The 56742-nt window shown below is 58.7% G+C and carries 51 protein-coding genes, 3 tRNA genes and 1 pseudogene (1 of these 55 only partly in view); 29 read left to right on the top strand and 26 right to left on the bottom strand.

Features of this window, described 5'->3' with window-relative positions; all coding sequences use genetic code 11:
• The first annotated feature begins 255 nt into the window (after positions 1–255).
• Positions 256–358 (top strand): annotated as a pseudogene (locus OKC31_RS15925).
• Between the two features lie 292 nt (positions 359–650).
• Here the strand turns inward: OKC31_RS15925 and OKC31_RS15930 are convergent.
• The 8 genes from OKC31_RS15930 to OKC31_RS15965 form a co-directional block, all read right to left on the bottom strand.
• The gene (locus OKC31_RS15930) at positions 651–1373 is read right to left on the bottom strand and encodes an AcvB/VirJ family lysyl-phosphatidylglycerol hydrolase (protein ID WP_270657161.1); all 723 of its coding nucleotides are present in this window, start codon (positions 1371–1373) and stop codon (positions 651–653) included.
• A gap of 11 nt (positions 1374–1384) precedes the next feature.
• The gene (gene mprF / locus OKC31_RS15935) at positions 1385–3934 is read right to left on the bottom strand and encodes a bifunctional lysylphosphatidylglycerol flippase/synthetase MprF (RefSeq protein WP_270657162.1); all 2550 of its coding nucleotides are present in this window, start codon (positions 3932–3934) and stop codon (positions 1385–1387) included.
• A gap of 153 nt (positions 3935–4087) precedes the next feature.
• The gene (locus OKC31_RS15940) at positions 4088–4270 is read right to left on the bottom strand and encodes a hypothetical protein (RefSeq protein ID WP_076494658.1); all 183 of its coding nucleotides are present in this window, start codon (positions 4268–4270) and stop codon (positions 4088–4090) included.
• A gap of 66 nt (positions 4271–4336) precedes the next feature.
• Positions 4337–5650 carry a two-component system sensor histidine kinase RstB gene (gene rstB / locus OKC31_RS15945; protein ID WP_247822646.1) on the bottom strand — a complete coding sequence of 438 codons (1314 nt, stop codon included), beginning with the start codon at positions 5648–5650 and terminating at the stop codon, positions 4337–4339.
• Between the two features lie 21 nt (positions 5651–5671).
• Positions 5672–6382, bottom strand: coding sequence for a two-component system response regulator RstA (gene rstA, locus OKC31_RS15950; RefSeq protein ID WP_247822647.1), 711 nt, complete (start codon positions 6380–6382; stop codon positions 5672–5674).
• A gap of 312 nt (positions 6383–6694) precedes the next feature.
• A tRNA-His gene (locus tag OKC31_RS15955) sits at positions 6695–6770 on the bottom strand.
• 53 nt (positions 6771–6823) lie between these two features.
• Positions 6824–6900 (bottom strand) — tRNA-Arg (locus tag OKC31_RS15960).
• A gap of 37 nt (positions 6901–6937) precedes the next feature.
• Positions 6938–7014: transfer RNA gene (locus OKC31_RS15965), tRNA-Pro, on the bottom strand.
• Positions 7015–7227: 213 nt separating this feature from the next.
• Here OKC31_RS15965 and folD point away from each other — a divergent pair.
• Positions 7228–8082 carry a bifunctional methylenetetrahydrofolate dehydrogenase/methenyltetrahydrofolate cyclohydrolase FolD gene (gene folD, locus OKC31_RS15970; RefSeq protein WP_064338144.1) on the top strand — a complete coding sequence of 285 codons (855 nt, stop codon included), beginning with the start codon at positions 7228–7230 and terminating at the stop codon, positions 8080–8082.
• Positions 8083–8199: 117 nt separating this feature from the next.
• Here the strand turns inward: folD and cspD are convergent, their stop codons facing one another.
• Positions 8200–8418: a cold shock-like protein CspD gene (cspD, locus tag OKC31_RS15975; protein ID WP_005300025.1), complete on the bottom strand. Its 219-nt coding sequence runs from the start codon at positions 8416–8418 to the stop codon at positions 8200–8202.
• A gap of 229 nt (positions 8419–8647) precedes the next feature.
• On the opposite strand from cspD, the gene clpS reads away from it, so the two are divergent.
• Together clpS and clpA are read left to right on the top strand one after the other, a co-directional pair.
• A complete protein-coding gene (gene clpS, locus OKC31_RS15980) occupies positions 8648–8965 on the top strand; it encodes an ATP-dependent Clp protease adapter ClpS (protein ID WP_005337111.1) in 318 nt (105 codons plus the stop codon).
• A gap of 59 nt (positions 8966–9024) precedes the next feature.
• The gene (clpA, locus tag OKC31_RS15985) at positions 9025–11280 is read left to right on the top strand and encodes an ATP-dependent Clp protease ATP-binding subunit ClpA (RefSeq protein WP_005337110.1); all 2256 of its coding nucleotides are present in this window, start codon (positions 9025–9027) and stop codon (positions 11278–11280) included.
• A 68-nt stretch (positions 11281–11348) separates the two neighbouring features.
• Here the strand turns inward: clpA and infA are convergent, their stop codons facing one another.
• The 3 genes from infA to aat form a co-directional block, all read right to left on the bottom strand.
• Positions 11349–11567: a translation initiation factor IF-1 gene (infA, locus tag OKC31_RS15990; RefSeq protein WP_005300033.1), complete on the bottom strand. Its 219-nt coding sequence runs from the start codon at positions 11565–11567 to the stop codon at positions 11349–11351.
• A 68-nt stretch (positions 11568–11635) separates the two neighbouring features.
• Positions 11636–12352 (bottom strand): arginyltransferase, encoded by a 717-nt coding sequence (locus OKC31_RS15995; RefSeq protein WP_005351203.1) that lies wholly within the window; start codon positions 12350–12352, stop codon positions 11636–11638.
• Positions 12349–13056, bottom strand: a complete 708-nt coding sequence (aat, locus tag OKC31_RS16000; protein WP_247822648.1) for a leucyl/phenylalanyl-tRNA--protein transferase — start codon at positions 13054–13056, stop codon at positions 12349–12351. The genes OKC31_RS15995 and aat overlap by 4 nt, the downstream gene beginning before the upstream one ends.
• A gap of 19 nt (positions 13057–13075) precedes the next feature.
• Here aat and OKC31_RS16005 point away from each other — a divergent pair, with 19 nt between their 5' ends.
• Entirely contained in the window at positions 13076–13546 is a 471-nt protein-coding gene (locus tag OKC31_RS16005) for a glycine zipper 2TM domain-containing protein (RefSeq protein ID WP_247822649.1), read from the top strand.
• A gap of 108 nt (positions 13547–13654) precedes the next feature.
• On the opposite strand, the gene OKC31_RS16010 is transcribed toward OKC31_RS16005, so the two are convergent.
• From OKC31_RS16010 to ald, 3 genes are all read right to left on the bottom strand, one after another.
• Entirely contained in the window at positions 13655–14902 is a 1248-nt protein-coding gene (locus OKC31_RS16010; RefSeq protein WP_247822650.1) for a diguanylate cyclase, read from the bottom strand.
• 62 nt (positions 14903–14964) lie between these two features.
• Positions 14965–15915 carry a thioredoxin-disulfide reductase gene (gene trxB, locus OKC31_RS16015; protein ID WP_270657164.1) on the bottom strand — a complete coding sequence of 317 codons (951 nt, stop codon included), beginning with the start codon at positions 15913–15915 and terminating at the stop codon, positions 14965–14967.
• Between the two features lie 185 nt (positions 15916–16100).
• Positions 16101–17216, bottom strand: coding sequence for an alanine dehydrogenase (ald, locus tag OKC31_RS16020; RefSeq protein WP_005337098.1), 1116 nt, complete (start codon positions 17214–17216; stop codon positions 16101–16103).
• A gap of 150 nt (positions 17217–17366) precedes the next feature.
• On the opposite strand from ald, the gene lrp reads away from it, so the two are divergent.
• The 5 genes from lrp (at position 17367) to serS (ending at position 24282) form a co-directional block, all read left to right on the top strand.
• The gene (gene lrp, locus OKC31_RS16025) at positions 17367–17858 is read left to right on the top strand and encodes a leucine-responsive transcriptional regulator Lrp (protein ID WP_005300047.1); all 492 of its coding nucleotides are present in this window, start codon (positions 17367–17369) and stop codon (positions 17856–17858) included.
• Between the two features lie 202 nt (positions 17859–18060).
• Positions 18061–20577, top strand: coding sequence for a DNA translocase FtsK (locus OKC31_RS16030; RefSeq protein ID WP_270657166.1), 2517 nt, complete (start codon positions 18061–18063; stop codon positions 20575–20577).
• An 80-nt stretch (positions 20578–20657) separates the two neighbouring features.
• The gene (lolA, locus tag OKC31_RS16035; protein ID WP_041202312.1) at positions 20658–21266 is read left to right on the top strand and encodes an outer membrane lipoprotein chaperone LolA; all 609 of its coding nucleotides are present in this window, start codon (positions 20658–20660) and stop codon (positions 21264–21266) included.
• 76 nt (positions 21267–21342) lie between these two features.
• Entirely contained in the window at positions 21343–22680 is a 1338-nt protein-coding gene (locus OKC31_RS16040) for a replication-associated recombination protein A (RefSeq protein WP_100646088.1), read from the top strand.
• A 306-nt stretch (positions 22681–22986) separates the two neighbouring features.
• Positions 22987–24282 carry a serine--tRNA ligase gene (gene serS, locus OKC31_RS16045; RefSeq protein ID WP_005337087.1) on the top strand — a complete coding sequence of 432 codons (1296 nt, stop codon included), beginning with the start codon at positions 22987–22989 and terminating at the stop codon, positions 24280–24282.
• A 2-nt stretch (positions 24283–24284) separates the two neighbouring features.
• Here serS and OKC31_RS16050 read toward each other — a convergent pair whose 3' ends face one another.
• Complete coding sequence (locus tag OKC31_RS16050; RefSeq protein WP_159158775.1) at positions 24285–24461, bottom strand: hypothetical protein; 177 nt, start codon at positions 24459–24461, stop codon at positions 24285–24287.
• A gap of 8 nt (positions 24462–24469) precedes the next feature.
• On the opposite strand from OKC31_RS16050, the gene OKC31_RS16055 reads away from it, so the two are divergent.
• The 9 genes from OKC31_RS16055 to OKC31_RS16095 all read left to right on the top strand — a co-directional run bounded on the left by OKC31_RS16055 (position 24470) and on the right by OKC31_RS16095 (position 32613).
• Positions 24470–24958 carry a CvpA family protein gene (locus OKC31_RS16055; RefSeq protein WP_128815423.1) on the top strand — a complete coding sequence of 163 codons (489 nt, stop codon included), beginning with the start codon at positions 24470–24472 and terminating at the stop codon, positions 24956–24958.
• Positions 24959–24979: 21 nt separating this feature from the next.
• Positions 24980–26500 carry an amidophosphoribosyltransferase gene (gene purF, locus OKC31_RS16060; RefSeq protein WP_042063846.1) on the top strand — a complete coding sequence of 507 codons (1521 nt, stop codon included), beginning with the start codon at positions 24980–24982 and terminating at the stop codon, positions 26498–26500.
• Positions 26501–26704: 204 nt separating this feature from the next.
• The gene (miaE, locus tag OKC31_RS16065) at positions 26705–27463 is read left to right on the top strand and encodes a tRNA isopentenyl-2-thiomethyl-A-37 hydroxylase MiaE (RefSeq protein WP_270657168.1); all 759 of its coding nucleotides are present in this window, start codon (positions 26705–26707) and stop codon (positions 27461–27463) included.
• A 301-nt stretch (positions 27464–27764) separates the two neighbouring features.
• Complete coding sequence (adk, locus tag OKC31_RS16070) at positions 27765–28409, top strand: adenylate kinase (protein WP_005337083.1); 645 nt, start codon at positions 27765–27767, stop codon at positions 28407–28409.
• 98 nt (positions 28410–28507) lie between these two features.
• Positions 28508–29482: a ferrochelatase gene (gene hemH / locus OKC31_RS16075; RefSeq protein WP_247822655.1), complete on the top strand. Its 975-nt coding sequence runs from the start codon at positions 28508–28510 to the stop codon at positions 29480–29482.
• Between the two features lie 34 nt (positions 29483–29516).
• The gene (locus OKC31_RS16080) at positions 29517–29909 is read left to right on the top strand and encodes an MAPEG family protein (protein WP_270657170.1); all 393 of its coding nucleotides are present in this window, start codon (positions 29517–29519) and stop codon (positions 29907–29909) included.
• 186 nt (positions 29910–30095) lie between these two features.
• Positions 30096–31400, top strand: a complete 1305-nt coding sequence (locus OKC31_RS16085) for an inosine/guanosine kinase (protein ID WP_270657172.1) — start codon at positions 30096–30098, stop codon at positions 31398–31400.
• Between the two features lie 180 nt (positions 31401–31580).
• Positions 31581–31943: a DUF2750 domain-containing protein gene (locus OKC31_RS16090; RefSeq protein WP_005337077.1), complete on the top strand. Its 363-nt coding sequence runs from the start codon at positions 31581–31583 to the stop codon at positions 31941–31943.
• Between the two features lie 175 nt (positions 31944–32118).
• Entirely contained in the window at positions 32119–32613 is a 495-nt protein-coding gene (locus tag OKC31_RS16095; protein WP_042055706.1) for a hypothetical protein, read from the top strand.
• On the opposite strand, the gene OKC31_RS16100 is transcribed toward OKC31_RS16095, so the two are convergent.
• Positions 32576–34216: an EAL domain-containing protein gene (locus OKC31_RS16100; RefSeq protein ID WP_270657174.1), complete on the bottom strand. Its 1641-nt coding sequence runs from the start codon at positions 34214–34216 to the stop codon at positions 32576–32578. The genes OKC31_RS16095 and OKC31_RS16100 overlap by 38 nt on opposite strands.
• 189 nt (positions 34217–34405) lie before the next feature.
• On the opposite strand from OKC31_RS16100, the gene glgC reads away from it, so the two are divergent.
• The gene (gene glgC, locus OKC31_RS16105) at positions 34406–35680 is read left to right on the top strand and encodes a glucose-1-phosphate adenylyltransferase (RefSeq protein ID WP_005337070.1); all 1275 of its coding nucleotides are present in this window, start codon (positions 34406–34408) and stop codon (positions 35678–35680) included.
• Between the two features lie 84 nt (positions 35681–35764).
• Here the strand turns inward: glgC and OKC31_RS16110 are convergent, their stop codons facing one another.
• Both OKC31_RS16110 and OKC31_RS16115 read right to left on the bottom strand, forming a co-directional pair.
• Complete coding sequence (locus OKC31_RS16110) at positions 35765–37762, bottom strand: hypothetical protein (protein ID WP_270657175.1); 1998 nt, start codon at positions 37760–37762, stop codon at positions 35765–35767.
• Between the two features lie 195 nt (positions 37763–37957).
• Positions 37958–38509 carry a lipoprotein gene (locus tag OKC31_RS16115; protein WP_136501231.1) on the bottom strand — a complete coding sequence of 184 codons (552 nt, stop codon included), beginning with the start codon at positions 38507–38509 and terminating at the stop codon, positions 37958–37960.
• A gap of 278 nt (positions 38510–38787) precedes the next feature.
• Between OKC31_RS16115 and OKC31_RS16120 the strand changes: the two genes are divergently transcribed.
• Positions 38788–39507 carry a hypothetical protein gene (locus OKC31_RS16120; RefSeq protein ID WP_425600910.1) on the top strand — a complete coding sequence of 240 codons (720 nt, stop codon included), beginning with the start codon at positions 38788–38790 and terminating at the stop codon, positions 39505–39507.
• 35 nt (positions 39508–39542) lie between these two features.
• Here the strand turns inward: OKC31_RS16120 and OKC31_RS16125 are convergent, their stop codons facing one another.
• The 4 genes from OKC31_RS16125 to OKC31_RS16135 all read right to left on the bottom strand — a co-directional run bounded on the left by OKC31_RS16125 (position 39543) and on the right by OKC31_RS16135 (position 43252).
• Positions 39543–40004 carry a DUF2919 domain-containing protein gene (locus OKC31_RS16125; RefSeq protein WP_247822659.1) on the bottom strand — a complete coding sequence of 154 codons (462 nt, stop codon included), beginning with the start codon at positions 40002–40004 and terminating at the stop codon, positions 39543–39545.
• Between the two features lie 149 nt (positions 40005–40153).
• Positions 40154–41101, bottom strand: coding sequence for a magnesium/cobalt transporter CorA (corA, locus tag OKC31_RS16130; protein ID WP_026456618.1), 948 nt, complete (start codon positions 41099–41101; stop codon positions 40154–40156).
• Between the two features lie 399 nt (positions 41102–41500).
• Positions 41501–41596, bottom strand: coding sequence for a 4Fe-4S dicluster domain-containing protein (locus OKC31_RS21715; RefSeq protein WP_082034880.1), 96 nt, complete (start codon positions 41594–41596; stop codon positions 41501–41503).
• A gap of 12 nt (positions 41597–41608) precedes the next feature.
• Positions 41609–43252 (bottom strand): electron transfer flavoprotein-ubiquinone oxidoreductase, encoded by a 1644-nt coding sequence (locus OKC31_RS16135; RefSeq protein WP_270657177.1) that lies wholly within the window; start codon positions 43250–43252, stop codon positions 41609–41611.
• Between the two features lie 169 nt (positions 43253–43421).
• Here OKC31_RS16135 and OKC31_RS16140 point away from each other — a divergent pair, with 169 nt between their 5' ends.
• The 5 genes from OKC31_RS16140 to aroG all read left to right on the top strand — a co-directional run bounded on the left by OKC31_RS16140 (position 43422) and on the right by aroG (position 49198).
• Positions 43422–44174 carry an electron transfer flavoprotein subunit beta/FixA family protein gene (locus OKC31_RS16140; protein ID WP_216950952.1) on the top strand — a complete coding sequence of 251 codons (753 nt, stop codon included), beginning with the start codon at positions 43422–43424 and terminating at the stop codon, positions 44172–44174.
• Positions 44171–45097: an electron transfer flavoprotein subunit alpha/FixB family protein gene (locus OKC31_RS16145; protein ID WP_270657179.1), complete on the top strand. Its 927-nt coding sequence runs from the start codon at positions 44171–44173 to the stop codon at positions 45095–45097. Before OKC31_RS16140 ends, OKC31_RS16145 begins: the two co-directional genes overlap by 4 nt.
• A gap of 225 nt (positions 45098–45322) precedes the next feature.
• Positions 45323–46411 (top strand): 3-phosphoserine/phosphohydroxythreonine transaminase, encoded by a 1089-nt coding sequence (gene serC / locus OKC31_RS16150; RefSeq protein ID WP_270657181.1) that lies wholly within the window; start codon positions 45323–45325, stop codon positions 46409–46411.
• A 227-nt stretch (positions 46412–46638) separates the two neighbouring features.
• Complete coding sequence (aroA, locus tag OKC31_RS16155) at positions 46639–47922, top strand: 3-phosphoshikimate 1-carboxyvinyltransferase (RefSeq protein WP_270657182.1); 1284 nt, start codon at positions 46639–46641, stop codon at positions 47920–47922.
• A 220-nt stretch (positions 47923–48142) separates the two neighbouring features.
• Positions 48143–49198, top strand: coding sequence for a 3-deoxy-7-phosphoheptulonate synthase AroG (aroG, locus tag OKC31_RS16160; protein ID WP_270657184.1), 1056 nt, complete (start codon positions 48143–48145; stop codon positions 49196–49198).
• A gap of 126 nt (positions 49199–49324) precedes the next feature.
• On the opposite strand, the gene OKC31_RS16165 is transcribed toward aroG, so the two are convergent.
• On the bottom strand, positions 49325–50920 hold the full coding sequence (locus OKC31_RS16165; RefSeq protein WP_005360022.1) for a methyl-accepting chemotaxis protein: 1596 nt from the start codon (positions 50918–50920) through the stop codon (positions 49325–49327).
• Between the two features lie 256 nt (positions 50921–51176).
• On the opposite strand from OKC31_RS16165, the gene hutW reads away from it, so the two are divergent.
• A complete protein-coding gene (hutW, locus tag OKC31_RS16170; protein ID WP_270657186.1) occupies positions 51177–52538 on the top strand; it encodes a heme anaerobic degradation radical SAM methyltransferase ChuW/HutW in 1362 nt (453 codons plus the stop codon).
• Positions 52539–52636: 98 nt separating this feature from the next.
• Here the strand turns inward: hutW and OKC31_RS16175 are convergent, their stop codons facing one another.
• Both OKC31_RS16175 and OKC31_RS16180 read right to left on the bottom strand, forming a co-directional pair.
• Positions 52637–54040, bottom strand: a complete 1404-nt coding sequence (locus OKC31_RS16175) for a DEAD/DEAH box helicase (protein WP_270657188.1) — start codon at positions 54038–54040, stop codon at positions 52637–52639.
• Between the two features lie 182 nt (positions 54041–54222).
• A complete protein-coding gene (locus tag OKC31_RS16180) occupies positions 54223–54699 on the bottom strand; it encodes a glutathione peroxidase (RefSeq protein WP_270657190.1) in 477 nt (158 codons plus the stop codon).
• A gap of 350 nt (positions 54700–55049) precedes the next feature.
• Between OKC31_RS16180 and OKC31_RS16185 the strand changes: the two genes are divergently transcribed.
• The gene (locus OKC31_RS16185) at positions 55050–55658 is read left to right on the top strand and encodes a 2OG-Fe(II) oxygenase (protein WP_270657192.1); all 609 of its coding nucleotides are present in this window, start codon (positions 55050–55052) and stop codon (positions 55656–55658) included.
• Between the two features lie 203 nt (positions 55659–55861).
• Positions 55862–56742, top strand: partial view of a D-alanine--D-alanine ligase gene (locus tag OKC31_RS16190; RefSeq protein ID WP_270657193.1) — the 5' portion only. It continues 109 nt past the right edge of the window; 881 of the gene's 990 nt are visible here — the first part of the coding sequence; it begins with the start codon at positions 55862–55864; its stop codon lies off the right edge, out of view.

A 56742-nucleotide genomic window follows, 5' to 3' on the forward strand; every position in this document is an offset into this window, starting at 1 on the left:
TTAGCGACTAATCAGATCGCACAAACTGGACTGAGTTCCCTTCCTCCGGTGATCTACTATTCGGAACAGCTATTTAGAGCTTATCTGACCCCATACAAGACAGATTTTTGTGTTAAGCAGTTTCTCCAAGTGCCTTTGCATCGGTCAGATAGGAGCTACAACGCAGTCAATTGCCACAACCTATGTGGTTGACATTTAATTAATTTCCTATATAAAAGTACGATAAGTCTCATAGCAATTACCTGAGACAATTATGTAGCTTTTATTTCGGTAAAAAATGCGTAAGCTATTGAAATTGAAGGTTATATTTGTGCTGTGATGTACGAGAATGAGGGTTCGAATCCCTCCCTCACCGCCACATTGCAAAGCCCTGATGGAAGCATCAGGGCTTTTGTTTTATGGCGCAATCCCGAGCGGTTGTCAGCATAGGACTGCAAATCCTCATTGTTGATAGCCCAGCATCTGGCTGAACCGCTTGGGCAATCGCAGTGAAATGCCTCGGTGACCTTGACGCCACGGCCAACCCATTGGTCGATCCTTTTAAAGTTTCCGCCCAATTCAGTAAAAGGGCCTCTCGAAAGAGAGGCCCTTTTCATTGCTCGCTGATTTGCCCTGCTCGGTACTTAAAAGGCATTCCGTAGTGATACGGATTAATGCTCCACAGTCAGCGGATCCGAGGGCAGGTTCAGATGCTTGGTGATGGCCTGATAGAGCTGGGGGTAGTTATCGTCAAAATGGTGTCCTCCCGGCAGGGTGACGCTGGTGACGTTGGGCTGGTTGAGACGGGGGCAGAGGCGGTCGCCGTCATCGTCATCGGCTCCTTGCAGGCAGAGCATCGGCAGGTCGCGGATGGTCTTCACCTGCGGTTCGGTCGGGTAGCTGCGGGTCTTGTGGGTCAGCATGTCGCTGACGTGGATCTCGAAGTCCGAGCTGGTGGAGGGGGAGAGCATCACGGCCCCGACCAGCCCTTGACGATAGTGCTCCGGCAACCGGTTGATGACGAAGGGGGCAATCTCGGCACCAAACGAGAAGCCGACCAGCAGCCAGCGGGGGCGCTGCCAGCGGGCTTGATAATCGTCGAGGATCCGCTCCAGATCGGCGGTCACCTGCTCCGGGGTTTTCTTCTTCCAGTAGTAGGTGAGGGAGCTCCAGCCCACGACCGGCATGCCGTGCAGCTGAAACTGGGCGCTCAACCCCTTGTCGAGGGCCGCCCAGCCGCCATCGCCGCTGAGAAACACCACCATGGGGGCGTCGGATGGCTGCTTGACCGGCAGCTCAATCAGGCTCAGGTCATCCTTGACCGGGGCGGCATGCGCCGCAAAAGATGAAACGGGCAGTACGAGACTGAGTAACAGCAAAATCAGGGCTCTCATTGGCCATGCTCCTATTTCTTGATCAGCCCCAACGGGCCGCGGCTAATCAGGGTGATCAGGTGAGTCAGGGTTCTGGGCAGTACCAGCTTGCTGCTGCAGAGCAGGTAGCGGGGTTCCCAGCGGGGCGAAAATTTCTCCTTGTAGCGTCTGAGCCCCTGAAAGTTGTAAAAACGGCTGCCACGGATGAACAGGGTATTGCCAAGGCGGGCCCAGTAGCTGTTGAGCGGGTGATCGTTGAAGCCGGACATGGGGGCCATCCCCAGATTGAAGCTGGCGTACCCTTGCGCCTTGCCCCACAGCAGCAGTTCGACAAAGAGAAAATCCATGATGGGGGCAGTGCCGGTATCCAGGCTGTAGCGCATCAGATCGATGGAGAGCATCTCCTTGCTATCGCTCACCCAGAGGTTGGCAAAGCCGACGATCTGCCCCTCGTGCCATACCAGCGCAGCCGGGCTCAAAGTCAGGTAGTCAGGCTCGAAACGGCCGACCGAGAAGCCCTTCTCCTTGCCCATCTTGCTCTGCAGCCAGGTATCGGAGACGGTCTGCAATCTGGGCAGCAGGGGGGCCACGGCACTTGCCTCGACCACCTCGAAGGTCAACCCTTCCCGCTTGCCCTTGGCGTGGCTCTGGCGCAGGTTGCGCAGCCGGCTGCCTGCCAGATCGAAGGTGGCCAGATCGACCATCGCCTCTTCACCAAGCTTGAAGGGGATCAGCCCCAGCTCCAGATAGAGCGGAAGATAGCGGGCCGAGACCTGATAAAAGACCGGGTTGGCGTCGTGCTCGTCGCAGCGCTCGCGAAATTGCCAGAGCAGTTCTTCGATCTGCTCGGGGCGACCGACGGGATCCCCCATCACAATCCAGCTGTTGCCCTCGATGCCATACATCAGGAAGGCGTCACCGGCGGGGTGGAACAGCAGGGACTTGTCCTGCAACTGGGCCAGATAGCCGTGGATCCCCCCTTCACGCACCACCAGTTCGTGGGCGCGCGCCAGCGTCTCCTTGTCCGGCTTTTCACCGACCATGCGCAGCGGTGCAAGCAATTGGGCAACTCCGGCCACGGCCAGCACGGCCACCACGCTCCCCATGGCGCGCAGGCCGCGGGCAGCCCCGCCGTGGGGCGAGAAGTGGAACCAGAGGGCGTGGTCATACTCCACCTGACGATAGGAGAAGAGCAGCAGCCACAGCGCCCCCAGCAGCACGGCGCCGACTGAAATGAGCCAGCCCGGGGTGTACTGGGGATAGAGCAGTGACCCCTTGCGATAGAAGAGGGAACGGCAAGGGGTCATGATGAGCAGGAAGCTGCCAAGCAGCAGGGCTGACTCCCAGTCTCCCCCCTTGAGCAGGGAGAAGGCGATACCCAGAGCCAGCAGCAGCTGGGTGATGCGAAACGCGGCGTCGTGACGGCGATAGAGGCTGCGAGCCAGCAGGATCAGGAGGATACCGCTCACGCTGCCGAGCACGTGGGAGAGCTCGAGCAGATGGAGCGGCAACACCTGCAGCCACACTTCGATGTGGCTGCGCATGGTCGGGATCATCCCCGAGCAGAGCAGTAGGCTGCCAGCGGCGAAGGTGCCCATGCTGATAAGGGCGGGCAGAAATTCGCGTACTGCGCTCATCAGCCCTTGTAGCCGCTGCCAGCGCGCTTTTTGTTGCAGCATCTCCTGACTGGTAAAGAGCAGCAGGGCACAGAGAAAGGGAAGCAGATAATAGATGCAGCGATAGAGCAGCAGCGAGGCGAGCAGATTGTCGGTTGGCAGGTAGTGGGCCAGCAGCAGGCTCATGCTCGCTTCGAACACGCCGATCCCACCCGGCACGTGGGCCAGTACCCCGAGGAAGCTGGCCAGCACGAAGGCACTGAGCAGCACGGGGTAGGGGACGCTATCGGCGGGTAACAGCACAAACAGCACGGCGGCGGCGGCCATCCAGTCCGCCAGCGCGACCAGCAGCTGCAGCAGGCGTACCTTTATCCCGGGCAGGATCAGGCTGTGTTCGCGCCAGGAGAGACGTGGGGCGGGCCAGCAGAGGTAGCTGGCCACCAACAGCAGAGCCATGACGCCCGCCAGCCTGAGTAGAGTATCTGCCCATTGCGGCCAGTCAGGCAGCAGCTGTGATACATCGCAGGTCAGTAGGGCACCACCTCCCCACGCCAACAGGCCGAGGAAGAAGGTGATGGAGCAGAACAGCACCACGCGGGCCACTTCCCCGGTGGCGAGCCCCAGTGCAGAGTAGAGGCGATAGCGTACCGAGGTGCCGGTCAGCAGGGCAAATCCCAGGGTGTTGGAGAAGGTGTAGGCGATAAAGGAGGTGATGCTGACCTGTTGCCAGGGAAGGCGCTTGCCCAGCGCATGGAGCGCCAGCATGTCATAGCTGCAGAGGCAACCATAACTGAGCAGGGTAAGCAACAGGGCGCCCGCCAGTCGCGGCAGGGGTTGGGACCAGATGGCCACACGAATATCGTGCCAGTGCCATGTCTGGGTCAGGTGATACAGCACGGTCAGTGCTGTGCCGAGCAGCAGCAAGCTGCACACGGGGCCGAGCCATTTAAGCAGATGACGCCACATGCCATGTTCCTGTGGTCATTGACCGTGTCCCGCAAAGGGGGAGCCGGGTCGTGGATCCGGTTTGGACGAGGGAGGCGCTCGCCAGGAAAATTTCGGGAAGAGATGGAAAGGGAGGCGTCAGCCTCCCTCTATGTTATCCAGTGACCGGTTGGATCACTTGGTTTTCGGCGCGACTTTGACGGCTGGGGTCTTGGCGTGGGTGGTTTTATGGTGTTTTTTCACCACCTTGGTCTGGGTCGCCTGCGGTGTGGCTGTCTTGGTCGGAGTGGCCGCCATGGTGAAACCGGAAGTGAGGGCGAAGACGGCTGCCAGGGTCAGGGGAATGATCTTTTTCATGTTCAATTTCCTTATTCGGGTTGATGTTATGGAGCGTTCTCCATGACAGTCATCCTATGACGGTTGTTACGGCCCTTCAGTGAGCGGTTGGTGACGGTTTGTATCCAAATGTACAGGCAGGGTGAGGCAGAAGCGGGCGCCGTGGTCACTGGCCAGCAGCGCCACATCCCCCCCGTGATGACGGGCAATGCTGCGCACGATGGCCAGCCCCAGTCCGGTGCCGCCGGTGCGACGATCCCGGCTCTGATCAAGGCGCACGAATGGTTCGAAGATCTGGGGCGCCAGCGCGGGCTCGATCCCCGGTCCATCGTCGTTCACCTCAAGCAGATAGTTCTCCTGCAGCCGCGAGATGGAGAGGGTAACCTCGCTCTCGGCGTAGCGCAGAGCATTGCCGATGAGGTTCTCCACTGCGCGCGTCAGCAGACGCTGATCGCCGCACCAGGGCATGTGGCGTGGCGGCAGATCGAGGGTGAGCCTCTTCTCGGGTGACAGCGCCTGCCAGTCACCAAGATGCGCTTGTGCCCAGTTGCTGAGCTCCAGCTCGTCCCGCTGCAACGGCAGCTCCGGCCTGTCCAGCTTGGCGTAGGTGAGCATCTCTTCGATCAGAGCGTCCAGCGCTCCCAGATCTCGCTCCAGCGCCTGCTGCTCCTGCTCGGCAGGGGCAGGATCGAGCATGGCAAGCCGATAGCGCAACCGGACCAGCGGGGTGCGCAACTCGTGGGCGATGGCATCGGTCAGTTGCTTGCGGCTGGCAATCATGGCCTGCAATTGGGTCGCCATTTGATCGAAGGTGCGTCCCACCCGGGCCAGACTGCTGCCCGGTGGCAGATTGGTTCGGCAGGAGAGATCCCCATCACCTACGCGACGTGCGGTTTGCTCCAACTGTTGCAAGCCGCGCCAGTGGGGACGCAGCCACAGAAGGATGGGTAGGCCGAGAGAGAGGCCGATCACCAGCAGCAGTCCCACATCGACCCAGTGCAGCTCGTGCAGGTAGGAGAGGTAGGGTACAGGGCCGACAATCAGCACCCGGTCGGTATCGGGGATGCGCTGCAGGAAGGTGTCATCCTCCTCGACGATGACAATGTTGCCAGCAGCCAGAAAGGCCTGATCCTCGCTGGCCAGGGGCTGGCGCACCAGCTCGCCGATCTTGAGGGGGAGGGTAAACTGACTGCTTTGCTCGGCCAGCCGATCGGGCCAGCGCTCTGGCGGGGTTCTTGCCAACTCGCCGGTCAACAGGCCAAGAGAGCCCTGCATCATGCGTTCGAGATAGCGATCACCCGCCCGTTCGGCGGTCACCTGATAGACCATACCCACCAGCAGGATGGCGAGGGTGAAGCAGCCGATCAGCAACAGATAGAACTGGATAAAGAGACGGCGCATGGCGGTGCTCCCGAAAGAGGGTTATTCCCAGGCGTGGGGGACGAAGAGGTAGCCTTTCTGGCGCACCGTCTTGATCCGGGTCGGGTGGTCGGGGTTATCACCCAGTTTGCGGCGCAGGCGGGAGATGGCCACATCCATGCTGCGATCCTGACCGTCGTACTCCCGGCCGCGCAAGCTGCGAAAGAGGGCTTCCCGACTCAAGATTTGGCCCGCGTGGCAGGCGAGCTCCCACAGCAGATCAAAGTCGGCGGTCGATAGGGCAACGCTCTTGCCATTGAGCCGCACATCTCGCCCCGGGCCATCCACCCGCAGCCGACCAAATTGCAGTTGCTGGGGAACGCTGCTGGTGGCGGCCGGTTGGGTTGATGCTTGCTGGTGCTGGCGAAATTGCACCCGAAGTCGGGCCAGCAGCACCGGTGGTGGTGTCGTTTTGAGGATGTAGTCGTTGGCGCCCAGCTCCAGACTCAGGATCTGGTTCATGTCGCTATCAAGCGAGGTGAGCATTACGATGGGGCCGTCGAAGCGTGGCCGAAGATCCCGACAGAGGGACATGCCATCTTGCCCCGGCAACATGATATCGAGCAGCACCAGATCGGGCTGTTCGGCCTCTACCCGGGCCAGTGCCATATCTCCTCTGGGCTCGAGGATCACGTCCATATCGTGGCGACCGAGCCAACTGCTGATGAGCTGGCCAATCTCGGGATCATCTTCGACAAAAAGAATGCGTTGCATAGAAAAGCTCCAACGGAAAGCAGGAGAAAAGAAGAGCGATCAGCATATCAATGGCGCTTGGGAAATACAGAAAAAGAACCGGGCAGGCTGATGTGCGGGGGAGTGTGGCTGTGTATCGACGGGGAGCGCGAAGCGTGACAAATGGGCGGAGCCGCGTTTATCGATCAGGAGGATGATTGCCTTGCAGACAAGGCAAGGCGCTGCCTGGCACAAAACAAAAAACCGGCCAAGGCCGGTTTTTCGCGGAGCAGACCAGAAGGTCACTGCACCAAGTCGATGGACACCACCTTGCGGCGATTATCGACAGAATAATGGGGTGGCTGATGGGGCTCGAACCCACGACAACCGGAATCACAATCCGGGACTCTACCAACTGAGCTACAGCCACCACTGAAATTTTTCATCAACGCTCGCCAATCCAAAAGGAAAGGGGAACATCAATGGCGCGCCCTGCAGGATTCGAACCTGCGACCCACGGCTTAGAAGGCCGTTGCTCTATCCAACTGAGCTAAGGGCGCTTTGTATCAACACGTCTTGACGACGAGTCGATGAACATGGTCGGTGATAAAGGATTCGAACCTTTGACCCTCTGGTCCCAAACCAGATGCGCTACCGGACTGCGCTAATCACCGAAAGTCCCTAACCAGCATATCGACAAGAGTCGTACTGGGCAACGGGCGGGCATCATAGCCAAGCGTAAGGGCCGGCGTCAACGACTTTTTCCCCCAGTAAATTCAAGTGCCTACTTATTGCCCGCTACAGGTCTGGCGTGCGTCTGCCGCTAACATCCCGGCTAAAAAAATGCGACAATGCGCGGCAGTTGAACACATGGTGAGTGGAGAACGATGTCTGCCAAAATCATAGATGGAAAACAGGTTGCGCAAACGATTCGCAGCCAGGTCGCGGCGCAAGTCCAACAGCGGTTGGCGGCAGGGAAACGGGCTCCAGGGCTGGCAGTTATTCTGGTGGGGGCGGATCCCGCCTCTCAGGTCTATGTCGGCAGCAAACGTCGGGCGTGCGAGGAGGTGGGTTTTCTCTCCCGCTCCTATGATCTGAGTGCAACCGCCAGTCAGGAAGAGCTGCTAGCGCTGATTGATCAGCTGAATGCGGATAGCCACGTAGATGGCATTCTGGTTCAGCTGCCGTTGCCGGATCACTTTGATACCACTCAGGTGCTGGAGCGGATCCAGCCTGACAAGGATGTAGATGGATTCCACCCGTATAACGTCGGCCGTCTGGCCCAACGTATTCCGGCGCTGCGCCCCTGCACTCCGAAAGGGATCATGACGCTGATCGAGACCACCGGCGTGAAGACGCACGGTCTGCATGCTGTCGTGGTGGGAGCGTCCAACATAGTGGGGCGTCCTATGACCCTCGAATTGTTGCTGGCGGGCTGCACAACCACGACCTGCCATCGTTTTACGCGGGATCTGGAAGAGCAGGTACGCCGTGCCGATCTGTTGGTTGTTGCGGTTGGCAAGCCCAACTTCATTCCTGGGGAGTGGATCAAACCGGGGGCACTGGTGATCGATGTGGGCATCAACCGTCTGGCTGATGGCTCGCTGGTCGGGGATGTAGAGTTTGAGACGGCGCGCAGCCATGCCGCCTTCATTACCCCGGTACCCGGTGGCGTGGGCCCGATGACGGTCGCCAGCCTGATGGAAAATACCCTGATCGCCTGTAGTGAATATCACGACTGATCATGGCTGGTGATAACCCTGTGATCCCGTGAGGAGGCAGGATTCGCCAGAAATCTGACAATAAAAAACCGGTTGCTCAGAGAGGAACCGGTTTTTTATTTATCCAACGGGCGTTATTTACATATTTTGTGCTTCGTTTGGCACAATCACAGAGGCGTGATTTCCTTTCGGCCCCTGTTGCAGTTCAAAATTGACAGCCTGACCCGCTTTCAGGGTCTTGTAGCCCTCCATTTGAATCGTGGAGTAGTGAGCGAAGATATCCTCACCGCCCCCTTCCGGACAGATAAACCCAAATCCTTTTGCGTTGTTAAACCACTTAACTGTGCCGGTTGCCATACTTCTACATCCTTTTATTGATTACCCAGAAGTCGTTGAGTAACCTGCGCCAGCCCTTTATAACTAGGGACATGAGCCCATAGCAGACGGGCACAGATTAGCAAGTAACCAATCTAGTCTAACTTTTGAGCGAGTCAAGGAGTTGTTAACAACTGATGTGATCTGGTTAACAAGTCTATTGACAACCTTGTGTTAGACGGTAGTAATCTAGAGGTACCAAAGCGCGATTATGAGCAAGCAGAAAGAACTCTTTGCTAATGAAGAGATTGCAGAAGCAGAGAAAACAAAGCTGCAGCCGCCACCCATGTATAAGGTTGTGTTGAACAACGATGACTACACGCCCATGGAGTTTGTGGTGGAGGTGCTGCAAAAGTTCTTTGGTATGGATTTGGACAAGGCGACTCAGGTCATGCTGAGTGTGCATTATAGTGGTAAGGGTGTCTGCGGCATGTTTACCGCAGAGATCGCCGAAACCAAGGTTGTCCAGGTCAACACCTATGCACGTAACAACGAACATCCACTGCTCTGTACTATGGAAAAGGCTTGAATCTGATGACTTGATGGCGAGTGTGACACCACATTGTAGCTGTACTAGGGGAGGTGCCTATGTTGAATAAAGATCTAGAAAAGACGCTGAACGAGGCTTTCAAACTGGCCCGTGACGAGCGCCACGAATTCATGACCGTCGAGCACCTGTTGTTAGCCCTTCTGGATAACAGTTCAGCCCATGAGGCGCTGAGCTCCTGTGGTGCCGATGTTGAGCAGATGCGCAAGGAGATCCGCGCATTCATCACCCAAACTACTCCGCTCATACCGCGCGATGATGAAGATCGTGAAACCCAGCCGACACTGGGCTTCCAGCGCGTGTTGCAGCGTGCCGTCTTCCATGTGCAATCCTCCGGCAATACCGAAGTCAGCGGCGCCAACGTGCTAGTCGCTATCTTCAGTGAGCAGGAGTCACAAGCTGCCTATTTCCTGAAAAAAGCCGAGATCAGCCGTCTCGACGTCGTCAATTTCCTCTCCCACGGGGTGCGCAAGGACAGCAAGCCTGATCTCGGCAGTAATAACAATCCCGAGTCTGATGATGATGTCTCGGCCGCACAGATCGAGAGCTTTGCCACCAACCTGAACCAGCTGGTGCTGGAAGGGCGCATCGATCCGCTGATTGGCCGTGATCAGGAGCTCAATCGTACCATTCAGGTGCTCTGCCGTCGTCGCAAGAACAACCCGCTGCTGGTGGGTGAAGCGGGTGTGGGCAAAACCGCTATTGCCGAAGGTTTGGCCTATCGCATCGTCAAGGGGGATGTCCCCGAGGTGATTGCGGGCAGTACCATCTATTCGCTGGATATGGGTTCTCTGCTGGCGGGCACCAAGTACCGTGGTGATTTCGAGAAGCGCCTCAAGGTACTGCTCAAGCAGATTGAGCGTCAGGAAGGGGCCATCCTCTTTATCGACGAGATCCATACCATCATCGGTGCCGGTGCGGCATCCGGTGGTCAGCTGGATGCAGCCAACCTGATCAAGCCGCTGCTCTCCAATGGTTTGCTCCGCTGTGTGGGATCCACCACTTATCAGGAGTACGCCCAGATCTTCGAGAAAGACCGTGCGCTGGCCCGTCGCTTCCAGAAGATCGATATTGTCGAGCCGACTATCGATGACACCACTCGCATCCTGATGGGCCTCAAGAGTCGCTATGAAGCTCACCACGGCGTGCGCTATACCGCCAAGGCGATCCGGGCAGCTGCCGAGCTCTCTGCCAAGTACATCAATGATCGTCACTTGCCCGACAAGGCGATCGACGTGATCGACGAAGCGGGTGCCGGTCAGCGGTTGCTGCCGGCGAGCAAGCGCAAGAAAGTGATCAATGTGCAGGAAATTGAGTCCATCGTAGCCAAGATCGCCCGCATTCCGGAGAAATCAGTTTCTTCCTCGGATAAAGAGGTGCTGAAGAACCTGGAGCGCAATCTGAAGATGGTGGTCTTTGGTCAGGATAAAGCCATCGAGGTGCTGACCGATGCGATTCGCCTCTCTCGTTCAGGACTTGGCAACGAGCGTCGCCCGGTTGGTTGCTTCCTGTTTGCCGGTCCTACCGGTGTTGGCAAAACAGAGGTGACCCAGCAGTTGGGCAAGGCATTGGGTGTCGAGATGCTGCGTTTTGATATGTCCGAGTACATGGAACGTCACACCGTCTCACGTCTGATTGGTGCGCCTCCTGGCTACGTTGGTTTTGAGCAGGGTGGTCTGCTGACCGATGCGGTGATCAAGCATCCTCACTCGGTAGTGTTGCTCGACGAGATTGAGAAGGCTCACCCGGATGTGTTCAACCTGTTGTTGCAGGTGATGGACAACGGAACCCTGACCGATAACAACGGGCGCAAGGCAGATTTCCGTAATGTGATCCTGGTAATGACCACCAACGCCGGTGTGCAGGAGACCCAGCGCAAATCGATTGGCTTCCAGCAACAGGATTTGAGCCACGATGCCATGGCGGTGATCAACAAGACCTTCAGTCCGGAGTTTCGTAACCGGCTTGATCACACCATCTGGTTCAACCATCTGGATATGACGGTGATCCATCAGGTGGTCGACAAGTTCATTGTCGAATTACAGGTTCAACTGGATGCGAAGGGTGTTTCTCTCGAGGTGTCCGAGCGTGCCCGCCACTGGTTGGCGGAGAAGGGGTATGACAGAGCCATGGGCGCCAGACCGATGGGTCGGGTAATCCAGGAGCACCTCAAGAAACCCCTGGCCAACGAGATCCTGTTCGGCTCACTGGTTGACGGGGGAATTGTGAAGGTTGAGTTGGTAAATGACAGCCTCAGCTTTGATTTTCAGGTCAATGTTGAAGCTGTTTCCCACTAAGCGTCAGTGATCAGAAAACGACAAAAAACCCCAACCGAAAGGTTGGGGTTTTTTGCTGAATTCCTGGCTTAGCGAGAGCGGAAAACAATACGTCCCTTGGAGAGATCGTAGGGAGTCAGTGCTACCGTTACTTTGTCTCCAGTCAGGATACGAATGTAGTTTTTGCGCATCTTGCCTGAAATATGAGCGATAACCACGTGACCATTCTCCAGTTCCACACGGAACATGGTATTGGGCAGGGTCTCGAGAATAGTGCCCTGCATCTCAATACTGTCTTCTTTAGCCATTGAATCCTCTTGATAAGCCACAACAAAAAACCGCTGGATCATGCCGGATTTAAGGCTATGTGTAAAGTTTACTCGGGCTTGGTGTCGATATTTTTCCATTCCCCCTGAATTAACAGCTCATGAGGGAGGTAATTGCGTTTGTAATTCATCTTGCGACACGCCTCTACCAGATAGCCAAGATAGAGCCAGCTTCGCCCGGTTCGCCTGGCCAGATCGAGCTGGCAGAGGATGGCAAAGGTGCCCAGGGAGCGATCGGCATAATCGGGGTCGAAGAAGGTGTACATGGCGCTCAAGGAGTGGGGTAGCAGGTCTGTGGTGGCCACGCCGATAAGACGGCCCTCCTTGCGCATTTCCAGATAGAGTGGCGGCATCCAGTCACAATGGAGAAACCCGCGATACTGGCTGCGGTTGGGGGGATACATGCTGCCATCGTGATGGCGTTCGCGGATATAGCGTTCGTAGAGCAGGTAATACTCGGGTTTGTCATCGTAGCTCAGGACGATCTCGATATCCCTGTTGAGCTGACGGATCCGCTTCTGGCCGCGGCTGGGACGAAAGTGTTCACTGTGAATACGAAGGGACTGGCAGGCATGGCACGCCGGGCAGTGGGGGCGATAGATGTCGTTGCCACTGCGGCGAAAACCGGCAGTCAACAATCGCTCGTAACCGTTGGCGTTGAGCAGATTGTGATCCATCAGCACCAGCAACTGCTCCTGTTCATGGTCCAGATAACTGCAGGGATGCTTGGGAGTCAGCCCTACTTTGAGGATCACTTCTTCAGTCATAAGCTGATCTCCCCCTCTTGCCAGCAGGAAGCCAATAGTGGTTGATGGCCAAGGCGCGCCAGCTCAGCCAGAAAACGGGCCCGTGGCCACTCCTCGATACCCAGGGTCGCCAGAAACGGGTTCTGCATCTGGCAATCGATGAGGGCGCCGTGATGGCGGGCGAAGTGGCGACAGAGTGCCACCATGGCAAGTTTGGCGCCGTTATCAATCCGGCTGAACATGGATTCACCGCAAAACAGTCGGCCGATAGATAGGCCATACAGTCCCGCTTGCAGCTCTCCCTCCTGCCAGATCTCGATAGAGTGTGCATGACCCAGCCGATGCAACTGCTGGTAGGCTTCGATCATGGGCTGGCTGATCCAGGTGCCATCGGCAGTGCGACGAGGGGCGGCACAGGCAGTAATTACTTCATTAAAGGCGCGATTGACAGAAATATCGAATGGGGTACGGCGGATAATCTTCTGCAGTGTCCGCCCCACATGGAGTTGGTCGGGACGGATCACCCCGCGGGGATCCGGTGACCACCACAGGGTCGGCTGGTGGGGTTCATTCCACGGGAAGATCCCCTTGTGATAAGCTGCCAGCAATCTGGCAGGGGAGAGATCCCCGCCGATCGCCAGCAAGCCGTTGGGCTCTTCCAGCGCATGGCCGGGGTCGGGAAACCAGCAAAGCTCATCATCCAGTTGGGTAAGATAGCGAGACATAAGGCAACGAGGTTCATAGATGAAGGCCATTATCCTGATAGTATCCAGCTTGCTCTGCTTTGTCACGGCGCCCGCCGGGGCGGAGGTCTACCAGCGCAATACCGCGCGGCCGGTCAATCAGGTGGTGTTTGGTCAGGTCGAAACGGTGCGCAATATTACCCAGCGCCAGATCCTGGAGTCCGAGCACTCTGGCTGGAAGACGCTGGGTGGTGCCGTGTTGGGCGGTCTGCTGGGCAACCAGTTTGGTGGCGGTCATGGTCGTGAAATCGCCACCGTCGTCGGGGCGCTGGCGGGAGCTGCGGCTGCGCAGCAATACCAGTCCGGGGGAACCGTGGTGGAAAACAAGCTGGTGGAGCTGCTGATCCGCAACGAGCAAAATGCCCTTATCAACGTGATCCAGGATTATGATCCCACCATGGTCTTTGCCAATGGAGACAAGGTGCGCATTCTCTACTTCGATGATGGGGTGCGGGTCGACAAGACTTACTGACTTTCGATAGTCTCGGTGATGGGGAGACTGTGGCAGGAAAGGAACCCGCAGACTCTCCTGTTGGAAAGTCTGTCGGGCGGTAATACACGGGACTGATGCCCTGAGGATTCAGATAGTTGTCTCTTGAGAGACTATCTTGTCGCGACCGGTGTTCTTTGCCTGATAGAGCAGCCGATCCGCTACGCTCAGCGCCTCGTCCATGGATATCCGCCCGACGCTGATCACGCCGTAACTGGCGCGAACAAAGAGCGGGGTTTCCGGTGACAAGGGTTGCTGGCGCAGCTGCTGACGCAGCCCTTCAAGACGCTTGATCAACACAGGGACGGTACAGTGAGGCACCATCATGGCAAACTCCTCTCCGCCAAAGCGGGCGATCATGGCATCGGGGAAGAACTGGGTCAGTAGCCGGGTCAGATGGCAGAGCAGTTGATCGCCGATGGCATGGCCCCAGTGATCGTTGACCTGCTTGAAGTGATCCACATCGAGCACACAGAGTGCAAGAGGCGTCTGCTGGCGCTGATGTTCTTCAAACCATTTTTGCCCTTCGTTGAACCAGTAGCGCCGATTGTAGAGACCGGTCAGGTAGTCGCGATTGGCTGACTCCTGAATGCTGTTGAACTGCTCGAGCGCTTCCAGATTGTGGCTGACCCGACACTGCAGCTCTTCCGGCTCGAACGGCTGGTTGAGAAAGTCGTTGGCGCCTTGCTTGAGGTAGCGAGCAGAGAGACCGCGCTTGTCCGAGACCGAGATCCCGATAATCGCGAGCTGCTGCTTGCTGTATCGCTCTCTCAGCATCCGCACCAGACTGATGCCATCGATATCCGGCATATAGTAGTCGACCAGTGCCAGCCGGATGTCCGGGTGTTGCTCCAGCATCGCCATCGCTTCACGGGCATGACTGGCCTCATGCACCTGCAACAACTGCTTGCGCAACTGGGCCATGGTGCGGTGACGGGAGGTGCGTGAGTCATCGACCACCAGCACTTCGATGGACTGGTTGAGATAGAGGCGGTGCACCAGACTGACGGCATATTGCAGCGAGTGGCGCGAATCCTTCATCACATAGTCCAGCACGCCGGTTTCCAGCCAGGCGGCACGTTTATCCTCGCTGATGTCGGCAGTGAGGATAACCACCGGCAAACCTCGAGTCAGCAGCTCGTTGACCGCTTCGCCACGGGGCGCATCCGGCAAGGTCAGGTCCACCAGCGCGACCACATACTCCTCTCCCCGACAGTGACGGGCGCCTTCGAGGGTATCGAAGGCGTCAATCTCGAGGCCAGTTTGCTGGGCAATGGCCTGAGTCAGCATACGGCGGATGGTCAGGCTATCTTCGACAATCAATATCTTCTGTTTCATTAGACTCCTTCAAATAAAAAAGGCATACCGACTGGTATGCCTTATATCACAACTGCGCTTATTTATTGCGCGTCGAGGTAGCGTTCGGCATCGAGGGCTGCCATGCAGCCGGTACCGGCAGAGGTGATCGCCTGACGGTAGTTGTGGTCGGCCACATCGCCGACAGCGAAGACACCTTCAATGCTGGTCTGGGTGGCAAAACCGTCGAGGCCGCCACGTACCTTCAGATAGCCGTTTTGCATCTCCAGCTGGCCATCGAAGATCTGGGTATTGGGTTGGTGGCCGATGGCGATGAAGACGCCCATCAGCGGCAGCTCGCTGGTGCTGTTGTCCTGAGTGTTGCGCAGGCGCACACCGGTGACCCCCATCTGATCGCCCAGCACTTCGTCCAGGGTCTGGTGGGTGTGCAGCACGATGTTACCGCTCGCGACCTTGTCGTGCAGACGCTTGATCAGGATCTTCTCGGCACGGAATTCGTCGCGGCGGTGGATCAGGTGCACTTTCTTGGCGATGTTGGCCAGATACAAGGCTTCTTCAACTGCGGTGTTGCCGCCGCCGATCACCGCCACTTCCTGATTGCGGTAGAAGAAACCGTCACAGGTGGCACAGGCGGAGACGCCGCGACCCTTGAAGGCCTCTTCGGAGGGCAGACCCAGATACTTGGCGGAAGCGCCGGTCGCGATGATCAGGGCATCGCAGGTGTATTCGCCGTTGTCGCCCTTGAGACGGAACGGGCGCAGAGTCAGTTCGACACTGTTGATGTGATCAAACAGGATGCGGGTATCGAACTTCTCTGCATGCTCTTTCATGCGCTCCATCAGTGCAGGGCCGGTCAGGCCTTCCGGATCACCTGGCCAGTTTTCTACTTCGGTGGTGGTGGTCAGCTGACCCCCTTGCTGCATGCCGGTGATGAGCAGGGGATTGAGGTTGGCGCGGGCGGCGTAGACGGCCGCGGTGTAACCGGCCGGGCCTGACCCTAAGATCAGCAATTTGCTGTGAGTGACTTGGCTCATGATGTCATTTCCGGGATGTGATGAGTTTGCGCGATTGTAGGTAATTCGTGATCCGGGGTCAAAGGCTGGTGAGTCGATTGCACTAATCGTGTTCACAAGGGGTGACATGCAAAATAAAGGAATAAAAAAACCGCCCATCGCGGGCGGATTTTCACTCATCTCCAACTGGCGCAGGCCAGAGCAGATCAGTTCAGCAGGGTCAGGGGATCCGTGTAGGCAAGGCCATGTGCCACGGCCACTTCCTTGCAGGTGAGCTTGCCCTCCATCACGTTGAGCCCGTGCAGCAGGTTGGGATCGCTCAGCAGTGCCTGACGATACCCTTGCTGGGCCAGCTTGATGATAAAGGGGAGGGTGGCATTGTTGAGCGCCACGGTCGAGGTGCGGGCCACTGCCCCAGGCATGTTGGCGACACAGTAGTGCACCACCTCATCGACAATATAGGTCGGATCCTGGTGGGTGGTGGCGTGGGAGGTTTCCACACAGCCGCCCTGATCGATGGCCACATCGACGATGGCAGAACCCGGCTTCATGCGCGCAATGTGGTCACGGCGGACAAGTTTTGGCGCAGTGGCACCCGGCACCAGCACGCCGCCGATGACCAGATCGGCCGCCAGCAGATGGCGTTCCAGGGTCTCGCTGTTGGAGTAAACCACCTTGGCTGCTCCCTGGAACTCGTTATCGAGACGACGCAGGGTATCGACGTTGTTGTCGAGGATGGTCACATCCGCGCGCAGGCCAATGGCCATGCGGGCTGCATTGGAGCCGACCACGCCGCCGCCGATGATCACCACCTTGGCCGGTTCGACACCAGGTACGCCGCCCAGCAGCACACCGCTACCGCCGCGGGATTTCTCCAGCGCCTGGGCACCTGCCTGAATAGACATGCGTCCGGCCACTTCCGACATGGGGGCCAGCAGGGGCAGGCCGCCACGGCCGTCGGTGACGGTTTCATAGGCGATACAGATGGCACCGCTTTTCAGCAGGGCTTCGGTCTGGGGCAAGTCTGGCGCCAGATGCAGATAGGTGAACAGGGTCTGACCCGGACGCAGCATGGCACATTCGACAGGCTGAGGTTCCTTGACCTTGACGATCATCTCGGCTTTGGCGAAAACCTCTGCAGCAGAGGCCAAAATTTCGGCTCCAACAGCGATATAATCTGCATCGCTGAAGCCAATGCCGTTTCCGGCACCGCTTTGGACGAAAACAGTATGGTTTCGTGCTGTCAGTTCACGTACACTGGCCGGAACCATGCCTACGCGGTATTCATGGTTTTTTATCTCTTTAGGTACACCGATAATCATGCTATCCCTCGTCTATAGATTGGTGTTTCATGTTGCCAAAATGTTAACCAACATTTGCGCCTAGTATATTCAGGTATTGACAGGATTTGTGACCATAATTATAAAATGACTGGTGATTCTTACCAAAAAATAGCCAAAGGATGGAATAAAATGATGGAAGCTAAGAGTCGGCTAAAGGATTTGGACAGGATTGACCGCAACATTCTTAATGAACTGCAAAAGGATGGCAGGATTTCGAATGTGGAGTTGTCCAAGCGAGTTGGCCTGAGTCCTACACCGTGTCTGGAACGGGTTCGTCGCCTCGAGCGACAAGGTTATATCGAAGGATATGCCGCTATTCTGAACCCTCATTATCTGGACGCATCTCTGCTGGTGTTTGTAGAGATAACCCTCAATCGCGGGGCGCCTGATGTGTTTGAACAGTTCAACAAGGCTGTTCAGGTGCTCGAAGAGATCCAGGAGTGTCATCTGGTTTCCGGTGACTTCGACTATCTGCTCAAGACCCGAGTCAGCGACATGTCGGCTTACCGCCGTCTGTTGGGGGAAACCCTGCTGCGTCTGCCCGGTGTCAATGACACCCGCACCTACGTGGTGATGGAAGAGGTCAAGCAGAGCAGTCGTCTGGTGATCAGCACCCGATAAAGCAGGTTATGCCGTGGTATCTTTCCCATATGAGACACCATGACAGTCAGAAACGAGCGGCCGGTCCGCTCGTTTCTTCTTGTAAAGATAATTGCAAATATGGCCCCGTCCCATCAGGCTCTGGCTGACAATTGATGGGCTTTTCGGGGATACTAGGCCCCCTTATTTCCTGCATTACATGTTTTCAGAAAGGAGCCGGAGTTTGGCCGATAAAAAGCTGTTTACTCCTTTATCAGGTACACAACGGATCTTCGAAGCCGTCTTGATCGCCATCACCCTGATGGCTGCTTATCTTCTGCTTGCCCTGTTGTCCTATCATCCCGCTGATCCCGGCTGGTCCCAGACCTCCTGGCAAGGGGAGGTGAAGAACCTCGCCGGTAGTGCCGGTGCTTGGCTCGCCGACATCACCATGTTTACCTTTGGTGCTTTCTCCTATCTGGTGCCGCCGCTGGTGGTACTGCTGGGCTGGAGTCTGTTCTGGCGCCCGAGCCGTCTGCTCGATGTGGATTACCTCACCCTGGGGGTGCGGATCATCGGCTTTATCCTGACTGTGCTCGGCATGTCGGCCATTGCCAGCATGAACTTCAACGATATGCAGAACTTCTCCGCCGGTGGTCTGGTGGGGGATGTGATCGCTTCTGCAGTAGTGCCGCTGTTTGGCGGCGTCGGGGCCAACCTGATGCTGCTCTGCTTCGTGGCAACCGGCATCACCCTGTTTACCGGCTGGTCCTGGCTCACTATTGTCGAGCAGATCGGTGCGGCCTGTACCGGTTCGGTCAGCGCTGTTTACCACTTCCCGACCACCCTCGGCCGCTGGCTGACTGGTGGCTGGCGTCAACCCCGCAACGAGGGGCCGGATCCCTTGCTGGAAGGCGGGGTCGGGGCCATCGCGTTTGATGATGAGGAAGATGAGCCGCACACCAGCTGGACTCGCAAGCCCAAGGCTAAGAATCAGAAGGCTGCCGCCGAAGAGTGGCTGCCGGAACTCGACGACGATACCTTCGAGTTCGACCCACAGTTTGATGATGAAGAGGACGAGCCGACTCCGGCTGCCAAACCGAAACGTGCGGTGGCGGCTGCCAATGGGCGCCGTCAGCCGGTACTGGCTGTGGCCGATGACGATGATGAGGACGATCTGGATCTGCCGTGGGCCGAAGGGGACGACGAGGTCGCCGCGCCGGTAGCCGTCGCACCAACCAAGCCCAAGCGTCGTCTGCAGTCAACAATGCCGCCGTTGCCGAGTATCGAACTGCTGGACAGACCGCCAGCCAAGACCCAGATGATGAGCAAGGATGAGCTGGATCGCATGGGCCGTCTGGTGGAGGCCAAGCTTGCCGACTACAACGTGCAGGCCAAGGTGGTTGGCGTCTATCCGGGCCCGGTTATCACCCGTTTTGAACTGGATCTGGCGCCTGGCATGAAGGCGAGCAAGATCACCAACCTCTCGCGCGATCTGGCCCGCTCCTTGTCTGCCAGCAGCGTGCGAGTGGTCGAGGTGATCCCGGGCAAAACCTATGTCGGTATCGAGCTGCCCAACCGGGTGCGTCAGACCGTTTACCTGCGCGAAACCCTCGACTGCGATGCTTTCCGCGATAGCCGCAACCCGCTCACTATGGGCCTGGGTCAGGACATCGCAGGGGAGCCGGTGGTGGTGAACCTGGCCAAGATGCCGCACCTGCTGGTGGCCGGTACCACAGGTTCCGGTAAGTCGGTGGGGGTGAACACCATGATCATCTCGATGCTCTACAAGTCATCCCCCGATGATCTGCGTTTCATCATGATCGACCCCAAGATGCTGGAACTCTCGGTCTACGAAGGGATCCCGCATCTGCTGACCGAGGTGGTGACCGACATGAAGGATGCCGCCAACGCCCTGCGCTGGTGTGTGGGCGAGATGGAACGCCGTTACAAGCTGATGTCGGCGGTCGGGGTGCGTAACCTCAAGGGCTACAACGACAAGGTGCTGGCCGCCATCGAGGAGGGGGAACCCCTGCTGGATCCGTTGTGGCGCCCGGGTGACTCCATGGATCAGATGCCGCCGGAGCTGGAGAAACTGCCCCACATCGTGGTGGTGGTGGACGAGTTTGCCGACATGATGATGATCGTCGGCAAGAAGGTGGAAGAGCTGATCGCCCGTATCGCCCAGAAGGCGCGGGCCGCCGGTATTCACCTCATTCTGGCGACCCAGCGTCCGTCGGTGGATGTCATTACCGGTCTTATCAAGGCCAACATCCCGACCCGGATCTCATTCCAGGTGTCGAGCAAGATCGACTCGCGCACCATCATTGATCAGGGCGGCGCCGAATCTCTGCTCGGTATGGGCGACATGCTCTACATGCCGGCCGGGACCTCCAACCCGACCCGGGTACACGGTGCGTTCGTCGATGACCACGAAGTGCACAAGGTGGTGGCGGACTGGAAACTGCGCGGCGAGCCGAACTACATCGAGGAGATCCTCTCCGGTGAGTCGGGTGGAGAAGGTGGCAGCGGCGAATATGGCGGTGGTGGCGACGAAGAGCTGGACCCCCTGTTCGACGAAGCGGTTGCTTTTGTGGTGGAGTCCCGCCGTGGCTCGACCTCCAGCGTCCAGCGCAAGTTCAAGATTGGTTACAACCGGGCAGCCCGTCTCATCGAGCAGATGGAGAATCAGGGCATCGTCAGCTCACCGGGTGGCAATGGTCAGCGCGACGTGTTGGCACCGCCGCCGGTGCGGGACTAAGCCTCACCGTTTCATACTATCCCTGGCCATGCCCTCCGCGGGCGTGGCCTTTTATCGAGAGCGTCTTTATGAAGAGCGTGATGAAAAAACAACTGTTGATGGGTACCGTGCTGCTGATGGCCAGCAGCCAGGTGTGGGCCGATGCGGCCAGCGATCTCAAACAGAAGCTGGCGGGTGTCAGCCTCTTCTCCGCCAAATTTGCCCAGACCGTCTATGACAGCAAGGGCAAGGAGCTGCAAAAGGCCAGCGGCGATCTGCTGGTGCAGCGGCCAAACCGTTTCAACTGGCACACCACCTCGCCGGACGAGAGCCTGATCGTTGCCGATGGTCAGGATGTCTGGGTCTATGATCCCTTCGTCGAGCAGGTGACCGCTCTCAAGCTGAAAGATGCGGTGCTCAACACCCCCTTTATTCTGATCGCCGGCAATGACGACAAGTTCTGGAAGAACTATGACGTGACCCAGCAGGGGGATGTCTACACCGTCACCAGCCGCAACAAGGATGAGCTGATCGCCTCCTTCCGTGTCACCTTCGACAGACAAGACAACATCAGTCGTTTCGATGTGAAAGAGGCGCAAGGGCAGTGGAGTGAATTCACCCTGAGCAGCTTCAACCGCAAGCCGGTGCTCAAGGGCAACGAATTTGTTTTCAAGATCCCGAAGGGGGTCGAGTTGGACGACCAGCGCTAATGAGCAAGCGGTCGTTGGATTGCTCGCCACAGCTCCAGTCAAAGGCGAGTGGCGTGACGCTGGGTGGCCAATACAGATGAGCAACTTGTCGCTGGATTTCTCATCGGACTTTCGTCCGCTGGCGGCCCGGATGCGGCCGCAAAACCTCGACCAGTATATCGGTCAGCAACATATCCTGGGGGCTGACAAGCCCCTGCGCAAAGCGATCCTGGCGGGTCACTGCCACTCGATGATCCTGTGGGGGCCGCCCGGTACCGGCAAGACCACGCTGGCGGAGTTGATGGCTCACTACTGTCAGGCGGAAGTGGAGCGACTCTCTGCGGTCACCTCCGGCATCAAGGAGATCCGCGCCGCCATCGACAAGGCGAAGGAGAATAGCTGGCGCGGGGTTCGCACCATTCTGTTTGTGGATGAGGTGCACCGCTTCAACAAGAGCCAGCAGGATGTGTTCCTGCCTCACATCGAAGATGGCACCATCACCTTTATCGGTGCCACTACCGAAAACCCCTCGTTCGAACTCAACAACGCACTGCTCTCACGAGCCCGGGTCTATCTGCTCAAGCGACTGGAGGAGAGCGATATTCTCGCCATGCTCGATCAGGCGATGACCGATCCCCGTGGTCTTAATGATCCGGCACTCACCTTTGCCCCCGGCGTCAAAGAGGCGTTGGCTAAGGCAGTTGATGGGGACGGGCGAAAATCCCTCAACTATCTGGAGCTGTTGGCCGACATGGCCGAAACCGACAGCACTGGGGGGCGGGTGATCGACAGTGCCCTGCTCGCCGCCGTGGTGGGGGAGCACGTGGCCCGCTTCGACAAGGGGGGCGATCACTTCTACGACCTCATCTCGGCGGTGCACAAATCCATTCGCGGCTCGGCGCCGGATGCGGCGCTCTACTGGTATGCCCGTATGGTGAGCGCCGGTTGCGATCCCCTCTATATTGCCCGCCGCTTGCTGGCGATTGCCTCGGAAGATGTGGGCAATGCCGATCCGCGCGCCATGCAGGTCGCCCTGTCGGCCTGGGATTGTTTCCATCGGATCGGGCCGGCGGAAGGGGAGCGGGCCATCGCCCAGGCGATCGTCTATCTCGCCTGTGCCCCGAAAAGCAATGCGGTCTATACCGCCTGGAAGGCGGCGCTTCATGATGCCAAAAACCTCCCTGACTTCGAGGTGCCGGTGCACCTGCGCAATGCGCCGACCAAACTGATGAGCGATCTGGGCTATGGCGCCGAGTATCGCTACGCCCATGACGAGCCGGGCGCCTATGCCGCAGGCGAGCAGTATTTCCCGCCCGAGCTTGCAGGCAAGCAGTACTACCAGCCCACCGATCGCGGCCTTGAAAAGCAGATTGGCCAGAAGCTCGATTACCTCCATGAACTGGACAGGCAAAGTCCGCAGCAACGGGGCAAATAGCCCCTTTGTTACCTCGCATGGCTGAAAATTGGTCAGGCGTTTGAATATGCAGGACGGTTTGCGTGCCAAAGTCGGTAAAAACGACACAAATAGTCCCTGTTCGGGCGGGGGGGCGGTCTGCTACACTGCCCGTCTGACCCCGCTTGTCTTGGCCTTGCGCCATCTTCTTGATCTCGAAGGCCTGATTGTTGAGGCCCGATTCTGAAGACGATTGGGGTGCGCCAACCGATGTTAACTTCCGGATCTGTTTCCCAGCCCGTCATGACGACTCAGGCCCAGATCCCATTTTAAAAAAGTAGGTAAACCATGCTGGATCCCAAATATCTGCGCAGCGATATCGAAGAGGCTGCCGCTCGTCTGGCGACACGTGGCTACGTTCTGGACGTAGCGGCTGTCAACGCTCTGGAAGAGAAACGCAAGGATCTGCAGTCCCGTACCCAGGAGCTGCAGGCCGAGCGCAACGCCCGCTCCAAATCCATCGGTGAAGCTGCCCGTCGTGGTGAAGATGTTGCCCCGCTCAAGGCCGAAGTGACCAAAATCAACGACGAGCTGGAAACCAGCAAGGTCGAGCTGGATGCCCTGCTGGCCCAGCTGAAAGCCATTGCCGACGCCATCCCCAACCTGCCGAGCGAGACCACTCCGGTGGGCCGTGACGAGAACGACAACGTGGAAGTGCGCCGTTGGGGTACCCCGCGTGAGTTCAGCTTCCCGGTACGCGATCACATCGATCTGGGCGAAGCGGCCAAGGGCGTTGACTTCAAGAATGGCGTCAAACTCTCCGGTACCCGTTTCGTGGTGATGAAGGGTCAGATTGCCCGTCTGCACCGTGCCCTGGCTCAGTTCATGCTGGATCTGCACACCCAGCAACACGGTTACACCGAGTGCTACGTGCCCTATCTGGTGAACCCGGACAGCCTCTATGGCACCGGTCAGTTGCCGAAATTTGCCCAGGACCTGTTCAATACCGGTATCGAAGGTGAAGGGGAAGAAGAGGGCAAGGTACGCAAGTTCTCCCTGATCCCGACCTCCGAGGTGCCGCTCACCAACATGGCCCGTGACGAGATCTTTGACGCGCAAGAACTGCCGATCAAGATGACCGCCCACAGCCCCTGCTTCCGCTCTGAAGCGGGTTCCTACGGTCGTGATACCCGTGGCCTCATCCGTATGCACCAGTTCGACAAGGTTGAAATGGTTCAGCTGGTTCACCCGGAGAAATCCTGGGATGCACTGGAAGAGATGGTGGGTCACGCCGAGAAGGTGCTGCAACTGCTGGAGCTGCCGTATCGCGTGATGGCGCTCTCTACCGGTGACATGGGCTTCTGCGCTTCCAAGACCTACGATCTGGAAGTGTGGCTGCCGGCCCAGAACACCTATCGCGAGATCTCCTCTGTCTCCAATTGTACCGACTTCCAGGCGCGCCGCATGCAGGCTCGCGTGCGCATCGACGGCAAGCCGCAGCTGCTGCACACCCTGAACGGTTCCGGTCTGGCGGTGGGTCGTACCCTGGTTGCCGTGATGGAGAACTACCAGCAGGAAGATGGCCGCATCGCCATCCCGGCTGCGCTGCAATCCTACATGGGTGGCCTGACCCACATCGGGTAAGCTCACACCGCAGACCACAACGCCATGGCATTGCCATGGCGTTGTGCATTCTGGCGCCGATCAACCGTTTTAGTGCTGAAAAAATACGGTTTTTCGGCGTCGCTTTGAACAGTTAACACATTTTTATCAAGCAATGCGCAATCGTTTTTGTTAGACTGCGCCGCAATTTCGCAGGACATCTTTTTCTATGGTCTGGATTGATTACGCCATCATCGGCATCGTCGGTTTCTCTGCTCTCATCAGCCTGGTGCGCGGCTTCGTCAAGGAGGCCATGTCTCTTGTCACCTGGTTCGTCGCCTTCTTTATTGCCAGCCATTTCTATCCCGATCTCGCCGTCTATTTCACCTCCTTCTCCGACGCGCTGGTTCGCAACGGTCTGGCCATCGCGGCGCTGTTTGTGGCAACCCTGATCCTCGGCAGCGTGGTCAACTATGTGGTGGGCCTGTTGGTGGACAAGACGGGTCTCTCCGGTACCGATCGGGTGCTGGGGGTCTGCTTCGGTGCAATTCGCGGGGTGCTGATCGTCAGTGCCCTGCTTTTTTTCATGGATACCTTCACCAACCTCTCCCAGAGCGACTGGTGGGTGGCGTCCAAGCTGGTGCCGGAGTTCAAGCCGGTGATCCAGTGGTTTTTCGGGTTCATGTTGAACTCATCCAGTTTTCTTAAACAGGTATAGTGACTTCGAGGTAGCAAAGACATGTGTGGTATTGTCGGTATAGTTGGCACCACCCCCGTCAATCAGGCCCTCTACGACGCCTTGACGGTGTTGCAGCACAGGGGACAGGATGCCGCCGGGATCGTGACCATTGATAGTGGAAACTTCCGGCAACGCAAGGCCAATGGCCTGGTGAAGGACGTGTTTGAAGTGCGCCACATGCAGCGTTTGCAAGGGAACATCGGCATAGGTCATGTCAGATATCCCACCGCAGGTAGCTCAAGTGCCGCTGAAGCCCAACCTTTTTATGTGAACTCGCCCTACGGCATGGTGCTGGCCCATAACGGCAACCTCACCAACGCCAAGGAGCTCAAGGAGCAGCAGTTCAAGGTCGCCCGTCGCCACATCAACACCACCTCCGACTCGGAAGTGCTGCTGAACGTGCTGGCCCACGAGCTGGATCGCTGTGACAAGATGGCCCTGCGTCCCGAAGATATCTTCGCCGCGGTGCGCAGAACCCATCAGCAGATCCGCGGCGCTTATGCGGTGGTCTCGCTGGTGATTGGCCATGGTCTCATCGGTTTTCGCGATCCCAACGGCATTCGCCCGCTGATCCTCGGTCGTCGTCAGGACGAGCTTGGCCAGGTGGAGTACATGCTCGCCTCCGAGAGCGTGGCGCTCGACGCCATCGGTTTCGAGACGGTACGGGATATTGCGCCGGGTGAAGCCATCTACATCACCGAGCAGGGCCAGCTCTTCTCCGAGCAGTGTGCGGAGAACCCGCAGATGAGCTCCTGCATCTTCGAATACGTCTACTTCGCTCGTCCCGATTCGTGCATCGACAAGGTCTCGGTCTACGCCGCTCGCCTCAACATGGGTCGCAAGCTGGGTCAGAAGATTGCCCGCGAGTGGGAAGATCTCGATGTCGATGTGGTTATCCCTATCCCCGAGACCTCCTGTGACGTGGCGCTGGAGATCGCTCATACCCTGGATCTGCCGTACCGTCAGGGCTTCGTGAAGAACCGCTACATCGGCCGTACCTTCATCATGCCGGGCCAGACCCAGCGCAAGAAGTCAGTGCGTCGCAAGCTCAACGCCATCAGCTCCGAATTCAAGGGCAAGAAGGTGTTGCTGGTGGATGATTCCATCGTGCGTGGTACCACGTCCGAGCAGATCATCCAGATGGCCCGTGAAGCGGGGGCAGCCAAGGTCTACTTCGCCTCGGCGGCGCCGGAAATTCGCTTCCCCAACGTCTATGGCATCGATATGCCCACCGCCAACGAGCTGATCGCCCACGGCCGTGAAGTGGAAGAGGTGTGCAAGCTGATTGGCGCTGACGGTCTGATTTTCCAGGATCTGGAAGATCTGGAAGCCGCCGTGCGGGAGATCAACCCGGATCTGCGTCACTTCGAGACCTCGGTGTTCAATGGCCACTACGTCACCTCCGACGTGGACCAGTCCTATCTGGATCACCTCAATGCCCTGCGCAACGATGACACCAAAGCGGTGCGTGAGTGGCAGGAAGGCACCAGCAATCTGGAAATTTTTAACGAAGGAAGTTAAACGTTTGCGGTTTTGCCGGATGGGATAGCGAGATGGGGGCCTGTGGCCCCCATTGTCGTTTCTACCTAACACGGCAGAAGGGGGAGGAGATATCTGTTTGAAAAATATCCGCTTATCTTGCCGGATATGGGCATGGCCAGCGGGATCCGCTAGCATAGGCGGCAACATATATGACCGTTACGCTTTTAAGAGACGAGAGTTCAGATGGATGATCTGCTAGCCCCAGTGAGCCAGTTTTTGCAGTGCGAGACCCCGGATGAGTGGGTAGAGATGGCGCGGGATCCGGCCCGTTTACCGACCCTGCTCATCGATAACGCCAACTGCGAGACCAAGGCCGCACTCACTGCCCACAGTCTGGTGCGCCGCTACTGCCTGCCCAAGGGCAAGCGCCATCTGCTGCCCAAGCTGGAGTTCTATCGCGAGCTGGATGCCATCCCGGAGAAGGCCGAGATCCTGGGCAAACGCAGCATGGGGGAGTCTGATCGCACCGTCTTTGCCGAGCTGGAACGCAATCCGCTGCTGTTTCCCATGGTGCGGCTCATTCAGGAGGAGCTGCATCACTTCGAGCAGGTGCTGGAGATCATGCAGGCCCGCGGCATCGAATACGGGCCGGTGACGGCCTCTCGCTATGCCCGCCAGTTGATGCAGCATGTGCGCACCCATGAACCGGCCACCATAGTCGACAAGATGATCATCGGCGCCTATATCGAGGCCCGCTCCTGCGAGCGGTTTGCCAAGCTGGCGCCCCATCTGGACGAAGAGCTGAGCCGCTTCTACGTCTCTTTGCTACGCTCCGAAGCACGTCACTATCAGGATTACCTGAGCCTGGCCGAACAGTACGCAGGGGAGGATATCGGCGAGCGGGTGGCCTTCTTTGGCAAGCTGGAAGCCGAGCTTATCTGCTCGCCGGATCCGCAGTTCAGGTTTCATAGCGGCCTGCCTGTCACATCTGACAGTTGTTGACGCACAGGGGGCAAACTACTATTGCCCTGTTCCTACTACGAGCGACAAGTAGTTACTTTTGAGCGCAATTCCCGGCCCTGAGCCGGGATCTTTTTTTGTCGTACGTCCTTCCTGCTTTTGGCGCTCTATGCTGAATCCCTGGCTATTTTTGCGTCTTCCCCTTGCGATGAAATCCTGTTCGATCAGCCGGTTATTGTGGTGATAAAGTGCTCATTCAAGTGGCTCACCCTTGTAGAAACGGGCGAAACCGTGTACTTTTTTGCCTTCGCAAGATTTGAATAACCAATCAATAGGAGCGTGTATGCGCATTGTTCTGTTGGGGGCTCCGGGTGCCGGCAAAGGTACTCAGGCTCAGTTCATCATGGAAAAACACGGTATTCCCCAGATCTCCACCGGCGACATGCTGCGTGCGGCGATCAAAGCGGGCACCGAGCTCGGTCTGAAAGCCAAAGCTGTGATGGACGCAGGTCAGCTGGTCTCTGACGACATCATCATCGGTCTGGTCAAAGAGCGCATCGCTCAGCCGGACTGCGCCAAAGGCTTCCTGTTGGACGGTTTCCCGCGCACCATTCCCCAGGCGCAAGCCATGAAGGACGCCGGTGTCGTGGTTGATTTCGTGCTGGAGTTCGATGTGCCGGACGAAGAGATCGTCAAGCGCATGAGCGGCCGTCGCGTTCACTCCGGCTCCGGCCGTACCTACCACGTGGTGTTCAACCCGCCGAAAGTGGAAGGCAAGGATGACGTGACCGGTGAAGATCTGGTGATCCGCGCCGACGACGAAGAGACCACAGTACGCAAGCGTCTGGATGTATATCATCAGCAGACCGCGCCGCTTATCGGTTTCTACGGCAAAGAGGCGGAAGCGGGCCACACCCGTTACGTCAAGATCGACGGCACCCAGCCGGTTGATCTGGTCAGCAAGCAGCTTGCCACCATTCTGGGCTGATCTTTGCTGCCGGCACTGTTTCCCGTGCCATCAGATAAATAAAGAGAAGGGCCCTGTCGGGCCCTTTTTGCATAATGACAGATAGACAGGAAGCCAACGTGACCACGAAAACCGGAATATTGCTGGTCAATCTGGGTACCCCAGCCGCACCGACCACCGCTGCCGTCAAAGCGTTCCTCAGCCAGTTCCTGCACGATCCCCGTGTGGTGGACCTGCCCCGTTACCTCTGGTGTCCGCTGCTCCACTTCATCATCTTGCCGACGCGCTCGCCCAAAGTGGCCAAGCTCTATCAGCAGGTCTGGACCGAGCAGGGCTCGCCGCTGATGGTGATAAGCAAGCAGCAGCGCGCTGCGCTGGAGCAGGAGCTCAAGCGGGAGGGGGTCGATGTGCCGGTGGAGCTGGCGATGACCTATGGTTCCCCGTCAGTGAATGATGGCTGGCAGGCGCTCAAGGCCAAAGGGGTCAACCGGGTGATCCTGTTGCCGCTCTATCCGCAATATTCGGTCAGTACCACCGCCTCGGTCTTCGATGCCTGGAGCAAGGCGATGAAGAGAGAACGCAATCTGCCGGTGGTACGGCTCATTCGTGATTATCACGCCCACCCCGAATACATTCAGGCGCTGGCCATGAGCGTGCGCCGTCACTGGGAGCTGCACGGTCAGGGTGATCACCTGCTGATGTCGTTCCACGGTATTCCCGAGCGCTACGAGAACGAAGGGGACCCCTATGGTCACCAGTGTCGCCACACCGCCACTCTGCTGGCCGAGGCGCTCGGGCTGGATGCCGGGCAGTGGACGGCAAGCTTCCAGTCCCGCTTTGGCAAGGAGGAGTGGCTCAAGCCCTACACCGACGTGACCATCGCCGGTATGCCTGCAGCTGGCATCAAGCGGCTTGATGTAATTTGTCCAGCCTTTGCCGCCGACTGCCTCGAAACCCTCGAGGAAATTCAGGTACAGAATCGGGAGGTCTTCATGGAGGCCGGTGGCGAGCGGTTTGAATATATTCCGGCCCTCAACAGTGATCAGGCCCACATCAGGATGATGGTCTCGCTCATTTGCCGCGAATTGGCATGAGTGACCGGCAGTCAGTCAAACAAGGAGTCGAGTCATGATACATATCACGCTGATCTACGCAGGCCTGCTGGGGCTGCTGTTTCTGGGGCTCTCCTTCTGGGTGGTCAAACGCCGCGCCCAGTTCGGGGTGATGATAGGGCAGGGGGAGGCCCCCGAGCTGCTGGCGGCGATCCGGGCCCACGGCAATTTTGCCGAGTATGTGCCGCTGACCCTGCTGCTGATGGCGCTGTGCGAGCTCTCCGGTGCCGGTGCGCTCTGGCTGCATGCCGGTGGCGCCATGCTGCTGGTCGGCCGCATCCTGCATGCCATCGGCATCCAGATCCCCAAAGCCCCCAATGTGCCCCGTTTTCTGGGTACCTTGCTGTTCTGGCTCGCCCTCGGCCTCTTCACTGTGCTGGCTCTGTTGCAGGGCATGGCGGCCGCCTGAAAACCGACGCTTTTTTATGCTATGGAACCACCCCGGACGGGGTGGTTTTTTTATGGTGAAAAGGCAAACGTTTTTCCTTGCAAGCCTTGTCTATACTGACTCCATTATTTAAACAGGGCGACTTTTCGGGGCGGCGGATTGTGTTAAAATCCCGCCCCTCTTTCCCCCAGAGCACAGAACATTGCCATGAAATTTCCCGGTCAGCGCAAGTCCAAACACTACTTCCCTGTCGACAGACGCGATCCCCTGGTTCCGCAAAATCCCCTGTTAACCGAGCTGGGCAAAGCCTACGTCGTCGGGATTGATCAGACCCTGGTTGATATCGAAGCCCATGTGGATGAAGACTTTCTGACCCGTTATGGTCTGAGCAAGGGGCACTCCGTCGTTATCAATGACGATGTAGCAGAACGGATTTATGACGAGCTCAAGGCCAACAACATGGTAGTGAGCGAGTTTGCCGGTGGCACTATCGGCAACACGGTACACAACTACTCGGTGCTGGCCGACTCCCACTCCATCCTGCTGGGTGTGATGAGTCAGGACATTCGCATCGGCTGCTACGCCTACCGTTATCTGTGCAACACCTCTTCCCGTGTCAATCTGGACTATCTGCAGCCGGTTGATGGCCCCATCGGCCGTTGCTTCACCTTCATTACCGAGTGCGGCGAACGCAGCTTCGGCATCAACGCCGGCAAGATGAACCAGCTGGATGTGCAGCGCATTCCGGAGGATGTGATCAAAGGGGCGTCTGCCCTGGTGATCACCGCCTATCTGGTGCGTGGTGACGATGGTGATCCGATGAAAGAGGCGGCCATGACAGCTGTGCGTTATGCCCGCGAGGCCGGTATTCCCGTGGTGCTGACCCTGGGCACCCGTTTCGTCATCGACGAAAACCCCCAGTGGTGGCGCGACTTCATTGCCGAGAACGTGACTGTGCTGGCGATGAACGAAGACGAAGGTGAAGCCCTGACCGGTATCGCTGATCCGCTAGGTGCGGCCGACAAGGCGCTCGACTGGGCCGACATGGTGCTCTGTACTGCTGGCCCCATCGGTCTTTACATGGCGAGCTACACCGACGAGGACTACAAGCGCGAGACCACTCATACCCTGTTGCCGGGCGTTATCCCCGAGTTCAACATGTATGAGTTCAGCCGCCCGATGGCCCGCGCCAAGTGCCGCAAACCTGCCCGCATCTACTCCCACATCTCCCCGTATATGGGTGGCCCGGAGAAGATCAAGAACACCAACGGGGCAGGGGATGGCGCCCTTTCCGCCGTGCTGCACGACATGGTGGCCAACTCCTATCACCGGATGAATGTGCCCAACTCCGCCAAGCACATCTCCGAGTTCCTGACCTACTCCTCACTGGCCCAGGTGTGCAAATACGCCAACCGTGTCAGCTACGAGGTGTTGGCCCAGAGCAGCCCCCGTCTCTCCCGCGGTTTACCGGAGAAAGAGGACAGCCTGGAAGAGGTTTACTGGGAGCGTTGATCTCCTGAGTCTGCAAGACGCCTCCATCGGGAGGCGTTTTTGCAGGCAAATGGGAGTTATCCCGGCTTTTTTCCCGGAATAACCCCAATATGCTTGAGTCCATGTCACTTTTACGACACCATTTGGCCATCGTATTGTCGCCCGACAATGCCGCAGCACCCGAAAGAAAGAGAGAATCCCATGAGCATGCTTAACGACAACCTTGACGCCAATTTCCAACTGTTTATCGAACAAGTCCGCGAGTCGGGTCAGGTGTGGGGTCTGCGCTATGGGGAAGACTGGGTCGTCTGCCGCTCCGCCGAATTTGAAGATGCCGACGTGATGCCGCTCTGGTCTGCCGAAGAGGACGCCCGTCTGCACTGCGTCGACGAGTGGGCCGATTACGAGCCGGAAGTGATCGATCTGGAAGAGTTTCTCGATATCTGGATCAACGATCTGGATGAAGACGATGTACTGGTCGGCCCGAACTGGAACGCCGATCTGGAAGGCCAGGAGCTCGAACCCATCGAGCTGGCCAAGGCACTGGTTGAACTGGACGCCTGAAAGCGCCTCCATTGATGGCCTGAACGCACAGGCCATCGGGACAAAGACCGGCACCCGTGAGGGTGCCGGTCTTTTTTATGGTCGAATGGCCCGATTGATGAGTTAAAAGCCGATTTGCCTTTGCACCTGTCAGGGGGATGGTCCATCATCAACCTTTTGCCAAGGGAGGAGCGCCATGTTTGTATTCGACGTAACGGGAGCTGCGGGTGAGAAGGCCAGCATTCGGGTGCAGGCGCTCGATTGGGCGCAAGCCGGGCCAGTGACCTTCCAGTGCGATGATGATCAGCTGGCGGTCGTGCTTCTGAGCGGTTGTCGTTGCGACGCGGTGGGCTTTTTCAACCTGTTGGCGGGGTGCAAACCCCTCTATATCGAACAGTGGCTCAGCTATCTGCAGGAGAGTGGTCGCATTGGCAAGTGGAGCCACCAGACCGAGAGTCCCGCCGATGGGGACTATCTGGCCAGAGCCGGTCTGGAGCACGATGAACTCAATACCCTGCTTGGCCAGGTCTATCAGGTGGCGGGGTTCAATCGCCTGCAAATCAACCGTTACCTCAAGAACCGCCACAACCCCACCACGCTGGCGACCCGTTACGATCAGAAAGAGCTGGAGCGCTATCGCCAGCTCAATGACATCATTCTGACCCTGTTGAAGCTGAAGCATCCTCAGTAAAGAGCCCCAGCTGGCTGATATCCGGTCGCAGTGGTTGCGGCCGGGCGATCAGATAACCCTGCAAACCATCCACGTACATCCCTTGCAGCAGTTGTTTCTGGCCAAGCTGTTCAACCCCCTCTGCAATGACCTGACACCCCATCCGATGTGATACATCGACGATCATCCGCACGAACTGCTGGTTGGTCTGATCCTGCTCCAATCCGGTGATAAGGGCAGGATCCAGCTTGATGTAGTCGGGCTTGAGCTCGCGAAACAGGGTAAAGGAACCGATCCCCTTGCCGAAATTGGCGATCGCCGAGCGGCTGCCGTTGCGGCGCAGCAGTTCAAACACCCGCTTGGCGCCTGTCAGGTTGCGCTCCAGATGCTCTTCATCCAGTTCGAACACCAGATTGGCACTGGTATTGGGATCTTTGAGCAGCTGGCGGTCAAGCCAGATCAGGAAGGCGCTGTTTTGCAGCAGGTTGGGGGAGAGGTTGATCCCCCAGCGACTCTGGTTGGCACCAAAGGCCCGGTACTGACGCATGATGTGGGTAATGACCAACTGCTCCAGCCGCATCACCATATCCAGCCGCTGTGCCATGGCAAACAGGGTGTCGGTGGGCAGGGCGGTGCCGTCATTGCCGCTGAAGCGGGTGTAGATCTCGTTGTAAGCCAGCATGCTGCGGTGCAGGGGCTGGATCGGCTGATAGGTAAAGCTGAGGCGCTCCTGCGCCAGCACGTCGGTCAGCACGTCGCGCCAGTGGTGTTGCCCCTGCAGATCGGAGGCGCTGTCATCCTGCTGGATGGCCCAGCCGTTGATGGTTTCGGTCTGGGCGCGAGCCAGCGCCAGATCCGCTCTGGCCAGCACGGCTTCAATTTTCTGGCCGCTGCTGAGCTTGGTCAGCCCTGAGTAACCGGTGCTCTCCAGTTCGTGCTGATCCTGATAGTGATCGAAGGCCACCTTCAAATCCTGCCCCAGCAGATGGGGAGGAATATTGGCCACCGGTTGCACCAGCACGGCGAAATCAGCCCCCGAAATGCGGTAGACCTGATTGCCCGGGAAGCGGCTTACCACCCGCTTGATGAGAGCGGCCATGTCCTTGATGTAGGCATCACCAGACTGGAAGCCGCGCTGGGCGTTGATCTTGCCAAGCTCGGTGGCACGGATCAGTACCAGGGTCGCGGTCTGGGTGTCCTGATCCCGCTGCAGCAACTCGGTCATGTCGCGGCGAAACGCGTGGCGGTTGAGTAGCTGAGTCAGCTCGTCTGTGGTGGCCAGGTTGCTGAGCTCGGTCAGCTGGCGATGAGCGCTCTGCTCGGCACTTTCGAACTGCTCCAGCAGCTGTTGCAGTACCTCCTGGGAGGCGGGCTCATCGAGTTGTGAGGGATCCCGTCCCCTGATCGCCTTGATCCAGGTGAGCTCCTGATGCTGGAGCATGCCATCCATGGTGCGGATGGCCAGCATCAACAGCAGGATCATGCCAAGCAGTGTGGTGGCCAGAATAATGGCCAAAGTGAGCGGTGTGCTCTGAAGGGCCAACCAAACTGCTTGCAGGAGCAGCAGGGGTATGGTCACTATGGTGGCGATCAGAAAGAGGGTACGTCCGAGCTTGTGAACCATCTTGTCATCCTTGAAGTGGCTGCTTTGTGGGGGAATTTTAACCAAGCTGGCGGAGCAAAGCATGCTATTCCTCGCAACTCGGTGAAAAGGGTCAATTGAGATCGGTTAAATGTGAGTGAAACCACTTTCACAGGTGCCGAAACAGGCGAAGATGAGTTGAAAATAGATCAAACAAGGCAGAGGTAAATCATGTTGTTAGAGCCCGAAAATAGTGCCAAAGCACGACAATTATTGAACCAGAGTATGGCACTGGTGCTGGCGGGTGGACGTGGTAGTCGCCTGAAGCAGTTGACTGACAACCGCGCCAAGCCTGCCGTCCATTTCGGTGGCAAATTCCGGATCATTGATTTTGTGCTCTCCAACTGTATCAACTCGGGGATCCGCCGCGTTGGTGTAGTCACCCAATACAAATCTCACAGCCTGCTGCGTCACCTGCAATCGGGCTGGTCCTTCCTGCGTTACCAGATGAACGAATTCATCGACCTGCTCCCTGCCCAGCAACGGGTGGACGAGGTGCACTGGTATCGCGGCACCGCCGATGCCATCTATCAGAACGTCGATATCATCCGCGACTACGGCCCCAAATACCTGGTGGTGCTGGCGGGGGATCACATCTACAAGATGGATTACGCTGCCATGCTGCTCGACCATGTGCGCCTTGGCGCCAAGGTGACTGTGGCTTGTATCGAGGTGCCGCGGGCCGAGGCATCCGCCTTCGGGATCATGGATATCGACGAGCAGCGCAAGATCCGCGCCTTCGTCGAAAAACCGGCCAATCCGCCCGCCATGCCGGGTTGCGAAGATCGCTCGCTGGCCTCCATGGGGATCTATATCTTCGAGGCGGAGTACCTCTACCAACTGCTGGAGGAGGACATTCACAATCAGGACTCCAAACACGACTTCGGGATGGACGTGATCCCCCGCATCGTGGAGGAGGGGATGGCATTTGCTCACCCCTTCAACATGTCCTGTGTCGGGGCGCGCGAGGGGCAAAAGCCCTATTGGCGTGACGTGGGTACGCTGGACTCCTTCTGGGAAGCGAACATGGATCTCGCCTCCGTGCTGCCCGAGCTCGACATCTACGATCAGAACTGGCCCATCTGGACCAGCCAGACCCTGACGCCACCGGCCAAGTTCGTGCAGGATCGCAATGGTCAGCATGGCATGACCATCAACTCCATGTTCTCGGGCGGTACCATCGTCAGCGGGTCGTTTGTGCTCAACTCGGTGCTCTTTACCAATGTGCGGGTGCACTCCTTCTGCACCCTGGATCAGGCCATTATTTTCCCCGGGGTAGAGATCGGCGCCGGTTGCCGTCTGCGCCGGGTGGTGGTGGACAAGGGATGTGTGCTGCCCGATGGGCTGGTGGTGGGCGAGAATGCCGATGAGGATAGCCGCCGCTTCTACCGCTCCGAGCAGGGGATTGTGCTGGTGACCAAGGAGATGCTGGACAAGCTGGTTTGAGGAAAGCCCTTGAAACTGTGTCAGACGCTGTAATGCAAAGGGAGCCAATTTGGCTCCCTTTTTCATGCTGGTGAATGACGAAGATTATTCGCTAACCACCGCTTTGGCGGCCATCACCATGGCGGTGCCGTGCTTGCCTCCGGCGGCGGTCACTTGCGGTACGCCATCTTCGTCGGTGTCGCTGCCGGCACCTTCGATGATGTTCTCGCCGGAGTCACCGATCCACTCGGCCATCTGCATGCCACCGTTGACGGTGCCACGGAACCAGCTGACGTACTGACCGGTCAGCTTGGCCAGCTCCAGCTCGGGCGTCTTCTCGGCCCCTTCGTTGCGCAGGTTCAGCATGGCAGAGCGCAGGGCGCCGGAGATGGCAGCTTGGGTCCAGGGGGTGTATTCACCCTGTTTACCCGCCAGCCAGGTGCCCGCCTTGGCATTGAAGTAGGCCTTGTCGGTGACGATGAACAGCTCGCGGGCGGCAGTGCGGTACTTGGCATCGGAGGTAGCGAGGAAGGCGGCAGTCAGACCACGGATGGCGGCGAACTGCGCATCGATGGAGTGGCTGGCATCGAGTTTGCCACCCAGGGTGATGCCATCATGCACCAGACCATTTTTGCCCTTGAGGTTGGCAAGGATGAAATCGGCCTGTTTGCGGATCAAGTCGAGCGCCTCTTGACCCTGCTTGGTCTTGAGGTTCAGCTCGCCATTGTCACCGGCGGCGTAACCGACCGGCAGCGCGTCCTGAGCGCGCTGGAAGATCTGCAGGGCGACCAGTGCGTAAGCAGCGTCAAAGGTGGTGACGTGCTTGCCCTGTTTGCCTGCCTGCCAGCTGTCGACCAGGGTGCCAGCCTTGGTATCAAAGTGCAGGGTTACCAGGTTCTTGAAGGTGAGGTTTGAGAGATTGATCGCCAGCGAGAAGGCATCGCTGCCCGCGACCGCTTTGCCCAGGTCATTGGTCTTGTTGGCAGCCGGTGCGGCGGCAAATGGCGCACCGTCAAACACGGCGTGGAAGGCCGGGTTCGGGTTGGTGTTGGCGCTGCGCTGATCGCTGAAGGCATAGAACTCGGAGAGCGGCCACAGCATCATCCAGGCATCGCGCAGCTGGGCGGAGCCATCCACCACCTCCAGCTTGCCGATGGCACCGGCATCGTTGTTGCTGGTTTCGGTCACTTTCACCTGATGGGGGAAGTAAATCACGCCCTTGGCCGGATCGTACTGCGGGGTGATCTTGGCGCCCAGTTGCTTGCCATCGAAGCCAAGCTGGTTCTGCATGATGGCCAGCTTGTCGATGGATTGTTCGGTCAGCATCATGCCGTTGAAGCCATCGGCGGCAGAGACGCCCAGCTTGTGCTTGCCATCCTGATCCATGGTGGCGGAGGCGGCTTCTACCTCTTCATCGGTCTCGGCCACGTGCATGCCGCCGAGGAAGTCCTGGGACCACATCACCTCTTTGAGCAGGATGCCGCCCACCGCTGCGGGCACCAGCAGGTTGTCGCTGCCGCTCCAGCGCAGGGTGCTGTAGTCGCGGAAGTAGGCGGGCACCTGGGTCTTGACGGTTTTCTCGGTCCCTTTGGCGGTCTTGATGGTGATCTGGTCGCCATTGACCGGGGTGGCGTTGACGGCCTGGGCAAACTCCGGATTGGCGGAGGCGTAGGGCAGGGAGAGGGGATACATGCCCTGCGGCACTTCATCCGCCGGGAAGCCAACGGCGTCGGCCATGGCCAGCACCCGTTGCCCCAGAGAGGCCATGGTGCCGCCACGGGCCAGGTTTTGCGGCCCGTTCACCAGATGCGGGCCCATGCCGGATTGGTAGTTGAGGGCGTACATCGCCTCTTCGGAGTATTCGTAGGATTCGATGCCGGCAGCGAAGTCGAACGGGGTCGGCTCATCGGCACGGTTGGCATCCAGCACGTCCAGATCCAGCCCCAGCGCTTCGGCCAGCGGCTCACCGGAGAGCTCGAATTCGGTATAGGCCAGCATGTTGGCGGCGGTATTGAATGTCTTGTCTTCGACTTTGACGGCAGCCTGTGCGGCGCTGCTGAGGAGTGCGCAGGCGATTGCCTGAACCAGTACGGTTTTTCTCATGTCCCTTCTCACCATTGGTTTTATTATTGACGCTTCTCATGACGAATCTAAATGAGAATGGTCTGCATTATGCTGTGTTGAGGGGAACTTGAGAAGTAAAAAACCGCCCCATTCGGCTGCACGTTAAACCGGATGTGCGCTGTCGAAGAGGACGGTTATCTGCTTACTGCGCTGAAAGTGCCGGTGCGGCGGCGATCAGAGCAGTTTGAACGGGATGACCAGACGGCCAGGCTCCACCTTGAGGGCTTCGACCTTCTCCTTGATCCTGGCTTCGTTCTTGCGGCTGCTGTCGAGGCGATAGACCGGGGTCTGCGACAGGAACAGGGAGAGCGACTGATTGAAGGTGGGCAGCAGTGGGGTGAGGGCAGCCCCGATATCGGCCGGCTCGGTCTTGACCGAGATCAGCTCAAGGTCGCGCAGATAGATGGCGCCTTGATCGGCCACATAGTCCGGGCGTGCGCTCAGGGCAAAGCGGATCTTCATCTGCTGGCTGCCAAGGGGGCTGCTCACCTGCAGGTCGCCAGCGGCGTCCAGCTCGATGCGATCTGCTTGTTTGCGGCCGATACGGCTCTGCATCTCATCCAGACGGATCTTGCTCGACATGATGCCGGGGATCCCCAGCTGTTTTTCAAAAGAGACCTGATCTTTGAGGTACTGGTTGATTTCGGCCTCGCTGACATTGTACTGGGTCAGGGAGCAGGCCCCCAGCAGCAGGGCGAGGGGGAGTAACAACAGCTGTTTCAACATGATGGATTCCGCTTGGGCAACTATGATGGCGCTATCTTACGCGATAACGGGCGTGGAATGAGAGCCTCATACCGTGGGAAATCACGGAGTTGCTGCATTCCCGATTGTTTATTGGCAACCGCCGGGTTCATCATCGACGAGTGAGCGGAATAGGGCTGGGCTGTTTGCTGTGGGCATGGGTCTACGCCTTAAGCAGAGAGAAGAGCACAGAGAACGAGGAGAACGTAATGGTTCGGATGGGCAAGGTTGGCCGAAGGGCGCTGCTGTGGCTTGGCTGCATGATGGGACTCTGGAGCCCGTCGTTGTGGGCCGAGGTGAAGGTGATCCCGGTCTTCGAGGCGCAGGCGGCGGTGCAGGCCCTCAAGGAGATCTATCCCCAGCTTGGGGTGAGTGCCATGGGTAACCAGCTGGTGCTGAGCGGGACGCCAGCCCAGCTGCAGGAGGCCGAAGCCACGCTGGCGCAGATCAACCAGCCACCGCAAAACCTGCTTATCGAGTGGCGGGTCGATGGTGCCGCCAGCGGTCAGCAACTGGGGGGCTCAATCAGTCGCGACGAGGCCAAGCGGCAGTGGCTGGTCGATGGCAATGCCCGGCAGTACCAGCGCAGCCAGAACGACAGTTGGCAGGTGCGCGGGCTGTCGGGCCGTTCCGTGCTGCTGCAGATGGGCTCCTATCAGCCGGTGACCTTCTATCAGTGGAACGGGGGCGCCGTGGTGGGGATGATGCCGCTGGTCAACGGCCTCTATGCCACGGCCACCTTGATTAGCGATCGGGTGCAGATTGCGCTGAGCAGCGAACAGGCGAGGCTGGATCAGGGCACCATCAATCGTGGGCAGAGTGCCACCGAGGTAAGCGGGGCCCCGGGCCAGTGGCTGACGGTGGGAGAGCTTTCGACCAGCTCAGCGGATCAGGGGAGTAGCCTCGGCACCCAGCTACAGGGCGGGCGTGGCAGCCAGAGCGATCGCCAGACCCTGCAGATCCGGGTTACTCCTCAATAGGACTGAATACCGCGCAATCCGTGCCCGGAGCCCCGTTAGTGGGGCTCGTCGGCTGCATATTCGCGCAACTGGCGACTGCGCAACAGATACCAGAGCGCCCAGAGGCTGGCGACCAGCACCAGCGCGGTGGGCCAGCTGAACGACCACTTCTGCAAGTTGAGGCTGTGCAGCTGCATCAGCAGGCCGCTGGTGGCAGAGCAGAGCAGCAGCAAGGGGCTATGGCGCCTGAGTCTGGCGCGAATGCTTTGGGTCTGCTGATAGGTACCGCCACAGGCGAGCAGTGCCAGCATGGCGGGCACATCGGTCAGCAGGCTGATATAGAGAGTGAGCTTGTCGGGGTAGAAGAGCTCAAGGATCTCGCTGCCGCTTTGGCGGGTGACGCCAGCCATCAGAAAGAGCCAGACCGAGCGGGTCAATAGCAGGGCGATGGGCCAGAACCAGAGAGGAGGGCGAAGCTGGCCGTGATCGTCATAGCGGTGTTCGGGGTAGAGGGTCATGGTTACCCGATATCCATTCATAGAGTGCAAGTGATGCAGAGGATATGGGGCGAAGGCGAGCCCTTTGCAAGGCGCGGGAGGGTGCGGGAATTAATCGGGGGGACATGCCCCCCAATGCGCGAGAATCTTTTTGTGCCGGGCAGCCGGCGTTACAGCCAGCCTTTGCGCTTGAAGAAGAGACCGGTGCCGAGCGATGACATCACCATCAGCACCAGCGAGAGTGGATAACCATACTCCCAGGCGAGCTCCGGCATGCGGCCGAAGTTCATGCCGTAGATACTGGCGATCAGGGTAGGCGGCAGGAAGATTACGGCGGCTACCGAGAAGATCTTGATCACCTTGTTCTGCTCCAGATTGGTGACCCCCATGGAGGCCTCCAGCTGGAAGTTGATCTTGTCGAACAGGAACTGGGTGTGGGGCAGCAGTGACTCCACGTCGTGCAGCATCTCGTCGATCCACTTGTTCTGCTCAAGGCTCATGCGCTGGCGCAGGCTGCGCTTGAGGAAGCGCAAGGCGCGACGGGTATCGTGCAGGGAGAGACGGATCTGGCCGTTGGCCTCTTCCTGAGCCATCAACTCCTTGAGCATGGGGTTGATCTGATCCGGCTCGAAGATCTGATCGGCGGTGTTTTCCAAGGTCTTGTAACCATCTTCGATAAGGTCGGATAGGTACTCCACCTTGAGGTTCTGCACCTCCAGCAGGATGTCGAGGGCATCCTCCACCTCCAGCCGATCCTGGCGCATATAGTGACGCAGCAGGCGCACCAGCCCGATGTCATCTTCGCGAATGCTGATAAGCAGGTTGTTGCGCAGGGTAAAGGAGACGTGGACACCCTTGGTGTCACGACCGATCCGCTGGGGAAACAGGGAGTGAATGTGCAGACCATCGGTATCCCAGTAAAAACGGGCGGATGCTTCGATGTCGTCGAGCTCTTCCTTGTCGGGGACCTCTTCCAGGAACAGGCCCGTCAACCATTCTCGCTCTGCCGTGTCCGGCTTGTAGGCATCCAGCCAGACCGTGTTGTCAGGTACTATGTCGTCAGGCCCGAGCGTGACTATATCCAGCACCTTGTTGTTGAGAATGTAGGCGGTGATCATCTGTCCCCCCTTAAAAAGTCATGGGTAATCAGGGATGGTTGCACAGGTCATGCGGCCTTAGATCGCTGCAGAAGGCGATCCCGTGGATAAGCAGATCGGGCCGATGGAAAACCTGAATGCGGCGAACTATACAGGGGCGGGCCGCGCTTGTCAGGGGCTATTCATCAGGGATTCAGCCTGTTTGTTCAAAAAAACAGCGAGGTCGGATCACCTGAGCGGCTATGCGGGGTAGAACCCAGCCTTTGGCTGGAGGAGGGCTAGCTGGGGCTGCTTGTTGCCGCTGCCCCGCTTCATCACATATTCGGATAATTGGGCCCGGAGCCCCCCTGTGGCGGCGTCCAGACGATGTTTTGGGACTGAGTATCTTTGATGTCACCGCATCTTGGCATCGCCGTTCGATCACATATTCGGATAGTTGGGCCCGGAGCCCCCCTGTGGTGGTGTCCAGACGATGTTTTGGGACTGGGTATCTTTGATGTCACCGCGTCTTGGTATCGCCGTACTTCATCACATATTCGGATAATTGGGTCCGGAGCCCCCCTGTGGCGGCGTCCAGATAATATTTTGACTGGGATCTTTAATGTCACAGGTCTTGCAGTGAATGCAGTTGGCGGCATTGATCTGCAGTTTGGCCGCACCTTCCATTTCCAGTACTTCAAACACCCCGGCCGGGCAGTAGCGTTGGGCGGGTTCGGCCCAGGTGGGCAGATTGACCTCGACCGGAATGCGCTCGTCCTGCAGCTTGAGGTGACAAGGCTGATCCTCGTCGTGACTGGTGTTGGCCAGATACACAGACGAGAGTTTGTCAAAGCTCAGCTTGCCATCGGGTTTGGGATAATGGATGGGCTCGCAGCGGCTGGCCACGCGCAGCTGACGGTAATCGTGAGCCTTATCGAGCAGCTTGAAGGGCGAGTTTGCGCCAAACAGCCGTTGCTCCAGCCAGTTGAAGGCACCGCCCAACCAGGGACCATAGCGATGAAGCGCCGCGCCGAAGTTGCGCGCCGCCTTGAGTTCGCGGGCCAGCCAGCTCTGGTGCAGCTCGTCACCATACTGGGCCAGATCCCGGCCCCCTTCATCACCACCCCGCAGCGCCATCGCGACGGTTTTTGCCGCCAGCATGCCGGACTTCATGGCGGTGTGGATCCCCTTGATGCGGGAAAAGTCGAGAGTGCCGGCATCGCAGCCGATCAGCAGTCCACCCGGGAAGTGCATGCGGGGCAGGGCGTGCCAGCCCCCCTTGGTGATGGCGCGGGCGCCGTAACTGATGCGTTCACCCCCTTGCAACACGCCGGCGATAAGCGGGTGATGCTTGAGGCGCTGGAATTCGTCGAACGGGCTGAGCCAGGGATTCTGGTAGTTGAGATCGACAATCAGCCCGACTGCCACCTGATCCCCCTCCATGTGATAGAGATAGAAACCGCCGTGACTATTTCCGCCTCCCTGCTTGCCAAGGGGCCAGCCACTGCCGTGCAGCACCTGTCCTGCTTTGCCTTGACCTGCTGGCAGTTGCCACAGCTCCTTGAAGCCGATGGCATAGTGCTGGGGCTGGGCAGGGCTTGCCAGATTGAATGCGGCGATCAGCTGCTTGCCGAGATGACCTCGAGCCCCCTCGGCAAAGAGGGTGTAGCGGCCGAGCAGCGCCATGCCGGGCACATGATCTGCTTTCGGATTGCCTGCCCGATCCAGCCCCAGATCGCCGGTGATGACCCCCTTGACCCGGCCCGCGTCCATGATAAGTTCGCTGGCGGTAAATCCCGGGTATATTTCGACTCCCAGTTTTTCCGCCTGTTGGCAAAGCCAGCGGCAGAGATTGCCGAGGCTGATGATGTGACAGCCCTCATTGTGCATCCGGGGTGGCACCGCCCAGGCGGGGAGTTGCAGGGAACGTTGCTCGCTTTGCAGCAGATGCACCTGATCGTCGCTGACCGGTACGCCGAGCGGTGCTTGCTGCCAGCCATCCGGCAGCAGTTCTTGCAAGGCGACGGGATCAAACAGGGCGCCGGAGAGCAGATGGGCGCCAATCTCCGCCCCTTTCTCCAGAAGACAGACCGAGAGAGTGGCATCCTGCTGTTTCAGGGCGATGGCTGCACTGAGCCCCGCCGGACCGCCGCCGACGATGACGACATCAAATTCCATTGCTTCCCGTTCCATCTTGCCTCTGCGCTCTGGTTGGCCTAGGGTAATGCTGGTAGTTTACGTAAACGTAAAGCAGTTGTAAGCAAAACTGAGCAAGAAAAAGCAAAAAATCAGGGAAGAGCGTACTGCAACAAACGCAGAGGCACACTAATGAATTCAATCCAAAGAGACGAGGCATGACCCCATGAAGCTGCTGGTCGCAATCAAACGGGTAGTCGACTACAACGTCAAGATCCGGGTGAAGGGAGACGGCTCCGACGTGGAGCTCGCCAATGTGAAGATGGGGATCAACCCCTTTTGTGAAATTGCGGTGGAGGAGGGGGTCAGGCTGCGGGAAGCGGGTATCGCCAGCGAGCTGGTGGTGGTGACTTTTGGCCCTGACGCTGCCGCCGAGCAACTGCGCCATGGGCTGGCGCTGGGGGCGGATCGGGCGCTGCATTATGTCACCGATGAGACGCTCACCCCGCTGACTGTCGCCCGCGCCTTGCACAAGGTGTGTGAGCAGGAGCAGCCGGATCTGGTGCTGCTCGGCAAGCAGTCCATCGATTCCGACAACAATCAGGTGGCCCAGATGCTGGCTGCCCTCAATGATTGGCCGCTGGCGACCTGCGCGTCCGCCCTCAAGGTGGAAGCGGGAGAGCTGCTGGTGACTCGCGAAATCGACGGTGGCCTCGAGACCCTGGGCATGCCGTTGCCTGCGGTGGTGAGCGCCGATCTGCGTTTGAATGAACCGCGCTTTGCTTCGTTGCCCAACATCATGAAGGCCAAGCGCAAGCCGCTTGATAGCGCTCCGTTCTCGACACTCGCCGTTGAGGTGGCCAACCAGACCCGTTTGCTCGGGGTGATGGCGCCGCCAGCCCGCAGCGCCGGGATCAAGGTGGGCTCGGTGGACGAGCTGGTGGACAAACTCAAACACGAAGCGAAGGTGCTGCCATGAGCGTGCTGATCATTGCCGAACATCATCAGGGCCATCTGGCCGACAACGTGGCACAACTGGTGACCGCCGCCGTCTCCATCGGCGGTCAGGTTGACCTGCTGTTGCTCGGGCAGGGACTGACCGAGGCGAGTGAACAGGCGGCAGCTCTCGGCGGCGTCGACAAGGTGTTGCTTGCCGAGCATCCTCTGCTGGCCGACGGGCTGCTGGATGGGGTCGACAAGCTGCTGGCCACCTGGTGTCAGGGTTACAGCCACTGCCTGATGGCGGCGAGTACCATGGGCAAGGCGCTGCTGCCACAGGTAGCGGCTCGGCTCGGGGTGGAGATGCTCTCCGAGGTGACGGCTATCGAGAGCAGCGACACCTTCCTGCGCCCCATCTATGCGGGCAATGCTATCGCCAGAGTGGCAAGCTCGGCGCCCGTCAAGGTGATGACGGTGCGGGCTACCGCGTTTGCCAAGGCGGCGACGGGCGGGCAGGCTCTCATCGAGCCCTTGGCTGTGCCCGAATTCGCTGGTCGTACCCGGCTGGTCGAGCGCCGCGCAGTGCGCTCCAGCAGGCCCGAACTGACCGCCGCCCGGGTGGTGGTCTCCGGTGGCCGGGCGCTGGGCTCCAAGGCGCAGTTTGCTTTGATAGAAGCGCTGGCCGACAAGCTGGGGGGGGCGGTCGGCGCATCGCGCGCTGCCGTCGATGCGGGTTTCGTCGCCAACGATCTGCAGGTTGGCCAGACTGGCAAGGTGGTCGCGCCGGAGCTCTATATCGCGGTCGGTATTTCGGGGGCCATCCAGCATCTGGCGGGGATGAAGGAGTCGAAGGTGATCGTGGCCATCAACAAGGACAGCGACGCCCCCATCTTTCAGGTGGCGGACTACGGGCTGGTGGGTGATCTCTTCACTCTGCTGCCAGAGCTCACCGCCAAACTGTAAATTTGTCAGAAATGGCTGAGCTGTGGTCGTTTATGCGCTCTGCCCGCCATTTCTGTGCATGTTCCCTGCAAGCCCTGACCCGTTCAGGGCTTTTTCTACTGCAAGGGGGATGTAGAGTGACGGTAAAAGGTTGAGCCAGCTCCCAAAAAGCCTTTGATCCTGTGGCGGCTCTTGTGTAAAACCTGACAAGTCATCGATTACTCTCATCCACTCACGGAAAGCGTCATGAGCAAACAGATTTACAACTTCTGCGCCGGCCCCGCCATGCTGCCGGTTGAAGTCATGGAGCGCGCCCAGCGCGAATTTTGTAATTTTCAGGGGCTGGGAGCCTCGGTCATGGAGCTTTCCCATCGCGGCAAGCCCTACATGGCGGTTGCCGAGAAAGCTGAAGCGGATCTGCGCGAGCTGCTGGCAGTGCCGGACAACTACAAGGTGCTCTTCATGCACGGTGGCGGCCGCGGTCAGTTCTCCGCCGTGCCCATGAACCTGCTGGGTGGGGCCAACAAGAAAGCGGACTTCCTGCTGACCGGTGTCTGGTCTCAGAGCGCGGTGGATGAAGCCAAAAAGTATGGCGATATCCAGACCTTTCAGGGGGCTGCCAAGAACGAGCAGGGGCTCTCCCACCTGCTGCCGACCCCGGCGTTTCGCGCCGATGCGGCCTATGTTCACTACTGCCCGAACGAAACCATTGACGGCATCGAGATGTTCGACATCCCGGCCACCGGCGAGGTGCCGCTGGTAGCAGATCTCTCCTCCACCATTCTCTCCCGTCCTCTCGACGTGAGCCGCTTTGGCATCATCTATGCTGGTGCCCAAAAAAATATCGGGCCGTCCGGGCTTGCCATCGCCATCGTGCGCGATGATCTGCTGGATCAGGCGAGAGCCGATGTGCCCTCGATTTTTGACTACAAGCTCACCGCCAAGAACGACTCCATGTTCAACACACCGCCCACCTACGCCTGGTATCTGGCCGGCCTGGTGTTCGAGTGGCTCAAGGAACAGGGTGGCCTCGAGGTGATGGAAGCGCGCAACAAGGAGAAGGCCGACTTCCTCTACGACTATCTCGATCAGTCGAGCTTCTATGGCAATCAGGTGGATGTCAGCTGCCGTTCGCGGATGAACATCCCATTCCAGCTGAAAAATGCCGAGCTGGACAAGCAGTTCCTGGCCGAATCGGAAGCGGCCGGCCTGCTGGCCCTCAAAGGACACCGCATTGTCGGTGGCATGCGCGCCAGCATCTACAACGCCATGCCGCTGGAGGGGGTGAAGGCCCTGGTGAGCTTTATGGATGACTTTGCCAAGCGCAACGGCTGAGAACAGAGCCCCTATGTGTTTGCTGGTGGCTTCTCGTGACAACCAGTGAGCCGCTTCCAGCTATTGCAGTGATTCAAGACGCCGGGGATACCCCGGCGTCTTTTTTTCAACAGAACCAGCGTGCTGGCGTTTACCGTGCGATTTCCCCTGAAAGTGCCCTTGCCGAGCGGGACGCAGGCTGTTAACGTCCGGACAGGCGTTTATTTTTGAGATAGCACAGGAAGTCTATGAATTCGTTGCGTTTGGAACCCATTTCTCGTGTGGCCGGTGAGGTCAATCTGCCCGGCTCCAAGAGTGTCTCTAACCGTGCGCTGCTGTTGGCGGCGCTGGCTCGTGGCACCACCCGTTTGACCAACCTGCTCGACAGCGATGACATTCGTCATATGCTGGCTGCGCTGACCCAACTCGGGGTCAAGTACAAGCTCTCCGCCGACAAGACCGAGTGTACCGTGCAGGGTCTGGGTCGCAGCTTTGCGGTGAAAGAGCCGGTCAATCTGTTCCTCGGCAACGCCGGTACCGCCATGCGACCGCTGTGCGCCGCGCTGTGCTTGGGCTCAGGTGAATATACTCTGGGCGGCGAGCCGCGCATGGAAGAGCGTCCCATCGGCCATCTGGTGGATGCCCTGCGTGAAGCGGGTGCCCATATCCAGTACCTGAAACACGATGGTTATCCGCCGCTGGTGGTGGATGCCAAGGGGCTGTGGGGCGGTGATGTGCATGTTGATGGTTCCGTTTCCAGCCAGTTCCTGACCGCATTTTTGATGGCGGCGCCGATGGCGGCCGGTGATACCCGGATCCACATCAAGGGAGAGCTGGTCTCCAAGCCCTATATCGATATCACCCTGCACATCATGAAGCAGTTCGGCGTGGTCATCGAGCACGACAACTACAAGCTGTTCTACATCAAGGGCAACCAGACCTACATCAGTCCGGGTGACTTTCTGGTGGAAGGGGATGCTTCCAGCGCCTCCTACTTCCTCGCGGCGGGCGCCATCAAGGGCAAGGTGCGGGTCACCGGTATCGGCAAGCACAGCATTCAGGGTGATATCCACTTCGCCGACGTGCTGGAGAAGATGGGCGCGCGCATCACCTGGGGCGATGATTTTATCGAGGCGGAGCAGGCGCCGCTGCACGGAGTGGATATGGACATGAACCATATTCCCGATGCGGCCATGACCATCGCCGTAGCGGCGCTGTTTGCCGCGGGGCCGACCTCCATTCGCAATATCTACAACTGGCGGGTGAAGGAGACCGATCGTCTGCACGCCATGGCGACCGAGCTGCGCAAGCTGGGCGTCGAAGTGGAGGAGGGGCATGACTTCATCACCGTGACCCCGCCGACCCAGCTCAAGCATGCCGAGATCGATACCTACAACGATCACCGTATCGCCATGTGCTTCTCGCTGGTGGCGCTGTCGGATACCCCGGTCACCATCAATGATCCCAAGTGCACCTCGAAGACCTTTCCGGATTACTTCGACAAGCTGGCCAGTATCAGCCAGCGTGGCTGATCACTGACAAACCCGTCATCACCGACGCTTCGGGCCCGCGCTGAGCGGGCCTTTTTGCCTTCCTCACCAGCATCGTCATTTCGCTTAGCATCATTTCAATAACTTGCAAGATTGTCATATAAAATAGTTTTGTGATTGCTGTAATTTCCTATTTACACATGCGCTGTCGCGGGCTATGTTGAGATTTCCTAATCGCAGTCATCTAGCAGGAAGCCTTGTCATGCAGCATCAAACCGACGACGTTCGTATCAGTGAAATCAAAGAGTTATTACCCCCGGTTGCGGTGCTTGAGAAGTTTCCGGCTACCGAGGTGGCCTCGTCCACCGTTTTTGAATCCCGTCAGGCCATTCACAATATCCTGGCCGGCGAAGATGATCGTCTGCTGGTGGTGATTGGTCCTTGCTCCATCCATGATCCGGTTGCCGCGCTGGATTATGGCAAGCGCCTCAAGGCGCTGCGCGACGAGCTGAAAGATCAGCTGGAGATCGTGATGCGGGTCTACTTCGAAAAACCGCGTACCACAGTGGGCTGGAAGGGGCTGATCAACGATCCGTACCTCGACAACAGCTGCAAGATCAACGATGGTCTGCGCATTGGTCGCAAGCTGTTGCTGGATCTCAACGACATGGGGCTGCCGACTGCCTCCGAGTTCCTCGACATGATCACCCCGCAATATGTGGCGGATCTGATGAGCTGGGGCGCGATCGGTGCCCGTACCACCGAATCCCAGGTACACCGCGAGCTGGCCTCCGGTCTCTCATGTCCGGTGGGCTTCAAGAACGGCACTGACGGCACCATCAAGGTTGCCATCGATGCCATTGGCGCTGCCAGTGCGCCGCACCACTTCCTTTCGGTTACCAAATACGGTCACTCCGCCATCGTGGCGACCCGCGGCAACCCGGACTGTCACATCATTCTGCGTGGTGGTCGTGAGCCAAACTACAGCGACGCCCATGTCAGCGAAGTTGTGAAGGGGCTGGAGAAGGCCGGTCTGCCGCAGAAGGTGATGATCGACTTTAGTCACGCCAACAGTAGCAAACAGTTCAAGAACCAGATGGTGGTGGCCGAAGACGTAGCCGGTCAGCTGCGTGCCGGCAGCAAGGCGGTGTTTGGTGTGATGGTGGAGAGTCATCTGGTAGAAGGCCGTCAGGATCTGGTGGAAGGGTGTGAACTCACTGTTGGCCAGAGCATCACCGATGCCTGCATCGGTTGGGCCGATACCGAAGTGCTGCTACGCAACCTGGCGGATGCCGTCGCAACCCGTAACGCCCGCTAAAGCCATCCCGGCGGCGCTGTTAATAGTCAACGCGCCGCTGGAATAGCAACGATGCCGTTCGGCCAAATCGAATCCATAAAACAAAAGCGCGACCCTTGGGTCGCGCTTTTTCATATGTTAAGTGGATTACCAGCGGTAGGTTTTCAGCAGCGCCTCCAGTTTCTGGCACTGCTCCACCAGCTGGATGCTGGCGAGGTTGGCGGCGTGCGCCTGACCCAGGGTGTCGTTGGAGGTGTTGCGAATATCGCTTACCGAACTGTCTACCTCATGGCAGACCCTGTCCTGCTCTTCGGCCGACTGGGCCATCTGGGCGTTGAGGTCGTTGATACGGGCGATGCGCTCGATGATGTTCTGCATGGCTGCCAGGGTCGCTTCGGTCTTGCTGATGCTCTCATCGGCTTTGCTTTTTGCATCCCCGATCACCGTAACTGCGCTCTGGGCCTCATTTTGCAGGGCGGCGATCATCTGGGAGATCTCTTCGCTGGCGGCGCGGCTGCGGTTGGAGAGGGCCCGCACTTCATCGGCCACCACCGCAAAGCCACGGCCTTGCTCACCTGCCCGCGCCGCTTCAATCGCAGCGTTGAGGGCCAGCAGGTTGGTCTGATCGGCAATCCCCTTGATCACCTCGAGCACACCGTCAACCGCAAGACAGCGGCTGTCGAGTTGCTGGATCACCTGATCCACCCGATCGATCTCTGCCGACATCTCGCCCATATCGGTGATGGAGTGCTGGGCGAGGCGGCTGGTGTCGGCGGCATCCTGATTGGTGAGTGCGGAGAGCTCGGCGCTGTGGCGGGCATGTTCGCGCACTTCATGAGAGCTGGCGGCCAGTTCGCTGACGGCGGCGGCGACCTGGGTGGTCATCCCCTCTTGTTGACGGGCCGAGTTTTCGGTCTGGGTCGCCACCTGACGGATCTGGTTCGACTCCTGATAGAGCTGGTGGGTTGCCCCTTCCACCTCCTGCAGGCTGTGGCGGAATCCCTGCACCATGTCATTGACGGCGCGGGTCATCTGGCCCAGTTCATCCCGGCTGTGATTGACCAGGGGGAGGGCGAGGTCGCGCTCTTTGGCCATCCGGATCATGGTGAGCTGCAACTGGCGCAGGGGGTGTTTCACGTAGCGTTGCAATACCCACCAGAGCAGGCCGAAGCCGAGGCTGAAGACGGCGGCCAGGCTGCCGCTCAGGATCAGGTTGTTGTGGCGGATCTCGCCGAAGGTGTGGCTGAGGTCATAACTGATCCGCACTGCCCCCATCACGGTTCCTTCATTGACCTGGTGACAGGTGAGGCACTGGGTGCCGCGATACTCCTTGTAGGCTTTGAACGGTTTGATCAGGGTGAGCCGGTTGCCCTGCTGCTCCAGAATGGCTTCGCCCTGATTGATGGCTCGCTCATCGAGGGGATCCTGCGCTTTCTGATCCGGATGACCCGGGCCAAACAGGTTGCTGACGGCGGGGGCGCGCACCAGGCGAGCCTCAACGATGCCCGCTTCACTCTTGAGTTTGGTCTGCACTATCTGCCGGTTGGCCATGCCACCGGTCATCATCAGCACGTTCACCTGATCCATATAGGTGTTGGCCATGCTCTCCACTTTCTCCTCTGCCAGCCGGATGGCGAGATCCCGTTGCAGCCATGCGGAGAGTTCGAAGCAGAGGCCAAAGGTGGTGCTGATGACCAGCGCAAGAGGGAGGAATATTTTCCAGTTCAAGGAGAGGTTATGCATTTTGGGCAAGTTCCATGCGCTTGGTGTTGTTATGTGATCCCGTATCATCTTGATCGTAGACGAAGAAACGGCGGGAGATGGTTCTCTATCGGCACACGATAACCACTCTTGAGTAAATAATCTGTTAAGCAGATCGGTAATGCTGGTTGCCAAAATGCCTTTCGGGAGGGGGGCTGCTCCTCGGGTTGATCCAGAACAAATTTCTAGTAACGATAATCGTTATCATTGTCATTATTTGCTGATAATAGTGACCATCATGAATCTGACCCCTTCCATGACCGGTATTGCCACGCCGGATCCCCTCAAGTTTGCTTTTAGCGCCAAGACCTCGGCTCACGCCAGTCGGGGAGGGATGCGCCCTTTCCCGCTGGATGAGGCTGGCTGGCAGAGCTGGTGGCAGCGAGAGAGTGAAGCTGAGGAGCGCGCCCTCTACATCCACATTCCGTTTTGCCGAAAGCGCTGCAGCTTCTGCAATTTCTTTGAAAATGGCGCCAATCCGGCGCGGATAAACCGCTATGTCAACGCCCTCTGCGCCTCCCTTGCGCAGGCGGCTGACACCCCGCTGGCGCAGAGCATGCCATTTTCAGCCGTCTATGTGGGGGGCGGTACGCCGACCGACATGAGCGCCGACGAGCTGGCCATGCTGGCCGCCGTGATCCGCCGTTTTCCGCTGGCGGCGGATGCCGAGGTGACGCTGGAGGGACGCCTCAACGGCTTTGATGATGAGAAATGGCAGGTGGCGTTGGCGGGGGGCTTCAACCGCTTCTCCTTCGGGGTGCAGAGCTTTGATACCCGGGTGCGTCAGCAGGCGGCCCGTTTCGATGACAGTGAGACGCTGCTGACCCGTCTGGGTGATCTGACCCGGGATGATGCGGCTGTGATCGTGGCGGATCTCATCTTTGGTCTGCCCGGTCAGGATGATGCCGTGTGGCAGCAGGATATCCGCGATGTGATGGCGAGCGGTGTACACGGGGTCGATCTCTACCAGCTCATCGCCATGCAGGGCACCAATCTGAATCGCGCGCAGGACAAGGGCACTCTGGATTGGCTCGCCGATGGCCAGCAGCGGGCGGCCATGTATGCCTATGGCGGGGCGCAACTGGAAGCTCACGGCTGGGAGCGTCTCTCTTGCAGTCACTGGCGGCGCAGTCCGGCCGAGCAGAGTCGTTATAACCAGATGGCCAAGCGCGGTGCGGAGATCCTCCCCTTTGGTGCCGGTGCGGGGGGCAACATTCTTGGGCATGGCTTGATGTATGGGCGGGATCTGGCCCCCTGGCACGACGCGCTGGCCAGTGGCAAGCGGGCACCCGGGATGGTGATGGGGCGCAATCCCAATGCAAGGATGGACGGTCTGCTGCGCGGTGCCCTCGACAGCGGCGTGCTGGCACTGGATCGTCTGCCGATCTCCTTGCGTGCTCATCTGATGCCGCTCTTCTCTGCCTGGCAGCAGCACGGGCTGGCCGAGATCGGGAGTGCACGGTTGCAACTCACCCTCGCCGGACGCTTCTGGAACGTCAATATGCAGGCAGGCTTGTTCGAGTTCTTGCAGCACAATCCGCTCGATGGTTCAGCGCCGCCCAGCCATGGTACCGCCGCGGTGCGCCATTCGCTGGTTTGAGCCCGAGTGGAGCATTTGCACGACTCCGTGCGATCCATAACGAAAGAGGGAGCCTTGCAGGCACCCTCTTTTGGCTTGGCAGTTAGCGTCGCGCGAGCTTACTCGTCGCTGCTCTCCTGATAGCTGTCGCGCATTGCTTTGGGCAAGCGGCGCATTGGCGCAAAGCCGATATCCTCGCCCACCACTTCCCGCTTGCGGGACTTGTTTTGAGGAGCCTGGGCAGGCTTTTTGCTGGCGTCACCCTTGGCTGTGCCCTTGCCCGCGGCTGGCTTGCCCTTGGCATTGCTGCTCTTGGCGTTGGCATGACCGCGAGCCCGAGGCGGGTTCTGCACCGGCTTGCTGCCCGGCAGAGTCTGGCGACTCGGCTTGCCGCTTGGCTCATACCCTTCCAGGATCTCCACGGTCAGGGATTGGCCGATCAGGGCTTCGATCGCCTTGAGCTGACCCAGCTCGTCCTGACTGACCAGCGAGATGGCCTCGCCGCCACGACCGGCGCGGCCGGTACGGCCGATACGGTGGATGTAATCTTCCGCCATCTGGGGCAGTTCAAAGTTGATCACGTAGGGCAGTTGATCGATGTCCAGACCGCGGGCGGCGATATCGGTCGCTACCAGCACCCGCACCTTGCCTTCCCGAAAATCCGCCAGCGCCCGGTTGCGGGCACCCTGGCTCTTGTCACCGTGGATCGCCACGGTATTGAGGCCATCTTTTTGCATCTGCTGGGCGAGGCGGTCGGCGATCTGCTTGGTGCGGACAAACACCAGCACCCGTTGCCAGTTGCCACGGCCAATCATGTGGGAGAGCAGCTCGCGGCGGCGTTCCCGATCCACCTGAATGATGCGTTGGGTCACCTGCTCCGCGGCAGTATTGCTGGGGTCAACCTCGATCAGGGTGGGGTCGTTCAGCAGATCATCCGCCAGCGCCTTGATGTCGTTTGAGAAGGTGGCAGAGAAGAGCAGGGTTTGCCGCTCTGCAGGCAGCGCCTTCATGATGCGGCGGATGTCGACGATAAAGCCCATGTCGAGCATGCGGTCCGCTTCATCCAGCACCAGCACTTCCAGCTGGCTCAGGGTCAGGGCGCCCTGGGTCAGCAGATCCAGCAGACGGCCCGGGGTGGCGACCAGAATGTCCACCCCCAGCTTGATGGCATCCAGATTGGGCTTGATGCTGACACCGCCATAGGCGATCAGAGTCTTGAACGGCAGGTGGTGGGCATACTTGATGATGCTCTCGCCCACCTGTGCCGCCAGTTCGCGGGTCGGGGTCAGTACCAGTGCGCGCACCTGACGACGGCCACGACCGTGGTTGGCCAGCAGACGCTGCAACATCGGCAGGGTGAAACCGGCCGTTTTGCCTGTGCCTGTCTGAGCGCCGCCGAGCACATCCTGACCGGCCAGAATGGCCGGAATCGCTTGCTGCTGGATGGGGGTTGGCTGTTCGTAACCCAGCTCCTTGACGGCCCGCAGAATATGCGGAGACAGACCCAGTTCGTTGAATGACATGTTCGAGAGAAACTCCTGAGATGAGCCTTTGGCTCAACGGGCAGCCAGCGTGTTGGGGCCAGCCACGATATGGAAAAGATAGTGGGGCCGTAATATAGCAAAAGAGCGGCCGCTGCGCAGTAGCTGTCGCACCGGCCGCCATACAATCGTTCAACGCAGTGGCGTAAAACGGTGCGGGAGCATCAGAGCATCTCCCGGATCTGCTCGGCCAGACTCTCCGGTTTGGCCTGGGGGGCGAAACGCTCCACCACGTTGCCATCGCGGTCGATCAGGAACTTGGTGAAGTTCCATTTGACGTTTTCCAGCCCAAGAAATCCCCGTTTCTGTTGCTTGAGCCACTGGTAGAAGGGGTGGGCATGCTCACCGTTGACATCGCACTTGGCCATGATGGGGAAGGTGACCGGATAGTCGAGGGAGCAGAAGCGGGCGATCTCGTCCGCATCCCCCGGTTCCTGATTGCCAAACTGGTTGCAGGGGAAGCCCAAAATCACCAGACCCTTGGGACCGAGCTCCCGATAGAGCGTTTCCAGCCCTTCATATTGGGGAGTAAAGCCGCAGCGACTGGCCACATTGACCACCAGCACCACCTTGCCCGCCAGTTGAGTCAGCGGATAGGGGGTACCATCCAGTCGTTGCAAAGTGAGATCGGGCAGAGGCATATGAAGATCCTTTCGTGGGTGATGCGCGGGTTGTGCCGTGAGTGGTTCGGTCGGTGACGGAGACAAGCGCCGGATGAACAGCAACATGGCGATGCGGATACGGTACCGGCTGGCTCTTGGCACCGCAAGGAGGCCGCGGCGCATCCTCGTCCCGATTGCAAGGGCCATCACAGTTTCGACAGCCAATACGCTCCTTGGTAGCGCGGGATCACAACTGGCGACAAAAATGCGGGGAGGCGGGCAGCAACTCGCGTATTGATGTTGGGACTTCTCAAGATAAGCAAACCGGTTTGTGACTTTGCCGGTAAGTCGCTACAAAGCGTCCTCTCTCCACTCATTGTGAGCCAATCTTGGACTATCAAGCTGCCATGGATGCCATCTATACCCGAGGTTGGGTGATAGTGGACGATTTTTTAACTGCCGCCGAGGTGGATGCCCTCAAAGGGTGTCTGCCAGAGGAGTGGCAACCGGCCGGGATCGGTCGTGAAGGGCTCCATCAAGGCAACAGCGAGATCCGCCGCGACCAGATCCACTGGCTGGAGCCGTCGCTCGGGGCGCCGGTCGCCGATTATCTCGCCCGCATGGAGGCGCTGCGTCTGGCTGCCAACCGGATGTTGATGCTGGGATTGTTCGACTATGAAGCACATTTTGCCCGTTATCGTAGCGGCGACTTCTACGCGACCCATCGCGATGCCTTTGCCGGTCGCTCCAACCGGCGCCTGACGACGGTGTTCTACCTCAATAACGACTGGCAACCCGAAGCGGGCGGCGTCCTGCGCTTTTATGACAACGACGAGCAGTTCTTGATGGATGTGAGCCCCAGAGGGGGGCGGCTGGTGATCTTCCTCTCCGAGGAGTTTCCCCACGAAGTGCTGCCCGCCAATCAGGAGCGTTACAGCATTGCCGGCTGGTTTCGCGTCAATGGCAGCGGCATGGGACGGGTCGATCCCCCTCGCTGACCCATGGGGCTGCGCGGTTTTTGACACAGGGTGCCCTTTTTCACCGCAAGATGTGGCTGGCAGGGCAGCCATCAGCTGACAAGGGTTTGTCTCCCTTGCTACACTGGCGCGCACTTATGTTCGTATCTGGCTTCGTCCGGTTTTGAATGCGGTGGTTTTTGAATGGTCATGACGAAGCCGCTTCTCCCAAGGGATCACATCTAATGAAGAACATGCATGTCTTGCTGCTGTGCGGCGGCGGTGGCTCCGAGCACGAAGTCTCTCTGCGCAGCGCCAATTTCCTCGAAAAACAACTCGCTCTCCTGCCCGGCGTCGAAGTGACCCGCGTCGAGATGTTTGCCGACCGCTGGCTCAGCGCCGATGGTCGCGAGTGCAAACTGGGGCTGGACAAGCTGCTCTCGTTTGACAGCGTGGCCCGTCCGGTAGACTACGTGGTGCCCTGCATCCACGGTTACCCGGGCGAGACCGGCGATCTGCAATCCTTCCTCGAGCTGGCTGGCCTGCCTTATCTGGGCTGTGACGCCGAAGCGAGCAAGATCTGCTTTAACAAGATCACCACCAAGCTGTGGCTCTCCGCCATCGGTATCCCCAACACCCCTTATCTGTTCCTGACCGAACAGGGCGATGCGGCTCTGGCTGAGGCGAAAGCGGCCCTGGCCAAGTGGGGCAAGGTCTTTATCAAGGCTGCCTCCCAGGGCTCTTCCGTTGGCTGCTACTCCGCCAGCAACGAAGCGGATCTGGTAAAAGGTATTGCCGATGCCTTCGGTTACTCCGAACAGGTTCTGATCGAGAAAGCGGTCAAGCCGCGCGAGCTGGAAGTGGCAGTTTACCAGTATGGTGACGAGCTGGTGGCGACGTATCCGGGCGAGATCTGCGTGCCGCAGGACAAGTTCTACACCTATGAAGAGAAGTACAGCAGCGCCAGCCATACCGAGACCGCACTGCGTGCCGAGGGGCTGACCGAGGCGCAGGCTGACGCTATTCACGAGTATGCCCTCAAGGCGTTCCGTCAGCTGAAACTGACCCATCTCTCGCGCATCGACTTCTTCCTGACCGACGAGGGGGAGATCCTGCTGAATGAAAT

It is taken from the genome of Aeromonas sp. Y293-4, assembly GCF_027705905.1.
GTDB classification, from domain to species: Bacteria; Pseudomonadota; Gammaproteobacteria; order Enterobacterales; family Aeromonadaceae; genus Aeromonas; species Aeromonas veronii.

Excerpts from the sequence above, each read along its gene's own strand:
- OKC31_RS15930 (WP_270657161.1), bottom strand. The coding sequence starts at position 1,373 with ATGAGAGCCCTGATTTTGCTGTTACTCAGTCTCGTACTGCCCGTTTCA.
- mprF (WP_270657162.1), bottom strand. The coding sequence starts at position 3,934 with ATGTGGCGTCATCTGCTTAAATGGCTCGGCCCCGTGTGCAGCTTGCTG.
- OKC31_RS15940 (WP_076494658.1), bottom strand. The coding sequence starts at position 4,270 with ATGAAAAAGATCATTCCCCTGACCCTGGCAGCCGTCTTCGCCCTCACT.
- rstB (WP_247822646.1), bottom strand. The coding sequence starts at position 5,650 with ATGCGCCGTCTCTTTATCCAGTTCTATCTGTTGCTGATCGGCTGCTTC.
- rstA (WP_247822647.1), bottom strand. The coding sequence starts at position 6,382 with ATGCAACGCATTCTTTTTGTCGAAGATGATCCCGAGATTGGCCAGCTC.
- folD (WP_064338144.1), top strand. The coding sequence starts at position 7,228 with ATGTCTGCCAAAATCATAGATGGAAAACAGGTTGCGCAAACGATTCGC.
- cspD (WP_005300025.1), bottom strand. The coding sequence starts at position 8,418 with ATGGCAACCGGCACAGTTAAGTGGTTTAACAACGCAAAAGGATTTGGG.
- clpS (WP_005337111.1), top strand. The coding sequence starts at position 8,648 with ATGAGCAAGCAGAAAGAACTCTTTGCTAATGAAGAGATTGCAGAAGCA.
- clpA (WP_005337110.1), top strand. The coding sequence starts at position 9,025 with ATGTTGAATAAAGATCTAGAAAAGACGCTGAACGAGGCTTTCAAACTG.
- infA (WP_005300033.1), bottom strand. The coding sequence starts at position 11,567 with ATGGCTAAAGAAGACAGTATTGAGATGCAGGGCACTATTCTCGAGACC.
- OKC31_RS15995 (WP_005351203.1), bottom strand. The coding sequence starts at position 12,352 with ATGACTGAAGAAGTGATCCTCAAAGTAGGGCTGACTCCCAAGCATCCC.
- aat (WP_247822648.1), bottom strand. The coding sequence starts at position 13,056 with ATGTCTCGCTATCTTACCCAACTGGATGATGAGCTTTGCTGGTTTCCC.
- OKC31_RS16005 (WP_247822649.1), top strand. The coding sequence starts at position 13,076 with ATGAAGGCCATTATCCTGATAGTATCCAGCTTGCTCTGCTTTGTCACG.
- OKC31_RS16010 (WP_247822650.1), bottom strand. The coding sequence starts at position 14,902 with ATGAAACAGAAGATATTGATTGTCGAAGATAGCCTGACCATCCGCCGT.
- trxB (WP_270657164.1), bottom strand. The coding sequence starts at position 15,915 with ATGAGCCAAGTCACTCACAGCAAATTGCTGATCTTAGGGTCAGGCCCG.
- ald (WP_005337098.1), bottom strand. The coding sequence starts at position 17,216 with ATGATTATCGGTGTACCTAAAGAGATAAAAAACCATGAATACCGCGTA.
- lrp (WP_005300047.1), top strand. The coding sequence starts at position 17,367 with ATGATGGAAGCTAAGAGTCGGCTAAAGGATTTGGACAGGATTGACCGC.
- lolA (WP_041202312.1), top strand. The coding sequence starts at position 20,658 with ATGAAAAAACAACTGTTGATGGGTACCGTGCTGCTGATGGCCAGCAGC.
- OKC31_RS16040 (WP_100646088.1), top strand. The coding sequence starts at position 21,343 with ATGAGCAACTTGTCGCTGGATTTCTCATCGGACTTTCGTCCGCTGGCG.
- serS (WP_005337087.1), top strand. The coding sequence starts at position 22,987 with ATGCTGGATCCCAAATATCTGCGCAGCGATATCGAAGAGGCTGCCGCT.
- OKC31_RS16050 (WP_159158775.1), bottom strand. The coding sequence starts at position 24,461 with ATGTCCTGCGAAATTGCGGCGCAGTCTAACAAAAACGATTGCGCATTG.
- OKC31_RS16055 (WP_128815423.1), top strand. The coding sequence starts at position 24,470 with ATGGTCTGGATTGATTACGCCATCATCGGCATCGTCGGTTTCTCTGCT.
- purF (WP_042063846.1), top strand. The coding sequence starts at position 24,980 with ATGTGTGGTATTGTCGGTATAGTTGGCACCACCCCCGTCAATCAGGCC.
- miaE (WP_270657168.1), top strand. The coding sequence starts at position 26,705 with ATGGATGATCTGCTAGCCCCAGTGAGCCAGTTTTTGCAGTGCGAGACC.
- adk (WP_005337083.1), top strand. The coding sequence starts at position 27,765 with ATGCGCATTGTTCTGTTGGGGGCTCCGGGTGCCGGCAAAGGTACTCAG.
- OKC31_RS16080 (WP_270657170.1), top strand. The coding sequence starts at position 29,517 with ATGATACATATCACGCTGATCTACGCAGGCCTGCTGGGGCTGCTGTTT.
- OKC31_RS16085 (WP_270657172.1), top strand. The coding sequence starts at position 30,096 with ATGAAATTTCCCGGTCAGCGCAAGTCCAAACACTACTTCCCTGTCGAC.
- OKC31_RS16090 (WP_005337077.1), top strand. The coding sequence starts at position 31,581 with ATGAGCATGCTTAACGACAACCTTGACGCCAATTTCCAACTGTTTATC.
- OKC31_RS16095 (WP_042055706.1), top strand. The coding sequence starts at position 32,119 with ATGTTTGTATTCGACGTAACGGGAGCTGCGGGTGAGAAGGCCAGCATT.
- OKC31_RS16100 (WP_270657174.1), bottom strand. The coding sequence starts at position 34,216 with ATGGTTCACAAGCTCGGACGTACCCTCTTTCTGATCGCCACCATAGTG.
- glgC (WP_005337070.1), top strand. The coding sequence starts at position 34,406 with ATGTTGTTAGAGCCCGAAAATAGTGCCAAAGCACGACAATTATTGAAC.
- OKC31_RS16110 (WP_270657175.1), bottom strand. The coding sequence starts at position 37,762 with ATGAGAAAAACCGTACTGGTTCAGGCAATCGCCTGCGCACTCCTCAGC.
- OKC31_RS16115 (WP_136501231.1), bottom strand. The coding sequence starts at position 38,509 with ATGTTGAAACAGCTGTTGTTACTCCCCCTCGCCCTGCTGCTGGGGGCC.
- OKC31_RS16120 (WP_425600910.1), top strand. The coding sequence starts at position 38,788 with ATGATGGGACTCTGGAGCCCGTCGTTGTGGGCCGAGGTGAAGGTGATC.
- OKC31_RS16125 (WP_247822659.1), bottom strand. The coding sequence starts at position 40,004 with ATGACCCTCTACCCCGAACACCGCTATGACGATCACGGCCAGCTTCGC.
- corA (WP_026456618.1), bottom strand. The coding sequence starts at position 41,101 with ATGATCACCGCCTACATTCTCAACAACAAGGTGCTGGATATAGTCACG.
- OKC31_RS16135 (WP_270657177.1), bottom strand. The coding sequence starts at position 43,252 with ATGGAACGGGAAGCAATGGAATTTGATGTCGTCATCGTCGGCGGCGGT.
- OKC31_RS16140 (WP_216950952.1), top strand. The coding sequence starts at position 43,422 with ATGAAGCTGCTGGTCGCAATCAAACGGGTAGTCGACTACAACGTCAAG.
- OKC31_RS16145 (WP_270657179.1), top strand. The coding sequence starts at position 44,171 with ATGAGCGTGCTGATCATTGCCGAACATCATCAGGGCCATCTGGCCGAC.
- serC (WP_270657181.1), top strand. The coding sequence starts at position 45,323 with ATGAGCAAACAGATTTACAACTTCTGCGCCGGCCCCGCCATGCTGCCG.
- aroA (WP_270657182.1), top strand. The coding sequence starts at position 46,639 with ATGAATTCGTTGCGTTTGGAACCCATTTCTCGTGTGGCCGGTGAGGTC.
- aroG (WP_270657184.1), top strand. The coding sequence starts at position 48,143 with ATGCAGCATCAAACCGACGACGTTCGTATCAGTGAAATCAAAGAGTTA.
- OKC31_RS16165 (WP_005360022.1), bottom strand. The coding sequence starts at position 50,920 with ATGCATAACCTCTCCTTGAACTGGAAAATATTCCTCCCTCTTGCGCTG.
- hutW (WP_270657186.1), top strand. The coding sequence starts at position 51,177 with ATGAATCTGACCCCTTCCATGACCGGTATTGCCACGCCGGATCCCCTC.
- OKC31_RS16175 (WP_270657188.1), bottom strand. The coding sequence starts at position 54,040 with ATGTCATTCAACGAACTGGGTCTGTCTCCGCATATTCTGCGGGCCGTC.
- OKC31_RS16180 (WP_270657190.1), bottom strand. The coding sequence starts at position 54,699 with ATGCCTCTGCCCGATCTCACTTTGCAACGACTGGATGGTACCCCCTAT.